General features: G+C 60.5%; 55 protein-coding genes and 2 pseudogenes (1 of these 57 running past the window's edge). 26 read left to right on the top strand and 31 right to left on the bottom strand.

All coding sequences use genetic code 11. The features are described 5' to 3' along the window. Positions 1-208: the 5' end (the start) of a mannonate dehydratase gene (locus tag Hhyl2_RS19580; RefSeq protein ID WP_483552487.1), read on the bottom strand. Its footprint begins 752 nt before the window's first position; only the first 208 of its 960 coding nucleotides appear in the window; it begins with the start codon at positions 206-208; its stop codon lies beyond the left edge, outside the window. A gap of 348 nt (positions 209-556) precedes the next feature. On the opposite strand from Hhyl2_RS19580, the gene Hhyl2_RS19575 reads away from it, so the two are divergent. Both Hhyl2_RS19575 and Hhyl2_RS19570 read left to right on the top strand, forming a co-directional pair. Next, positions 557-1,801, top strand: a complete 1,245-nt coding sequence (locus Hhyl2_RS19575; RefSeq protein WP_483552486.1) for an MFS transporter — start codon at positions 557-559, stop codon at positions 1,799-1,801. A 155-nt stretch (positions 1,802-1,956) separates the two neighbouring features. Next, on the top strand, positions 1,957-2,451 hold the full coding sequence (locus tag Hhyl2_RS19570; RefSeq protein ID WP_483552485.1) for a universal stress protein: 495 nt from the start codon (positions 1,957-1,959) through the stop codon (positions 2,449-2,451). A 447-nt stretch (positions 2,452-2,898) separates the two neighbouring features. Here the strand turns inward: Hhyl2_RS19570 and Hhyl2_RS19565 are convergent, their stop codons facing one another. The 7 genes from Hhyl2_RS19565 to Hhyl2_RS19535 all read right to left on the bottom strand — a co-directional run bounded on the left by Hhyl2_RS19565 (position 2,899) and on the right by Hhyl2_RS19535 (position 12,337). Next, positions 2,899-4,875, bottom strand: a complete 1,977-nt coding sequence (locus tag Hhyl2_RS19565; RefSeq protein WP_483552484.1) for a molybdopterin oxidoreductase family protein — start codon at positions 4,873-4,875, stop codon at positions 2,899-2,901. Then, positions 4,872-5,603 carry a helical membrane plugin domain-containing protein gene (locus Hhyl2_RS19560; protein ID WP_483552483.1) on the bottom strand — a complete coding sequence of 244 codons (732 nt, stop codon included), beginning with the start codon at positions 5,601-5,603 and terminating at the stop codon, positions 4,872-4,874. The genes Hhyl2_RS19565 and Hhyl2_RS19560 overlap by 4 nt, the downstream gene beginning before the upstream one ends. A 2-nt stretch (positions 5,604-5,605) precedes the next feature. Next, positions 5,606-7,894, bottom strand: coding sequence for a formate dehydrogenase subunit alpha (gene fdhF, locus Hhyl2_RS19555; RefSeq protein ID WP_483552482.1), 2,289 nt, complete (start codon positions 7,892-7,894; stop codon positions 5,606-5,608). Further along, entirely contained in the window at positions 7,891-8,841 is a 951-nt protein-coding gene (locus Hhyl2_RS19550) for a 2Fe-2S iron-sulfur cluster-binding protein (protein WP_483552481.1), read from the bottom strand. The genes fdhF and Hhyl2_RS19550 overlap by 4 nt, the downstream gene beginning before the upstream one ends. A gap of 1 nt (position 8,842) precedes the next feature. After that, positions 8,843-10,330: an NADH-ubiquinone oxidoreductase-F iron-sulfur binding region domain-containing protein gene (locus Hhyl2_RS19545; RefSeq protein WP_483552480.1), complete on the bottom strand. Its 1,488-nt coding sequence runs from the start codon at positions 10,328-10,330 to the stop codon at positions 8,843-8,845. Between the two features lie 316 nt (positions 10,331-10,646). Then, complete coding sequence (locus Hhyl2_RS19540) at positions 10,647-11,456, bottom strand: enoyl-CoA hydratase/isomerase family protein (RefSeq protein ID WP_483552479.1); 810 nt, start codon at positions 11,454-11,456, stop codon at positions 10,647-10,649. Continuing rightward, entirely contained in the window at positions 11,453-12,337 is an 885-nt protein-coding gene (locus Hhyl2_RS19535; RefSeq protein ID WP_483552478.1) for a 3-hydroxyacyl-CoA dehydrogenase family protein, read from the bottom strand. The genes Hhyl2_RS19540 and Hhyl2_RS19535 overlap by 4 nt, the downstream gene beginning before the upstream one ends. A 129-nt stretch (positions 12,338-12,466) precedes the next feature. Here Hhyl2_RS19535 and Hhyl2_RS19530 point away from each other — a divergent pair, with 129 nt between their 5' ends. From Hhyl2_RS19530 to Hhyl2_RS19500, 7 genes are all read left to right on the top strand, one after another. After that, positions 12,467-12,973 (top strand): gamma carbonic anhydrase family protein, encoded by a 507-nt coding sequence (locus Hhyl2_RS19530; RefSeq protein ID WP_483552477.1) that lies wholly within the window; start codon positions 12,467-12,469, stop codon positions 12,971-12,973. Further along, positions 12,970-13,173: a hypothetical protein gene (locus Hhyl2_RS19525; protein ID WP_483552476.1), complete on the top strand. Its 204-nt coding sequence runs from the start codon at positions 12,970-12,972 to the stop codon at positions 13,171-13,173. Before Hhyl2_RS19530 ends, Hhyl2_RS19525 begins: the two co-directional genes overlap by 4 nt. A gap of 132 nt (positions 13,174-13,305) precedes the next feature. Beyond that, positions 13,306-14,202: an amidohydrolase family protein gene (locus tag Hhyl2_RS19520; RefSeq protein ID WP_483552475.1), complete on the top strand. Its 897-nt coding sequence runs from the start codon at positions 13,306-13,308 to the stop codon at positions 14,200-14,202. Then, entirely contained in the window at positions 14,199-15,158 is a 960-nt protein-coding gene (locus Hhyl2_RS19515; protein ID WP_483552474.1) for an MBL fold metallo-hydrolase, read from the top strand. The genes Hhyl2_RS19520 and Hhyl2_RS19515 overlap by 4 nt, the downstream gene beginning before the upstream one ends. A gap of 86 nt (positions 15,159-15,244) precedes the next feature. Next, positions 15,245-15,739: a hypothetical protein gene (locus Hhyl2_RS19510; RefSeq protein WP_483552473.1), complete on the top strand. Its 495-nt coding sequence runs from the start codon at positions 15,245-15,247 to the stop codon at positions 15,737-15,739. Beyond that, positions 15,736-17,268: a UbiD family decarboxylase gene (locus Hhyl2_RS19505; protein ID WP_483552472.1), complete on the top strand. Its 1,533-nt coding sequence runs from the start codon at positions 15,736-15,738 to the stop codon at positions 17,266-17,268. The genes Hhyl2_RS19510 and Hhyl2_RS19505 overlap by 4 nt, the downstream gene beginning before the upstream one ends. Continuing rightward, entirely contained in the window at positions 17,268-18,659 is a 1,392-nt protein-coding gene (locus tag Hhyl2_RS19500) for a UbiD family decarboxylase (RefSeq protein WP_483552471.1), read from the top strand. The genes Hhyl2_RS19505 and Hhyl2_RS19500 overlap by 1 nt, the downstream gene beginning before the upstream one ends. Position 18,660: 1 nt before the next feature. Here Hhyl2_RS19500 and Hhyl2_RS19495 read toward each other — a convergent pair whose 3' ends face one another. Continuing rightward, complete coding sequence (locus Hhyl2_RS19495) at positions 18,661-20,079, bottom strand: zinc ribbon domain-containing protein (RefSeq protein ID WP_483552470.1); 1,419 nt, start codon at positions 20,077-20,079, stop codon at positions 18,661-18,663. Next, on the bottom strand, positions 20,076-21,251 hold the full coding sequence (locus Hhyl2_RS19490) for a thiolase domain-containing protein (protein WP_483552469.1): 1,176 nt from the start codon (positions 21,249-21,251) through the stop codon (positions 20,076-20,078). The genes Hhyl2_RS19495 and Hhyl2_RS19490 overlap by 4 nt, the downstream gene beginning before the upstream one ends. Positions 21,252-21,379: 128 nt before the next feature. Here Hhyl2_RS19490 and Hhyl2_RS19485 point away from each other — a divergent pair, with 128 nt between their 5' ends. Further along, positions 21,380-22,714 (top strand): methyl-accepting chemotaxis protein, encoded by a 1,335-nt coding sequence (locus Hhyl2_RS19485; RefSeq protein WP_483552468.1) that lies wholly within the window; start codon positions 21,380-21,382, stop codon positions 22,712-22,714. 54 nt (positions 22,715-22,768) lie between these two features. Here Hhyl2_RS19485 and Hhyl2_RS19480 read toward each other — a convergent pair whose 3' ends face one another. Continuing rightward, a complete protein-coding gene (locus tag Hhyl2_RS19480) occupies positions 22,769-23,611 on the bottom strand; it encodes an acyl-[acyl-carrier-protein] thioesterase (protein ID WP_483552467.1) in 843 nt (280 codons plus the stop codon). Positions 23,612-23,689: 78 nt separating this feature from the next. Here Hhyl2_RS19480 and Hhyl2_RS19475 point away from each other — a divergent pair, with 78 nt between their 5' ends. The 3 genes from Hhyl2_RS19475 (at position 23,690) to Hhyl2_RS19465 (ending at position 27,246) form a co-directional block, all read left to right on the top strand. Then, positions 23,690-24,457 carry an enoyl-CoA hydratase/isomerase family protein gene (locus Hhyl2_RS19475; protein WP_483552466.1) on the top strand — a complete coding sequence of 256 codons (768 nt, stop codon included), beginning with the start codon at positions 23,690-23,692 and terminating at the stop codon, positions 24,455-24,457. 51 nt (positions 24,458-24,508) lie between these two features. After that, on the top strand, positions 24,509-25,963 hold the full coding sequence (locus Hhyl2_RS19470; RefSeq protein WP_483552465.1) for an aldehyde dehydrogenase family protein: 1,455 nt from the start codon (positions 24,509-24,511) through the stop codon (positions 25,961-25,963). A gap of 128 nt (positions 25,964-26,091) precedes the next feature. After that, a complete protein-coding gene (locus Hhyl2_RS19465; protein ID WP_483552464.1) occupies positions 26,092-27,246 on the top strand; it encodes an acyl-CoA dehydrogenase family protein in 1,155 nt (384 codons plus the stop codon). On the opposite strand, the gene Hhyl2_RS19460 is transcribed toward Hhyl2_RS19465, so the two are convergent. The 6 genes from Hhyl2_RS19460 to Hhyl2_RS19435 form a co-directional block, all read right to left on the bottom strand. Further along, complete coding sequence (locus tag Hhyl2_RS19460) at positions 27,247-28,092, bottom strand: enoyl-CoA hydratase/isomerase family protein (protein WP_483552463.1); 846 nt, start codon at positions 28,090-28,092, stop codon at positions 27,247-27,249. A gap of 146 nt (positions 28,093-28,238) precedes the next feature. Then, a complete protein-coding gene (locus tag Hhyl2_RS19455) occupies positions 28,239-28,418 on the bottom strand; it encodes a PaaD-like zinc ribbon domain-containing protein (protein ID WP_483552462.1) in 180 nt (59 codons plus the stop codon). A gap of 15 nt (positions 28,419-28,433) precedes the next feature. After that, positions 28,434-29,201 (bottom strand): Phenylacetic acid catabolic protein, encoded by a 768-nt coding sequence (locus Hhyl2_RS19450; protein ID WP_483552461.1) that lies wholly within the window; start codon positions 29,199-29,201, stop codon positions 28,434-28,436. Then, the gene (locus Hhyl2_RS19445; RefSeq protein WP_483552460.1) at positions 29,198-29,410 is read right to left on the bottom strand and encodes a phenylacetic acid degradation PaaB family protein; all 213 of its coding nucleotides are present in this window, start codon (positions 29,408-29,410) and stop codon (positions 29,198-29,200) included. The genes Hhyl2_RS19450 and Hhyl2_RS19445 overlap by 4 nt, the downstream gene beginning before the upstream one ends. Further along, entirely contained in the window at positions 29,407-29,796 is a 390-nt protein-coding gene (locus Hhyl2_RS19440; RefSeq protein WP_483552459.1) for a metal-sulfur cluster assembly factor, read from the bottom strand. Before Hhyl2_RS19440 ends, Hhyl2_RS19445 begins: the two co-directional genes overlap by 4 nt. A 10-nt stretch (positions 29,797-29,806) precedes the next feature. After that, complete coding sequence (locus Hhyl2_RS19435; RefSeq protein WP_483552589.1) at positions 29,807-30,682, bottom strand: Phenylacetic acid catabolic protein; 876 nt, start codon at positions 30,680-30,682, stop codon at positions 29,807-29,809. A gap of 173 nt (positions 30,683-30,855) precedes the next feature. On the opposite strand from Hhyl2_RS19435, the gene Hhyl2_RS19430 reads away from it, so the two are divergent. Both Hhyl2_RS19430 and Hhyl2_RS19425 read left to right on the top strand, forming a co-directional pair. Then, positions 30,856-31,335 (top strand): GNAT family N-acetyltransferase, encoded by a 480-nt coding sequence (locus tag Hhyl2_RS19430; RefSeq protein ID WP_483552458.1) that lies wholly within the window; start codon positions 30,856-30,858, stop codon positions 31,333-31,335. Positions 31,336-31,337: 2 nt separating this feature from the next. Continuing rightward, positions 31,338-31,622 carry a 2Fe-2S iron-sulfur cluster-binding protein gene (locus Hhyl2_RS19425; RefSeq protein ID WP_483552457.1) on the top strand — a complete coding sequence of 95 codons (285 nt, stop codon included), beginning with the start codon at positions 31,338-31,340 and terminating at the stop codon, positions 31,620-31,622. A 682-nt stretch (positions 31,623-32,304) separates the two neighbouring features. Here Hhyl2_RS19425 and Hhyl2_RS19420 read toward each other — a convergent pair. From Hhyl2_RS19420 to Hhyl2_RS19395, 6 genes are all read right to left on the bottom strand, one after another. Next, positions 32,305-33,945, bottom strand: coding sequence for an acetate--CoA ligase (locus tag Hhyl2_RS19420; RefSeq protein WP_483552456.1), 1,641 nt, complete (start codon positions 33,943-33,945; stop codon positions 32,305-32,307). Between the two features lie 83 nt (positions 33,946-34,028). Then, the gene (locus Hhyl2_RS19415) at positions 34,029-34,805 is read right to left on the bottom strand and encodes a CoA-transferase subunit beta (protein ID WP_483552455.1); all 777 of its coding nucleotides are present in this window, start codon (positions 34,803-34,805) and stop codon (positions 34,029-34,031) included. Further along, positions 34,795-35,691: a CoA transferase subunit A gene (locus Hhyl2_RS19410; RefSeq protein WP_483552454.1), complete on the bottom strand. Its 897-nt coding sequence runs from the start codon at positions 35,689-35,691 to the stop codon at positions 34,795-34,797. Before Hhyl2_RS19410 ends, Hhyl2_RS19415 begins: the two co-directional genes overlap by 11 nt. A 39-nt stretch (positions 35,692-35,730) precedes the next feature. Further along, a complete protein-coding gene (locus Hhyl2_RS19405; protein WP_483552453.1) occupies positions 35,731-36,813 on the bottom strand; it encodes a branched-chain amino acid ABC transporter permease in 1,083 nt (360 codons plus the stop codon). A gap of 1 nt (position 36,814) precedes the next feature. Next, a complete protein-coding gene (locus tag Hhyl2_RS19400; RefSeq protein WP_483552452.1) occupies positions 36,815-37,687 on the bottom strand; it encodes a branched-chain amino acid ABC transporter permease in 873 nt (290 codons plus the stop codon). A gap of 1 nt (position 37,688) precedes the next feature. After that, positions 37,689-38,924 carry an ABC transporter substrate-binding protein gene (locus Hhyl2_RS19395; protein ID WP_483552451.1) on the bottom strand — a complete coding sequence of 412 codons (1,236 nt, stop codon included), beginning with the start codon at positions 38,922-38,924 and terminating at the stop codon, positions 37,689-37,691. A gap of 122 nt (positions 38,925-39,046) precedes the next feature. Here Hhyl2_RS19395 and Hhyl2_RS19390 point away from each other — a divergent pair, with 122 nt between their 5' ends. The 8 genes from Hhyl2_RS19390 to Hhyl2_RS19355 all read left to right on the top strand — a co-directional run bounded on the left by Hhyl2_RS19390 (position 39,047) and on the right by Hhyl2_RS19355 (position 46,573). Next, positions 39,047-39,805 carry an ABC transporter ATP-binding protein gene (locus Hhyl2_RS19390; RefSeq protein ID WP_483552450.1) on the top strand — a complete coding sequence of 253 codons (759 nt, stop codon included), beginning with the start codon at positions 39,047-39,049 and terminating at the stop codon, positions 39,803-39,805. Then, positions 39,802-40,530, top strand: coding sequence for an ABC transporter ATP-binding protein (locus tag Hhyl2_RS19385; RefSeq protein WP_483552449.1), 729 nt, complete (start codon positions 39,802-39,804; stop codon positions 40,528-40,530). The genes Hhyl2_RS19390 and Hhyl2_RS19385 overlap by 4 nt, the downstream gene beginning before the upstream one ends. Positions 40,531-40,625: 95 nt before the next feature. Next, positions 40,626-41,357, top strand: a complete 732-nt coding sequence (locus Hhyl2_RS19380) for an enoyl-CoA hydratase/isomerase family protein (RefSeq protein ID WP_483552448.1) — start codon at positions 40,626-40,628, stop codon at positions 41,355-41,357. An 81-nt stretch (positions 41,358-41,438) separates the two neighbouring features. Beyond that, complete coding sequence (locus Hhyl2_RS19375; protein WP_483552447.1) at positions 41,439-42,047, top strand: GNAT family N-acetyltransferase; 609 nt, start codon at positions 41,439-41,441, stop codon at positions 42,045-42,047. Positions 42,048-42,140: 93 nt separating this feature from the next. Further along, positions 42,141-42,542 (top strand): universal stress protein, encoded by a 402-nt coding sequence (locus Hhyl2_RS19370; protein ID WP_483552446.1) that lies wholly within the window; start codon positions 42,141-42,143, stop codon positions 42,540-42,542. A 350-nt stretch (positions 42,543-42,892) separates the two neighbouring features. Then, positions 42,893-43,153, top strand: coding sequence for a winged helix-turn-helix transcriptional regulator (locus tag Hhyl2_RS19365; protein ID WP_483552445.1), 261 nt, complete (start codon positions 42,893-42,895; stop codon positions 43,151-43,153). A gap of 250 nt (positions 43,154-43,403) precedes the next feature. Continuing rightward, positions 43,404-45,656: an NADP-dependent malic enzyme gene (locus tag Hhyl2_RS19360; RefSeq protein WP_483552444.1), complete on the top strand. Its 2,253-nt coding sequence runs from the start codon at positions 43,404-43,406 to the stop codon at positions 45,654-45,656. A gap of 272 nt (positions 45,657-45,928) precedes the next feature. Continuing rightward, positions 45,929-46,573, top strand: a complete 645-nt coding sequence (locus Hhyl2_RS19355; RefSeq protein WP_483552443.1) for a trimeric intracellular cation channel family protein — start codon at positions 45,929-45,931, stop codon at positions 46,571-46,573. Positions 46,574-46,701: 128 nt separating this feature from the next. Here Hhyl2_RS19355 and Hhyl2_RS19350 read toward each other — a convergent pair. The 3 genes and pseudogenes from Hhyl2_RS19350 to Hhyl2_RS19340 all read right to left on the bottom strand — a co-directional run. Beyond that, positions 46,702-46,919 (bottom strand): annotated as a pseudogene (locus Hhyl2_RS19350) (DUF8013 domain-containing protein); the annotation flags it as partial. Between the two features lie 120 nt (positions 46,920-47,039). Further along, positions 47,040-47,804, bottom strand: coding sequence for a pirin family protein (locus Hhyl2_RS19345; protein WP_483552442.1), 765 nt, complete (start codon positions 47,802-47,804; stop codon positions 47,040-47,042). 64 nt (positions 47,805-47,868) lie between these two features. Next, positions 47,869-48,300 (bottom strand): annotated as a pseudogene (locus tag Hhyl2_RS19340) (transposase); the annotation flags it as partial. 280 nt (positions 48,301-48,580) lie between these two features. On the opposite strand from Hhyl2_RS19340, the gene Hhyl2_RS19335 reads away from it, so the two are divergent. Continuing rightward, entirely contained in the window at positions 48,581-50,776 is a 2,196-nt protein-coding gene (locus Hhyl2_RS19335) for an MGH1-like glycoside hydrolase domain-containing protein (protein ID WP_483552441.1), read from the top strand. 84 nt (positions 50,777-50,860) lie between these two features. After that, positions 50,861-51,940: a TrmB family transcriptional regulator gene (locus Hhyl2_RS19330; RefSeq protein ID WP_483552440.1), complete on the top strand. Its 1,080-nt coding sequence runs from the start codon at positions 50,861-50,863 to the stop codon at positions 51,938-51,940. Positions 51,941-52,057: 117 nt separating this feature from the next. On the opposite strand, the gene Hhyl2_RS19325 is transcribed toward Hhyl2_RS19330, so the two are convergent. The 4 genes from Hhyl2_RS19325 to Hhyl2_RS19310 are packed head-to-tail and all read right to left on the bottom strand — an operon-like array spanning position 52,058 to position 53,064. Continuing rightward, positions 52,058-52,486 (bottom strand): hypothetical protein, encoded by a 429-nt coding sequence (locus Hhyl2_RS19325; protein WP_483552439.1) that lies wholly within the window; start codon positions 52,484-52,486, stop codon positions 52,058-52,060. Between the two features lies 1 nt (position 52,487). Then, the gene (locus Hhyl2_RS19320; RefSeq protein WP_483552438.1) at positions 52,488-52,622 is read right to left on the bottom strand and encodes a hypothetical protein; all 135 of its coding nucleotides are present in this window, start codon (positions 52,620-52,622) and stop codon (positions 52,488-52,490) included. A 42-nt stretch (positions 52,623-52,664) separates the two neighbouring features. Next, entirely contained in the window at positions 52,665-52,877 is a 213-nt protein-coding gene (locus Hhyl2_RS19315) for a hypothetical protein (RefSeq protein ID WP_483552437.1), read from the bottom strand. Next, positions 52,870-53,064 carry a hypothetical protein gene (locus Hhyl2_RS19310; protein WP_483552436.1) on the bottom strand — a complete coding sequence of 65 codons (195 nt, stop codon included), beginning with the start codon at positions 53,062-53,064 and terminating at the stop codon, positions 52,870-52,872. The genes Hhyl2_RS19315 and Hhyl2_RS19310 overlap by 8 nt, the downstream gene beginning before the upstream one ends. 988 nt (positions 53,065-54,052) lie before the next feature. Between Hhyl2_RS19310 and Hhyl2_RS19305 the strand changes: the two genes are divergently transcribed. Continuing rightward, positions 54,053-55,267 carry an RNA-guided endonuclease TnpB family protein gene (locus Hhyl2_RS19305; RefSeq protein WP_483552435.1) on the top strand — a complete coding sequence of 405 codons (1,215 nt, stop codon included), beginning with the start codon at positions 54,053-54,055 and terminating at the stop codon, positions 55,265-55,267. Between the two features lie 111 nt (positions 55,268-55,378). Here the strand turns inward: Hhyl2_RS19305 and Hhyl2_RS19300 are convergent, their stop codons facing one another. Further along, entirely contained in the window at positions 55,379-55,831 is a 453-nt protein-coding gene (locus Hhyl2_RS19300) for a hypothetical protein (RefSeq protein WP_483552434.1), read from the bottom strand. Positions 55,832-56,093: the final 262 nt, after the last annotated feature.

The raw sequence follows: 56,093 nt of genomic DNA, 5'->3' as shown, positions 1-56,093 counted from the left end.
TCAGTGGCACGCTCCCTTCGAGCACTGAGAAGTTCAGCTCGGCGTCGTCGAGCCAGTTTCGCAGCCCCCGCAGTTCGTCGTAGGTCCATGTCGTCTTGTCGTCGCCGATCTCGAGGGGATGAATGACGGCGTCGGTAACGCCCATCTGTTTAGCCAGTTGCCACCGTTCGTCAGGCTCCGGAGGGAGCACTAGCGCTGGTCGAACCATACAGGACGATATTTCCTGAAGCGTATATAGATTATCATTACAGTTCCGACAGGTGGAGTGCTCAGTCGACGATTGCAGAGAATATACCGGCATATATTGCGTAAACAAACGTGCTAGCAACCGTAGCCAGGCAGGTGTCCTCGTTCGTCACCACAGGTCACTAGAGATAGCAGTGGAGCAAGTGCCTACTCGAACGCCCAGCTGTGAGGACAGGCGCCCGTGATTGCTCCGATAGAAAGATATTTATAATAGTTGTGGGTATACATTGATACGTATGCTACTGCCTGGCTCAGAGAGTCGACAGACGACCGATCGCTGCTCGGAGGGCCGCACACGGTTGGTGTAACGATGTCAGCAGAGAACTCCAACTCGTTCCACTGGCCGTTGCTCGGAACACTGGTCCTGATCGGGGTCATCCCGTCGTTCTCCGGCGCGCTGATCAACCCCACGATTCCAGCGATCCAAGAGACCTTCGCCCACCTGCCAAATTCCGAGACGCTCGCGCAACTCGTCAGCACGACCTCTGCGTGGGTCGTGATCGTCGTCGCGCCGCTCACGGGGTACCTACTGGACAAGTACGCGCGCAAGCCGGTCCTGATCGGGGCCGTCATCATCTACGGTGTCGGGACGAGCGTCGCGTTCTTCCTGGACTCGATCTACCTGATCCTCGCGACGCGTATCCTCGACGGTATCGCCGTCGGTGCACTCATGGTGACGGTGCCGACCCTCATCGCGGACTACTACTCCGGTAACCGGCGTGAGTCGGTCATGGGGTATTACGGTGCAGTGCAGGCCGGTGGCGGTGCAGTCGCCGCCACGCTCGGCGGATACATCGCCTCGACGTTCGGATGGCGGTACATCTTCCTGGTCTTCGCGGGGGCGCTCCTGTTCATCCCGCCGATCATCCGGTTCCTTCCTGAACCCGAACTCACGGAGTCCGAAGGAGGCGCCGAGGTCAGTCGCCTCGAAGCGATCACCAAGATCATCCGGGAGGAACCTGCGAAGCTCGTGATAGGAATCTACCTCATAGTGCTCCTGGGGATGATGGCGACGAACCTTGTCATGATCGAGGTCCCGTACTATCTGCAAGGCTCCCTCGGCGTGGGCGGGTCACAGATCGGGTTGATCATCTCGGGCGTGATGATCGCCGGTGTCGTCGCCGCATCGCTGTATGGCCGGATCAAACAGCACGTCCAGCACATCACGGTGATGGCTATCGCATTCGTCGCCGGGGGTGCTGGGTTCCTCCTGTTCACGACGGCCAGTTCCGCTCCGCTCGTGATCGCGGGCGTCATCATCGCTGGCGCGATAGGGTTCGGACTCGTCATGCCCACAGTGAACGACTGGGTGGCATCTGTCGTCCAGAAGGAAGTCCGTGGCCGGGCGCTCAGCGGCATCACGATGATGACCTACGGCGGCTTCGCGCTCTCACCGTTCGCGCCGATGCCACTCGTCGACGCCTTCGGGCGCGTTGGGATGCTTCGGATCGTCGGGTACGCCCAACTCGTGATCGCAGGCGCACTCGTGACAGCCTGGTTCGTGACTCGTTCCACTGTCGATTCGACGGTGACCAAAGCGCCGTCGGACGACTGAATACGAGACGTGTCTGCAGTAGAGCCACACGATGCCGAGTAGCCGTCGAACGGAGACGTCTCTGTAGGTAGCTCGACCGATCGTCGGGGACAGATTTTCGAACGAACCTCTCTCGGAGCGATGGGTTTATATATCCAGATATATGGACTCCATGTGTGCCAATCGAGACGATACTGCTTCCAGTTAGCGACTCGGACGAAGACAGAGTACACCGCCTCGTCGATGTTACTGTGGAGATTGCCGGTCCAACAGACGCGAACGTCGTCGTTGCCCACGCCATCCCGAAAGATACAGACGGAGTTTCGCCCACGATCCCCCCGATTTCCGGAGGGGGCTTCCCACAGATACTCTCGGCGTCGGAATACGACGACTTCCTCGAGGGGGACTCGCCGGACGAAATCGCTGCAAAACACCAATCCGTCCAGTCGGCGACTGATCGGCTCAACGACGAAGGTATCGAGTACGAGGTCTGTGGCGCAGTAGGTGAGCCCGCTGACGCACTGCTCGACCTCGCAACAGAGGTCGACGCCGACCGTCTCGTGGTCGGTGGCCGTCGGCGGACCCCGGCCGAGAAAGTCGTCTTCGGCAGTCTCGCACAGCAATTACTGTTGGAGTCACCTTGCCCAGTCACGTTCGTTCAGGACAACTGATGCCAGTAGACGGACACCCCGGAGAAGTGAAACCCACCGAACTATTCCGGTAGGCCCTATTGTAAACAAGATACGTAAACACAAGATCGAGACTGTGTAATCCACAAAATCGGGGATAAAATGATGCGTCTACTGGCACTAGGAGTGCTGATATACGTGTCATAAAACCGAACCATGATCATATTCAAGTGGTTTATAATTATAAATTAGGTTCGTTAGCCGTGCTACCTGATTACCTGCATCGAACACCCGCAATAATTATCCCCCTGTTGTCATAACCTGATTGAAGGATGTTTGATCTGGTTGAATAGAGGCAAATGTAGAAAATTCGCCGTTTGGTTCTTGAAATCATCCCAGTATAGGAATGGTCCAGGTGAGGAAAGATACGTTCGGCAAAATACGGCTGTATTCCGGGCGTCTACCGCTCCGGAGACGGAACGAGTCGGATCACTGGCTTTCAGCGACCGTCTGTGAACTGGCATCGTCGATCCAGACCTCGACCGTGGAGCTATCCCCACGGACGAGTGGGTCTGCGATACTCGCGTGCAGATACACTGCCCGTGGGCGGATGGACTCGCTCACACTCGCAGTGACTGTGACGGTAGCGGCCTCGTTTCCAACGGCGACCCGATCGCCCGTCTCGATATTCCGACGGTCGGCATCGGTTGGATGGATGACGAGACCTCCCTCTGTTTCGACTGGACCGGCCGTACTGAACTCCTGAACACGGTCGCCGATCACCAGCGTAAGACTGGAATCGAGTGTCTCTCCACTCGGTGTTACATCGAGAGAGGTGAGCGTCGTCAGTCCGTCGTCGGTATCGAAGGACTCCGTATACAGGACCTCTGCGTCGCTGCGGGTCTCACCTCGTGACGGCCATCTTCGACTCCGGTCGCCGAGGTCGTCGTATGTTAGGTGCGAGTACGCCGGTGTTACACTGGTGATCTCTTCGAACACGTCACGTGGCCTGGCGTATTCGAATTCGGGGCCGACGAGACCGCGACCGAGCTCACGGAGGATTGCGAAGTCTGTCCGAACACCTTCGGGTGGGCCTACCGCGGGCGACAGTCGCTGGACCTGTCGGTCCATGTTGGTGATCGTTCCCTCCTTTTCCACGGTGGCGGCGACGGGAAGGACGACATCGGCATGTCTGGCCGTCTTGCTACGGAAGAGTTCCTGGACTACCAGCAGGTCTATCGAGTCCAGTCGCTCGGCGATCCACTCCGGGTCGTGTTTCGAGATCGCCGGGTTCTCGCCGACGACGAGTGCGGCTTCAATCTCTTCCCCGAATCCCGAAAGGAGGTCTCGTTCCGTATCTCCAGGTGTGGGAGGGAGTTTGGTCCCCCATTCCGCTGTGACTCTATTGCGGGCAGCATCGTCAGTCACCTCCTGGTGTCCGGGAAGCCAATCCGGGACACATCCCATGTCGGTCGCCCCTTGCTCGTTGCTGAGGCCCCGGAGCATGTTCAGCCCGGTTCCTGACCGACCGATATTGCCGGTCAGTGTGAGGAGATTCAACAGACCGTTTGCTGTCGCCGTCTCGTCGGCGCCAGTACCGGTGAGCACGGCTGTCCGGTCCGCCTCCGCGATTTGAACGGCGATATCGCGTAGTTTCTGTTCGTCTACGTCGGCGTCCGTAAGCAGGCACTCGATATCGTACTCCGCCAGCGATGCCCGGAATGCCTCGAACCCTTTCGTCCGTGTTTGGAGGAACGATCTATCGAGACCGCCTGCGTCGATGACGAACGAACACAGTATCGTCGCGACGAGTGGATCCGTTCCCGGTCGTGGTGCGACGTGCACGTCGGCGATTCGCGTCGTTTCGTTTTCGTGGGGGTCGACGTGGATCAAGGTCGCGCCGTCGGCAACAGCGGGCCTGACAGTACTGTTGAAGGCGACAGGTTGCCGCGCAGCGGGGTTCGCACCGACAACGAGGAATACGTCCGCTGCGCCCAGATCAGCGAGCGAATTGGTCATCGCCGGGTAGCCCAGTCGAGTGTTCAACACTCTCGCCGTCTCGGTATGGCAGCTTCGTGCTCTGTTGTCGACGTTGTTCGTCCCGAGCGTGCGGGCGAGCTTCTGGAGCAGGTAGTTCTCCTCGTTCGTACAGCGTGGTGCGCCAAGAAACGCCAGTTTGTCCGGGCCCTGCTCGGTGCGAATCTGTTCGAGCTCGGTGACGACACGGTCCAGAGCAGTCTCCCACGAGACGGGGACGAGGTCGCCGTCGCGTCTGACCAGCGGTGACGTGAGTCGCTCGTCACTGGTGCGCCGGTCGAACGCACGAAGTCCTTTCTGACAGAGCCGACCATCCGGATTTGCCGCGCCCGGGACGCCACGAACCCGGTCGCCGTCGTGGGTGAGCCGACAGCCGACGGCACAGAACGGGCAGACCGTCCCGCTCGACCCGTCGCCACCCTCTTTCATCGTCGTAATCGACGACCCATTGCTGCAAGGAGTTCGGTGAGAAATCCGAGACCGGCACGCGCGTCACGTGAGCGAAGGCGACCGACCAGTCCGAGTAGTCCGACCGGTTCCGATCCGCTCTGTGCCTCGCCCACTGCCGAAAGCACTGTATTCAAGCCAGCCGCGGTGTCAGCGTCTATCTCCAGTGTCGAGAGCGTGGTCGCCAGTGTGATCAGTTCCTCGAGGTCGCCCTCGCGCTGGAGTTCCAGCACGATATCGAGTGCCGCGAGCATCTCGCCGCTCTCTTCGTCCAGCAGTGTGGCCAGATCGTCGATCTCGTCGGCGGAGAGTGACTCCGTGAGAGCGGTCGCTATCGTCACGAGGTCGTCGAGAGTTCCCGTTCGCTGGAGCGCGAGGACAGTCTCGAGTGCATCGGCGAGTTCATCCGCGTTCGCACCGATATCGGTCGCGAGGTCGGCCGTGTCTTGGGTCGAGAGCCCATCTGCTGCTTCCAGAAGGGTGGCAGAGGACGTCGTGAGATGCTCGATCTCCTCGTCGTCCGCGGTGGCGAGCAGCAAGATCGCCGTCTCGACCGCGTCCTCCAGTTCGTCCGTTCGCTCGATGGCCGCAGCGAGTGCGTCGCCGTGTTCGTCCAGCGCGTCACGGAGTGCTGCTTCACCCTCCCCGGTTTCTCGCGGCCGACCGCCGTGCGTTGCGTCGTCGGGATAGACGTCTGTTGGCTCGGCCATCCTCAGTCACCTCCCTCGATCGGCTCTGAGCGATCGGTCGTGGGACTGTTGTCGGTTCCCTGGGCACCTGTGTCGTCCGCGGGAGCGATACTGACCGCGGAGATCTTGAACTCCGGCGTCGCCGCCGACGGGTCGAGATGCTCCTCGTCGGTCAGCTTGTTGACGGCGCTTTCGGCGAAGTGGATCGGTGCGAAGAGGGTGTTGGGCCCGACGCGGTCGGTCACCTGTGCCGGAACGGTAATCTCGCCCCGCCTGGACGCGACTCTCACCATATCGCCGCTCTCGATTCCGTACGCTTCGGCCGTCGCCGGGTTGATCTCGACGAAGTCGCTCGGTGTATACTCCATGATCCCTTCCTCTCGGTGCGTCATCGTGCCGGTGTGGTACTGATAGAGGACACGACCAGTCGTCAGTGTGAACGGATACTCCTCGTCGGGTGTCTCCGCGGGTTCACTGTAGCCGACCGCCTGGAGGTGCGCCTTCCCGTCCGCCGTGTTGAACTCGTCCTCGTACAGTCGTACGGTCCCTGAGTGATCCTCGTCCCAGCAGGGCCACTGGAGGCCGCCTTCGTCGTCGACTCGCTCGTGTGTGATACCCCCATAGATCGGGGTAACCGAGTTCACCTCGGCCATGATCTCTGCTGTCGAACTGTAGTTCCAGTCACGCCCCATGCGATTCGCCAGGTCCTGTAGAATCTGCCAGTCGGGGCGGGAGTCGCCTTTCGGTTCCATCACCTGTTTGACCATCTGCACGGTCCGATCGGTGTTCGTGAACGTCCCTGTCTTTTCGACGAACGAACACGCTGGAAGGACGACGTCGGCGTACTGTGCGGTCTCGGTGACGAAGAGGTCCTGCACGACGAGGAACTCCAGGTTCTCCAGTACCTCGGTCGCGTGGTTCACTCCCGGTTCGGAGAGTGCGGAGTTCTCGCCGATGATGTACATCCCACGGAGGTTCCCCTTGCTGGCCTCGAGGAACATTTGGGTCGTGTAGTAGCCGTACTCCGGCGATATATCACAGTCCCAGGCGTCCTCGAACTTCGCACGGATATCGTCGTCAGCGATATCCTGGTATCCTGGGAAGTTGTCGGGTAGCGGCCCCATATCACCGCCACCCCCCTGGACGTTGTTCTGGCCGCGGAACGGTGAGACGCCAGCACCGGGTTTGCCCAGGTTCCCGGTCACAGCAGCGAGGTTCCCCATCGCCATGACGTTCTCCGTTCCGTGGGAGTGTTCGGTCAATCCGAGCGTCCATCCGAACACACAGGAATCGGCCGCAGCGATCGTTTCGGCTGCTGCGGCGATCTCCTCGTGAGGAACGCCGGTCACCTCCTCGACGCGCTCGGGCGTGAACTCCTGGACCGCATCCGCGACTGCGTCGAATCCGGTCGTCCGTTCCGCGACGAACTCCTCGTCGTAGAGGTCGTTCTCGATGACGTACCGCGTGATGCCGTTGATCCAGACCGCGTCGTAGCCCGGTTCGACACGGCTGTACTGAGTGGCGTACTCGGCGATCTGGACCTCGCGGGGATCGAAGACGACCAGGTCTGCACCGTCCCGGACGTTCTGCTTGATGCGCGTCCCGATCACGGGATGGGCCTCGGTCGTGTTGGACCCAGTGATGAGATAGCAATCGGTCGACTCGATGTCGTCCATGCTCACCGAGGCGGCGCCGTACCCGTAGGTCTTTGCGAGACCGGCCACCGTCGAGGAGTGACAGAGGCGGTTACAGTTGTCGACGCTGTTGGTCTCCAACACCTGGCGGGCGAACTTGCCCATCAGGTAGTTGTCCTCGTTCGTCGCTTTCGAGGAGGTGATGACCGACAATGATTCGCCCCCGTGTTCGGCCTTGATCTCGCTGAATCCGGCGGCGACACGGTCGAGGGCTTCGTCCCAGGTCGCGGTCCGGAACTCCCCGTTCTCGTCGCGGACCAGTGGCGACGTCAGTCGGTCGTCGGAGTTGACGAAGTCGTAGCCGAACTTGCCTTTCACGCAGGTCGAGATACCGTTGACGGGTGCGTCCTCCTCGGCCGTCGGCCGAGCAGCGAGAATCTCTTCACCGTCGGAGTAGAGGTCGAACCGACAGCCGACTGCACAGTAGCCACAGGTGGTGTCGGCGACGTTCAGTTCTTCGAGTCGCTTGTCACCGACCGACTGCGCTATCTCGAACAGTTTTCCCTCCGGCAGTGTTTCGGCTGCGACACCCTCGGCGAAGTGTTCGACGTTCTGGAGCGCTTGGTCCCTGGCCGCCTGCATGTATCCCGCAACTCCGTCCAGGTCGTCGTCGGTCATGGCCAGTCACCACCATCCGACTCGTCCGCCCAGACGTCTGTCTCGTCGGAGACCGCATCCTCGCCTGTCGACTGGTCGCTCTCCGAGGTTTCATCGCGTTTCTTGGATGTCATCGGACCGCGTGCTTCGCCAGAACTCTCGTAGCTACTGCCGACACTGTTCTTCTGCGTGAAGCCGGGGAGAGGGAGCGTCGTAGCGTCTTCCATCCCCTTCTCGACGAGCGATCCGGTCGGACAGACAGTCGCACAGTGGCCACAGGAGACACACGCCGAGTCGTCCATCGTCTCGGAGTCGCTCTGGAAGCCGATCCGCGTGTCCTTCCCCGATCCCTCCAACCGGAGCACGCCCTCGACCTGAACGTCGTTGCAGGCGTCGACACACCGATTGCAGAGGATACACTTGTTGCGGTCGATCTGGATGAACGACGAAGTGTCGTCCAGCGGTTCGTACTCGTCGCGGTCGTCGAGGACGCCGTAGCGTGGCTCCTCGACCTCCTGTTCGATCGCGGCGTCCTGCAGCTCACAGCGGCCGTTCTTGCCACAGGTGGTGCAACGGAGATTGTGGTCCGAGAGGACGAGGTCGAGGTTCACGTCCCGTGCTTCCGAAGCGGTGTCGGCGTCAGTACGGATCGTCAGGCCGTCCTCGGGCGGGAAGCTACAGGCCGGCACGACGCCGTGAGCGTCGGTCTCGACCATACAGGTGCGACACTCGCTGCGAGGACCGATCTCTTCCCGGCCGTAGTGGCACAACGCAGGAACGGATTCCTCGGTACTGACGGCTTCGATAGCATCGATGAGGGTCGAATCCGGGGGAATCGTCACGGCAGTGCCGTCGACAGTGACCGTGACCGACTCCTCGGTTCTGACTGGCGGGTCCGTTGCCGTCCCCGGTGCGATTTCTTCGGTCAAAGGCGGTACGTCCGTCGTCGTTTGCTCTTCTGAACTCATGTTACGAGACCTCCATGGCGTCGATGCAACTGCCAGCCGGGCATTGGCCGTCGGCGTGGGCCCGGAACTCCGACTCGAATGCTGCGATTGCCGTCCGAGCGGGCCGAGCAGCCTGCACCCCGAACGCGCAGATACTCGACGTCTCCATGACGCGGACCAGTTCCTCGATGCGGCCGGGCGAATAGTCCCCATCGTACACATCACGGAGCAACTCCGTCAACTGTGTCGTTCCCTCCCGGCATGGCACGCAGCGCCCACAGTTCTCCTCGGACGCATACCGGGCCAGCCGCCCGACGAATTCGACGATACACCGGTCCTCGGATAGCACACGGACGGTACCGTCTGTTCCGAGTCCGGCTGTCGAGAGCGATTCAGGGTCGACAGCAATGTCCAGATCCTGGGTCAGGCCGCCGAACCGGCCGCCGACACAAGCGGCTTTGAGTGCCCCCTCCACAGCGACGGCCGAGACTGCTTCGGATACCGGTTCGGACTCCCGAAGCTCTACTGTGGCAGGCGAATCCACGTCCCCCGTTACCGTCAAGATGCGGGTGTTAGGCAGTTCTCCCCGACGAAGCGCGACCGAGAGGGTCGCGAGTGTTCGGGGCGTATGCACCACCGTCGGATTCCCGTGCAGTCCTACCTCGTCGAGGGCCGGCGGGCGAAGTCGAGCTTCCAGTCGGTGGTTGCCCTCGATCGCCTCGACGGCCATCGTCGGTTCGGCCGCTCGGTACTCCGCTGGGCCCTCGACCACGGAAACTGGGACCTGCAGCTCGGGGTGGACGTCGATTGCCGCCTGGACAGTCTCGACGTGGTGCGCGTCCGCAGTCGAGGTATACACGACGACACGGTCGATATCGGCGGCCCGGACGACAGCAGCCACCCCGTCCAGTACTTCGAGCGGGACGCTAGAGAGCAGTACTCCGTCGCCGTCGGTCCCGTGTGCGTTCACGACGAGCGTCGTCTCATCGTCGGCTCCGCGGACGGTCTCCCAGGCGTTCCCGACAATGTCGTCGTGACAGCTATCTCCCCAGCCTCGCCCGCGGAGTTCGCGGCCGATAGCCAGTATCGTCTCGGTGTCGACGTCGGGAAAGCCACCAGCCAGTTCGTGATCCGACGGGTCGGTCGGCCGTCGCCAGCCACAGCCGCCGAGCACGTCACGCTTGCCTGCACTCAGTTGGGATAATTCGGGGACAGGAAGGCGGGTCGTCTCTGGGTCGTGGTCAGTGACGGCATCCGGGGTCGCAACAGTCACGTCATCGGCCCCGTTTGTCTGTGCGACGATGTCGCTGATGTGTTCAGGCGAACACTGTGTGTGGAACGCGGTTTCGCCCTGTCGCGTCACCATGACGAGGGGCTCGATAGCCTGTACGCCGGTCGTCCCGACCCGCACGAGACAGTCTGTATCCGTATCCGTGCCCGAGAGAACCTGCTCAGGATTCCTGGTGGCTACCCGGACGATGGTCTCGTCGCTGCTGATGATGTCGCTCATGTGGGACGGTCCCCCCATCTGTGCGCAGCCCACGAACAAGTACTATCCCGACCCAACAGTCCAGGACGTTCGCAAGCCTCCTCTGTAGGAGTCACATCCGATGGGTAGGGGCAAAACAGGAACGGCCCGCCTCCGGTATGAGCGAGGCGGAAACATTTGGACAGACACTTCGCGATTCCGTGCTGAGTACGCTGGAGCTGGGGGGTGACAGTTCTCGAGGTCCCGGAGTCACGGAGCCAGTGGGTGTGCCGTTCCTGCATTTGGAGATTGAATTCCTTGTATATATACGTACCGGTCTTGCGCCGAGACGTCCCTCTCATTTTCCGGCCCATTCTGGATCTCTGTCCTCGAAGAAGGCGTCGATACCCTCGTTCTTGTCTTCGGTCGCGAACAACTGGGCGAACAGTTCGGCCTCGTAGTCGATACCGTTGTCCAGGGTCATCTGTGACGCCGCTCGAACGCTCTCTTTAGCGTACTGGAGCGCGACAGGGCTCTTGCTGGCGATGGATGTCGTGATGTCGCTCACGCGGTCGTCGAGTTCGTCGGGGTCACACACCTCGTCGACGAGTCCGATATCGTCGGCTTCGTCTGCGTCGACGAGGTCACCGGTGAGGATGAGTTTCATCGCCTGCCCCTCGCCGATGAGTCGGGGCAACCGCTGGGTTCCCCCTCCGCCGGGGATAATACCCAGATTTATCTCGGGCTGTCCAAGTTTCGCGCCCCGCTGGGCGACCCGAATGTCACACGCTGTCGCGAGTTCCAGTCCACCGCCGAGAGCATGCCCGTTGATGCGGGCCACCACTGGCGTCCGGAGGTCGGCGACGGTTTCGTAGATCCGCGGCCGTTCACTCGCCTGGCGCTGTTCGAGCATATCTCGCTCGCGTAGTTCGCTCACGTCCGCACCGGCGACGAAGGCGCTGCACTCGGCCGAGCCAGTGAGCACCACGACACGCACGTCGGTGTCTTCGATGGCCTGCAACGCGTCGGTCAATTCCGTTCGAACGGTCTCGTTGAGAGCGTTTCGAGCGTCCGGGCGGTGTATCGTGACAGTGGCGATGCCATCGTCCTGTTCGACACCGATGGTCTCGTACTCCGCTTCCAGCAGGGCCGTCTGCTCGTCGGTCATCGGTCACCCCACTCGCCGCTCATCCCGACGGTTTCACCGTCTTCCCAGACGTAGAACCCCTCTCCGGATTTCTGTCCGGTCTTGCCGGCCCGAACCTTCCGTTTGAGTAACTGCGGCGGTTTGAACCGTTCACCCAGTTCCTCGCGGAGATATTCCAGGATGTCGAGGCGCACGTCCAGGCCCACGACGTCGGTAAGTTCGAGCGGCCCCATCGGATGGTTGTAGCCGAGTTCCATCGCGTTGTCGATGTCCTTCGGTGAGGCGACGCCCTCCTCGACCATGCGGATAGCTTCGACACCGAGCGCAACGCCGAGTCGAGAGGACGCGAACCCAGGCGCATCACGCACGACAACGGGCGTCTTGTCGATACTCTCGACGTAGTCGACGGCGAACTCCCTGGTCTGGCCGTTCGTCTGTTCGGCGACGATCGCCTCGACCAGCGACATGATGTGGACGGGGTTGAAGAAGTGCAGGCCGACGAATCGCCCCGGTCGTTCGAGCGTGCTCGCCAGTTCAGTCACCGAGAGCGACGAGGTGTTGGTCGCGAGGACCACGTCGTCCTCGACAGCCGACTCGGCGTCCGAGAGGACACTCTTCTTCAGATCGAGTTTCTCCGGAACGGCTTCGACGACGAGGTCTGCCCCGTCCACTGCGACCGCTAGATCCGTCTCGCCGGTGATGCGATCGAGCGTCGCAGCTTTCTCTGCGGCCGTGACCTTTCCGTGCTCGATGCCACCGTCGAGATTCGATTCGATGGCGTCGATGCCGTCGGCCACCAGATCGTCTTCGAGATCACGAAGCGTCACGTCGTGACCGGCCATCGCACTAACCTGTGTGATACCATGTCCCATGGTACCTGCGCCTAATACAGTTATCCGCATATGTTAGAACGGGACAGTATCCGTGATAAATGTTAATACTAGGGACGTATCGGACTCGGCCGCTCGTTGAGCGCTTCCCAGACGGGGAGCGACAGAAGAAACATATCCCTGGCCGTGTAGATGAGACCTGTGCAAGAAGCAATATACGGGGAAGCACCCATAGTCGCGGACTCTGCGTTCGTCTCGAAGATGGCGTACCTCATCGGCGATGTGGCAGTCGGCGAGCGAAGTAGCGTCTGGCCGTTCGTCTGCCTCCGTGGTGACGAGAGCGGGATGCCGACGACTGTCGGTGACGAGTGCAACGTCCAGGAGTTCACGATGCTCCACGGGGCGACCCTCGAAGACGAGGTGTCGGTCGGCCACAACGTGGTCATCGACTACGCTACGGTGAGAGAACAGTCACTCGTCGGGATGCACAGTGCGGTGTTACGTGGTGCGACAGTGGAACCGAACTCGCTCGTCGCGGCGGGGAGTCTCGTCAGACAGGGCCAGACGGTTCCCGAGGGGCACCTGGCGTACGGCGTCCCGGCAGACACACGTCCGCTCAGCGACAGCCAGCGCGAGGAGATATCGATGGTCCACGAACACTACGTGGAACTCGGACAGGACTACAAGGAGACAGGACGGTTCGAATGACACACTACGATATACTGGAGTGTCCAGCGTGTGGGTCCCAGCTCGAAGGTGACGGAGAAACACCGGATAGTATCGTAGACGGTCAGCTTCGGGTCGCAATCGACTGTCCGGCGTGCGAGACGCCCCTCCGAGTCGATTTCGAAGACCTCGACCCACGGACCGGTGACGTCGCAGTCTCGGTGGAGAGACGCATCGAGTGAGTCGGTCAAAAACGGAGTGAGTCAACAACAGCGCCCCCCGACCAGGGTAGCTGAGCAGTCCCGCGCCCGATACCGTCGATCGGAGCGTACTGTACCAGCAGTTATAAGATGTTATCGGCTGTCACACTATACATGGCGGATAGCTCGGCTACACCCGATGGTACGGGACGTATTATCGACGCACACGTCCACATGAACCCGTTCTGGCGACTGGACGACGACGCTCGCTCGTTGCTTCGCGAATACGGCCACGGGTTCGACGAGAAGATGGAACTGGCGCGTAATCCGGAGCAGTTCGTCGACTACCTCGACGAGCAAGGCGTCGAGAAAGCGGCGATAATCAACTACGTGACGCCGATCCTTGGGTATACGCACGACGTAAACGAGTGGGCCACCGAGTTTCGCGATACCGCTCCCGACCGGATCCTCGCGTTCGGGGGCTTCGATCCGAATGACACCGACGACCCGGAAGCGGAACTCGACCGTGCCATCGACGATCTCGATCTGGACGGCATCAAAATTCACCCACCACATCAGAACCTGCAGGCCAACGACTATCTCTCCGATCCCGGTTATCGGGGACTCGACAGCCTTCGGAGTCTCTACGAGCGGTGTGCACGAGCGGACATCCCCGTAATGGTTCACACTGGGACCAGCATCTTCCCCGGGGCACGCTCTCGGCTCGCCGACCCGATGCCGCTCGACGACGTCGCTGTCGACTTCCCCGACCTCGATATAATCATGGCCCACGGCGGCCGTCCGATGTACACAGACGAGGCGTGGTTCCTCCTCCGGCGACACGGGAACGTCTACTTCGACATCTCGTCGATCCCGCCGTCGAATCTGCTGGAGCACTTCCCACGACTGGAAGAGGTCGTCGATCAGGCGCTCTTCGGGACCGACTGGCCGGGCCCGATGGTCCCTGGTATCGGCGAGAACGCCGAGGCAGTCCGGTCGCTCTCGCTCCCGGACGATGCGATCGACCGCCTCCTCTATGGCACTGCCGCGGAGTTGTTCGACGACGCATGAGTCCGTTCCGTATCGCCCACAGCCACGGTAGTCCCGAGGGAGAAAACAGCACGTACGTCTTCCCACAGCGGGGCGTGCTTATCGATCCGGGACCGCCGGGCGAGAAACCGTGGGAGACCCTCTGTTCAGGACTGGCTAACCACGGGATGGAGGTGGTCGACGTAGAGCACATCATCCTCACACACTGGCACTCCGACCACGTAGGGCTCGGTCCACGGCTAGCGGCGGCCGCAGACGCGACACTCCACATGCACGAACTGGACGCCCCGCTGATCCGAGACTACGGTCAGGAACGGCGCAAGCGGGTCACGCGCGACGCCGAGACACTCACCTCGTGGGGTGCGCCAGAGCACGTCGTCGCGGACGTTCGGAAGAACGACACCCCTTCCCCCATGCCCGACGCCGTTCCCGTGACCGAACACCAGGACGGTGACAGCGTCGCGGGCCTCGAACTCAGACACACGCCTGGACACACGTGCGGACACGTGACAGTTCGGGCGCAACGAACGCTCTACGTCGGTGATGCCGTGCTACCGATGTACACACCGAACGTCGGCGGGAGCGACACTCGAACCGCCGGTGAGGACCCGCTCGAAACGTACCTGCAGACCATCGACCGGATTGCCAGCTGGGACGTTTCGCAAACAGCGAGGCCGGGGCACGGTCCGTCTGTCTCACTCGACGACCGCATCGACGTCATTCGAACGCATCACAGAGAACGCGTGGCCGACGTTGTCGACGCGACACCAGCCGAGGGGGCGACACCGTGGACCATCGCTCGGACGCTCTTCGGCGAGATGTCTGGCATCCACGCGAAGATGGGAGCCGGTGAAGCGGCCGCGCACCTCTCCCGCGCCGCCGAACTGGGATTCGTCGAACGAATACAGGAGCAACCGGTCGTGTTCAAACCGACAGAGCGTCCGCTCGAAGACGGTTCGCAGCTGCTTGCCGAGTAGTCCGGACCCACTCCCCCCATAGATATATATACTACCGATGTAAACAGCATTGTACGTCCAGAAATCACACTGGAGCGGGTTTCACCATGACAAGATACAGTACAGCCGAAGAGAATCTCCCCGACGACTTGGACGGAGAAGTGAGTATCCAGCTGACAAACACGGACACGAAGGAGATATTCGTCACCCGGGCACGCGTCGCGAGGTCCGAAAGCGAACTCGACGATCCGGAGCCACTGACAGTTGTCCGGGGTCCCCACGAGAACATCAAGGAGGACTGGTACATCGATATCCTGGAGACCGAGCCCGAACTCACAGAGATCGACGAGGAGACACTCCACGAGTGCATCGAGTACAGCCGCACGGAGTCGAACGTCATCAACGCCCGGTCGGAGGACGCCCGGGCGATGCTCCAGTACCTCGTCGCCGTCGGCGAGTTCGACTCTGTCTCGGACGGCGTCCGCACGATCGTCAATTCGTATATGCAAGACGCCTACCCCGAACTCCTCGAGGCCTATCTCGACGCCAAGGCAGCGCGCATGCGGGACGAGCTATCGAGTGCATTCGGTGACAACACATGACGACGTCGCAAAACGGGGCGGTCGGTAGCTTTCGTGGCTACCTAGAGCGACTCGAAGACCGCGGCGAGTGCAACCGGATCGGCCAGCAGATCTCCTGGAATCTCGAAGCGGGTGCGGTGACGATGCAGGCCAACGAACGCGACGCAGCCATCCCTGTGTTCGAAGACGTGAGCGACGAGTCGACGGCGCGACTCGTGGGCGACCCCTACCGGGGACCACGCCGGCAGCCCTGGGAGCGTATCGCGATGGCGCTGGACCTGCCGACAGACCTGACGACCGACGGGTTCTACGAGGAGATGATCGATCGCTTGCGCGCGCCGGTCTCGCCGTCTGTGGTCGACAGCGACGATGCCCCGTGTAAACAGGTCGTCCACACCGACGAGGACGTGGATCTGCTCTCGTTCCCGTGGCCGTTTCTCCACGTCGGCGACGGCGGCCGGTACTCGAATCTTCATACCCTCATCGCGGACGACAGAGATTCTGAGTGGACAGACTGGTCGTCACATCGCGCGATGTTCCACGACAGCACGCGTGCGAGCGTCTTGCTGCTCGCGGGTGAGCAGACACCGAACATCTACTACTACAAGTACGAACGCCACGACGAACCGATGCCGGTCGCCATAACGATCGGCGCCGAGCCAGCGGTCGAGTCCGTCTCGATGATGTGGATTCCGACCGGCCGGGACGAAGCGGAGTTCGCTGGCGGGTTGAAGCGTGAGCCGGTCGAACTCGTCCCCTGCGAGACGAACGATCTGCTCGTCCCGGCGACCGCCGAAATCGTTCTGGAGGGTCGGATCCTCCCCAACAGTCGACTCGACGAGGGCCCGTATGGGGACTACTTCGGCTACATGCACGGGCCCCGCCGGTCGATGCCGGTGCTCGAGATCGACGCGATCACGCACCGAGAACAGCCCTATATTCCCTTCGCAGTCGAGTGGTCCGAGGTGGGGTACGCCCACAACACGACGTCGTCGATGGAGCTCGCCTGTGTCGGCCCCGACGCGACACTGGGCCTGCGAGCGGTCGGGTTCGACGTAGAGAAACTGGCCCCGTGGCCCTTCACTCCACGAACTGTCTACGTCATCTCCACGGAGCGGACCGAGCCCTCGTACCTCCACGAACTCGCGAACTTCATCTTCACGACCTGGGGAATGCTCCACGTGGACTTCTTCGTCTTCGTCGACGCCGACGTGGATCCGTTCGATCAGCGCGCTGTCCTCGAAGCGATGTCGCTGTACGCCGACCCGGATAAGGACTTCCACCAGTTCGGTGCGGAATCGATGCCGAAAGTTCCGCTCAACATCTACCAGACGCCGGAAGAGAAGGGGGATGTACAGATGGGGACGTCGAAGGCGAAGACGGCGAAGACGTACATCGACGCGACACGCCCGGAAGGAGAGAAATCGCGTCAACCGTTCGAACACGCCGACGCTGATCGGCGCCAGCGTGCGCGGGAGATACTCGTCGATGCTGGATTGTCTACCGACGCCTTCGGCGTGGATACCGTCGGCACAGCGGGGGAGCGATAATGACGGACGCACCCTCGCTTCGAGAGACGATCGACGCACTGGGAGCGACCGACGACCTCCTGACCGTCGAGCAGTCTGTCCCAGACGAAGAGATCACCGCAGTGGCGACAGAGTCGATCCGTGCGAACGGGCCAGCCGTCCGGTTCTCCGATACCGGCGGTGTCGTCACGCCAGTGTCCGGCGTCTTCGCGGGACCGGAACAGGCGACACAGTATCAGGAGAAACCGTGGCAGCGTCTCGGGGTCGGACTCGGTCTCGGTGGGGCCGTCCCATACGAGCAGGTCGTCGAGCGAGTCGTCACACCGCTCGCGGAAACGACCGACCCACCGGCGGCGGACATGCTCGCCGACCCGTCGGACGTGGACTGTTACTCCCTCGGACTGCCACCACTCGAACCAGGCGACCCACCGGCGTTCACACTGGGGATTCTCGCGGTCGAGGACGGCGACGAGACGCGGTGGTTCCCGGTCCGTGGGACAGTCAGTGGCACGCACCGTCTCCGAGCGGTCGTCCCTTCGAACAGCACCATCCGATCCGATGCGACTGTATCGCTATGTCTCGGTGTGCCGGCGGCAGCTCTGACCAACACCTACCTCCACTGGCTGGACCGCTCTCAAACAGGGAGCATGCGGCCGAGCACCCGGTCCGACGCCGTGCCTGTCGCGACCCACGAGGGCCTGGAGGTTCCAGCGACCGCAGAAGTAGTCGTCACTGGCAACGTGGACGACGTGCGGTCGGGAACACCGACAGACGAAGGACAGACGACCTGGGAACTGGCGATGGAGACGGACGTTGTCGACATCAGCGTGAACTCGGTGGCACACCGTACTGATCCGCTCGTTCCGTTCATCCCGCTCGGGGCCCCACTCACCGACGACGTCCAGCTGGTCGGCATCACGGAGTCCGCTCGCCTGAGCTATCGTGTGAACAACTACTGGGGGATTGCGCCGGTCGAGTGGATCCGTCTCCCTGCAGAGATGTGCCTCGGTATGTGTGTTGTCGCGTCAGAGGTTCTGTACGCCGGGTTCGAGTGGCAGCTGTCGAACACGCTGTTCTCGTTCTCCAGCCTGTTCGACAAGATACTCATCCTCGACAAGGACACCTCGGCTGCCGACCTCTCACGCCCACTGGACGACGTCTGGGTGAAAGCACACCCCTCGCAGGACTGGGTGTTCAGTGAGCCGAGCGCACCCGCTGCGACCGCGCCGGAGTATCGGACCGACGGCACGCCAGGATCACGGCTGTTCATCAACGCCACATGGGACCCACGCTGGGACGAGGAATACATCGCTCCACGGGTGACCTTCGAGACGTCCTACCCCGAGGAGGTCCAGCAGACTGTTACAGAGCTGTGGGACAGTCTCGGCTTCGATTCGTCGACCGATAGCTGAGTTACTCGGGCACGAACTTCAGCCCGTATCGGGTGACGCCCTCCACAGTGTAGATCCTGCGGAACCGTCCAGTGACCCGGTCACCGACCGAGACCTCGCTGGGTTCGCAATCGGTCAACTGGACAGGGAACCGGGCGCTCTCGCCGTCTACCGTCACCTCGACGATAGCGACGGCGAACGCCCCGTCCCGGCGCTGGAGTTCGACGAACTCCGGCGGTGCGCCACCCTGGCCGATGACGGTCACGGCGACGACCTCGCCGGTTCGGGGGAGTTCGACCTCGTCGAACGCGACTCGTTCGTGGCAGTCGGGGCAGGTCCCTTCAGGCGGGAACGCGACGGTCCGACAGTTGGGGCAGCGGCCCGCCTGGAGCCGGTACCGCTGTGGAATCGTCCGCTGCCACGACGGGAGACTGACGTGTGCGCCGCCACCGGCCACGTCGGTGTCGCCGATCGCCCCGCGTTCACGCAGCGCCCCGGCGTACGAGATGGGGGTGCCGGAATCGATAGCCGTCTGGACGTCCGTCTGAACGGTGTCACGCGCTTCGAACGCTAGACCGACAGCCGTCGCACCGCTGCCGAGGAACCCGGCGACGACTGACGACGAGTCCTCGGTCTCCGCGAGGGCAGCGAGCAGACCGATGGCAGTCGTCGCTGCGCCAGCGTCACCGATCTCGTCGACGACGGTACCAGACCCGACCGTCTCCGTATCGTACGGAAGTGCACGAGCGATCCGGTGTGGGATGTCGGCCGTCGGCTGGTAGAGACTGGCGCCGTCGACAGCCTCGTGATCGACGGCGAGTGCGTTCACCGACGACGAGACCAGGTCACGGATCGTCTCGCGCTCGTAGGTCGTGATGTCCAGGTTTGCGACAGTCTCGCTGCCGCGCTCGCGGAACCGGAGTCCGGGTGCATCACGGGACCGCGTCGCCGAGTCGACAAGGACGACAGCACCGTCCTCGTCGAAGAGGAACGCAGCGGCGCCTGCGCCGACGCGCTGTCCAGCCTCGGCGGGGTCGCCACTGGGTGCGTCCGAGACAACGGCGAGCGCGGGTCCGTCTGCAGTAGCCGCCGACAGGAGTGCATCAGCACCGGCGACGGTACTCTGGGTGGACACGTCGAGGCGCACATCTTCGTCCATACCGAGTGCCGCGGCGGCCCGGGGCGCGAACTCCTCTTCTTCCAGCGGTGGCGTCGTCGTAGCGATCGCGAGATGCTGGACAGCCCGTGGCTTCCGTTCGCTCCCGGCGATGGCGTCACGGCCAGCCGCGACGGCCATCGTGAGAGCGTCTTCGTCCGCCTTCGGCACGGCAGCCTGCGAGACGGGTGCGCTCGTCTCCCAGGCCGCTTCGATCTCCTCACCGTCCAGTCGGGCTTGCGGAAGATACATACCGGTCGCGACGATACCGTAGTCGGCGCTCATAGTGCACCTCCATCGACCCGCTCGAAGACGTGGACAGTCACGCCACCACCGGACCCACCGACGTTGTGTGTCAGTCCGACCTGTGGATCGTCCACCTGAACGTGGGCCTCATTACGGAGCTGAGAGAACGCCTCGACGACCTGTCCCGTCCCGGTCGCACCGATGGGGTGCCCCTTCGACTTGAGCCCTCCAGACGTGTTCACCGGGAGCGCGCCGTCCGGATCGGTGATTCCCTCACGGAGGAGCCGCGGGGCTTCGCCCCGCCCGCAGAAGCCGAGGTCCTCGTACGCAGCGAGTTCGGCGATGGCGAAGCAGTCGTGGACTTCGGCGAAGTCGAGGTCGTCCGGCCGGACGCCGGCCTCCTCGTAGGCGCGCTCGGCGGCCGTCTCCGAGGCCGGGATACTCGTCAGCGAATCGCGCTGGAACAGGCCCACGCGACCGCTGGCAGCGCCTGCGCCCGCCACCCGAACCGGCGCGTCCGAGAACTCGCGTGCAGCCTCCTCGCTCGCGACGAGGACGGCACTCGCACCGTCCGTCGTCGGACAGCAGTGATACAGGTTCAGGGGGGCAGCGACATCGGGGGCGTTCATCGCGTCTTCGAGCGAGCATTCGAACCCGAGTTGTGCGTGCGGGTTCTGGGCCCCGTTGGCGTGGTTCTTGACCGCGACGCGGGAGATATCCTCCTTCGTCGCCTCGTATTCGCGCATGTACGCACTCGCCATCTGTGCGTAGACGCCAGCGAACGTGGTTCCGGAGAGGCGTTCCCATTCTGTCTCACCACTGACGCCGAGCCACCACTTCGTGTGGTCTCCGCTCATGTCCGTCATCACCTCGTAGCCGCCTGCGAGCGCCACGTCTACCATTCCCGAACGGACCGCCATCACGGCCTGTCGGAGGGCGTATCCGGAGGCCGCACACGCGTTTTCGACCCGTGTGGTGGGGATCCCGTGGAGCCCGAGGTGTTCGGTGACGGCTGGCCCGCTCAAGCCCAGTTGGCGGCCACCGACACCGAGGGTTCCGAGGAACGCCTCGTCGATTCGGTCTGTGTCGAAATCGCTGTCGACGCTCTCGAGGGCTTCGTCGAACGCGTCGTCGAACAGCGACCGATACGACTCCGACGGGAACGAGCCGAAGTCTGACTGTCCAGCTCCGATGATGTACGCATCGGTCATACATGGTAGATGATGACGAGCCAATATAAGATACGGGGGTATGAACGAGCGTCAATCGTTTCACTTTGAAAACGTTTCCGGCATGTTGAAGTAAGAGAGTTTGCTCTCGACACATGCAGGGAAATCAGATGAGTTCGAACCAACTGGTATCGGATGTCGTTTTCTCCGGGGCTGACGAACAGACCGCGCTTCGACAGGAGCGTGATTTCTGGCGCCAGCTATTCGATTCGCTCGTGGCTTCGTTTCCGGAGCCCGTCCTGGTAGTCGACGACGAGGGCTGTATCACACACTGGAACGAGCAGATGGCGGACCTCATCGGCCATCAGAAGGAGGACGTGCTGGGCGAGGCAGCTTACGACGTGATCGGGACTGACAGTGAATCAGAGACACTCGCAGAGAAAGTCGCCCGGACAGGCCACCCCATCCGGGAGGACAAAATTCGGACCGGGACAGGAGCAACCGGCGACACCTGGCACGTCCGGGCTTCCGGGTTTCCACTGACGACCGCCGACGACACTGTCGTGGGGGCATTCGAGATAACCTCTCGGGTGACGGAACTAGTGGAGCAGCGGAACGTACTGGAGGATCTGCAATCGCAGATGGCAGACGAAGTCGAATCTGCGATCGCCGATCTGCAGTCCTCAGCAGAGGACGTAGCAGCGAGCTCCGACCAGATCAGTGACCTCGCCGACGAACAGGCTGGAGAGCTCGACAAGGTCAGCGACGAGATCTCGACTTTCAGCGCGACGATCGAGGAGATTGCAGCGAGCGCTCGGGAGGTGAACGAGAAGAGCGACGACGCCCGCCGCCTGGCCGTGGACTCCCAGGAGTCCGGACACACCGTCCTCGATAGCACCCAGCAGATGGCACAGGCGGGCGAAGATGCCAGTGCGAGCACACAGTCTCTCACCGCGAAGCTCGACGAGATAGATCAGATCGTGGGCGTGATTACCGAGATTGCAGAGCAGACGAACCTCCTGGCGCTGAACGCCAACATCGAGGCGGCCCGCGCCGACCAGGGCGGTGACGGGTTCGCGATCGTCGCCGAGGAGATCAAGCAACTCGCAGCGCAGTCCAGAGCGGAAGTCGACGAGATCGAGCAGATCGTCTCCGAACTGCGGGAGACCGCTGACGACGTGACCGGCCACGTTCGCACAGCGAACACACACATGGAATCGACCGTCGAACACGTCGAGTCGCTCGTCGAGAACCAGGTTGCCATCGTGGAGGCCATCCAGGAGACGTCGTCCGGGGTCGACGAGATCGCTGCTGCAACCGACGAGCAGGCCGCCAGCGCCGAGGAACTCGCGAGTATGATCGAGACGACAGTCGAGCGAGCAGAGACAGTCGCGAGCGAGGTCGAGGACGTGGCTGCGGGGAACGAGGCACAGATGACCAGGGTCGACGAGATCCACGAGAGTGTCCGCGAGGTCGAAGAGCAATTGCGCTCGAACTCCACCTGAACGGTCGAAATACGCCAGTTCCGCGTCGTCACACTCTCCGATCCGCTGTGCAAACTACTCCTCGGTGAACAGGGCACGCATCTGTGGCGTGAACGTGATCGGGTTCCCTGACTCATCGAAACATCCGTACTCGGAGATACCCTCGATACTCACGCTGCCGTCGCTCTTGAACAGGTGTTTGATCCGGAGGGTGTCCTCGGTGACCCGGCGCACGTCTGACTCGATGGTGAGCGTCGACTCGTAGGGAACAGGAGAGACGAACTCCCAGCGCCAGTCGCGAAGACGGAACGGTCTCGGGTCGTCACTTGCCGTTTCGAGAGCTGTATCCGTCGATTCGATGAACCGTTCCATCGCCACGTCGGCAAAGCGCGGGTACTCCTCGAAATACGCGAGTTCGGCACCCTCGATGTGGGGACCGCGGATATCGAACGATGCCGAAAACGATGGCCAGTCGCTGTCACCGTCCACGCTACGTGGGCCGGCTTCAGGTGCGGCCTCTTCGAGGGCGTCATGGAACTGGTTCCGGGTCGGTGCAGGAATCGGTTCCGTCCCACCGTCTGGAGCGATGGTGACGTGCGTGAGCCGCGCTGTGGCGAGTCGGTTTCCCACGCTGTCGGTCATCTCGTAACACAACTCGACACTGCTCTCCCCGACCGATATCGGGGTCGTCTCGACAGTCACCGTATCGCGAAAGCCCGGATAGCGATAGACAGTCGTTGCTGCAACGACCGGCGCATAGGGGATACCGCCGGCAGCGACGATATCCTCGAACGAGTGGCCGAACGCTTCGGTGATGACCTGTGTCGAGATGAGTTGCCAGTCGAAGAACCGCGCCCCGTCGACGAGCGGTCCAGCGAGCTCGCCGAACCGAACGTCGTGCGAATCAATCGTTCTCACACCCCGAGTGATGTCGGCAGGCGCTATTAAATACCCAGGCCCGGATGGTTTTTTGTCGGTCCGAGAACAATGGCACGTATGGTTCGAGTCGAGAAAGCCGACCGTGTACACACACTCTCATTCGACCGTCCAGAGACGAAGAACTCCTTCACTGTCGAAACTGCCCACCAACTCGTCGATGCACTGGAAACCGCCGAGGAGGAAGACGCTCGCGCTGTGGTCATCACCGGCGACGGCGACGCGTTCTGTGCCGGTGGCGACATCGACGCGATGGCCGAACGCGACGAGACGCCCGGCGAGGCCTACGAACGGATTCAGTCGACGCTCACGACAGTCATCGAGGGCATCCTGACTGCGCCGTTCCCCGTCATCGCGAAGATCAACGGCGACGCCGTCGGTGCGGGCACCAATATCCCGGCTGCGTGTGACTTCGCGTACGCTGTCACCGATGCTCGCTTCGGAGAGGTGTTCGGCAACGTCGGCCTGATTCCCGACTCAGGTGGGACGTTCTTGCTGCCGGCACTCGTCGGTCTTCGGACGGCGAAGGAACTGACGATGACCGGACGCCTGTTCGACGCCCAGGAGGCGGCAGAGATCGACCTCATCAACCGTGCGGTCCCTGCCGACGAACTCGATGCGGTCGTCGAGGATCTACTGGAGACACTCGCTCGGAAACCGACGGAGACGCTCGGGCTGACGAAACGCGGGATTCACGAGAACATCGGGCGGCCGTTTCGCGACGCACTGGAACGGGAAGCCCATCTCCAGACCATCGCCTACGGGAGTGACGCCCACGATATCGGTGTCAGCGCGTTCCGACAGGACGAGCGTCCCGACTTCCGGTGAACCGGCTTCGAGGCAAGATTTTTTATAGGAGTGTATGATAGTCAACCACGTATGAGCTACGACGGTCCGAGAGAGCTGTATATCGATGGCGAATGGAGAGCAGCGGAGAACGGCGACACGATCGAGACAGTCGATCCGGCGACCGAAGAGACCTACGCGACAGTGGCATGCGCGACGGCCGAGGACGTCGATCACGCGGTTGCCGCTGCCGACGCGGCCGCCGAGCGTGGATCGGAATGGCGGACGATGAGCCCGAGTGACCGCGGTGCGCACCTCCGGGCGATGGCCGACGAGATCGAATCGCTGGCCGACGAGATCGGTCTCGTCGAGTCTCACGACAACGGCAAGACGCCGTTCGAGGCCAGCCTCGACATCGACATGGTCGTCGACACCTTCCGGTACTACGCCGGCTGGGCGGACAAGTTGACCGGTGAGACGGTTCCGGTGCCCGGTAACCGTCTCGACTACACGCTACAGGAGCCACTCGGTGTCACCGCCCACATCGCTCCCTGGAACTACCCCTTCCAGCTCGCGGGCCGGAGTCTGGCGCCGGCACTCGCCTGTGGGAACACGGCTGTCCTCAAACCCTCGAACACGACACCACTGACCGCGCTCTACTACGCGAAGGCTGCCGAAGCAGCCGGCCTCCCCGACGGTGTCCTCAACGTCGTTCCCGGAACCGGGTCCGAAGCGGGGAGCGCACTCGTCTCCAATCCCGCCGTCGACCACGTCGCATTCACGGGCAGCACGGGTGTCGGGAAACACATCATGTCGGAGGCCGCCGACAACGTCACCGGCGTCACGCTGGAACTGGGCGGGAAGGGGCCGAACATGGTCTTCCCGGATGCCGACCTCGAAGCCGCGGCCAAGGGCGTCCACTACGGCATCTTCATGAACTGTGGGCAGATGTGCTGGGCGGGGTCACGGTTGCTCGTGCACGAGGACATCCACGACGAGGTCGTCGAGCGTGTCGTGAACCGCGCGGAGGCGACGCCGCTCGGGAGTGGCATCGACGACGATGGCCGGATGGGTCCCGCAGTGAGCGAGAGTCACCGCGAGGAGGTCCTCGACTACATCCAGACCGGCATCGACGAAGGTGCGACCGTCGCGACGGGCGGCGAAATCCCCGAGGACAAGGAGCAGGGGTACTTCATCGAACCGACGGTGTTCACGGACGTGACGAACGACATGACGATCGCTCGCGAGGAGATCTTCGGCCCAGTGCTCTCGGTCATCGAGTTCAGCGACGACCAGGAGGCCATCGAGATCGCGAACGATTCACCGTTCGGGCTGAGTGCAGGAGTCTGGACCAGCAACATCCACAGAGCCCACGACACCGCAGCGCGTCTGGACTACGGGATGGTCAGTATCAACGAATACCCACAGACGTTCCCCCAGACGCCGTTCGGCGGATTCAAAGAGAGCGGTGTCGGTCGCGAACAGGGGACCGAAGCGATCAAGGAGTACACGCAGGCGAAGAACGTCAACGTCAACATCGACCGCTAACCCGCCCAGCGCGTCTCGAACACCAATCCTTCTAGAGTGTGTATAGAGTGGCCTGTCGGCCACTACGTCGTACGGTACCTCACAACAAAGAGGAAAATCTTTGTGACGCTGGACCGAGGTGAACATGTATGCAGCTGTTAGAACGATCGTTGTCCGCAGAGCATCGAGAAATCAGGGACCGTGCCGACGAATTCGCACGCGAGGTTCTCGCACCACAAGCAGAAGAGATCGAGGAGCACGACGAATTCCCGCGTGACATCGTCGAAGCGGCTGGTGATGCAGGGCTGCTTGGTATCCTCCTGCCAGAGGAATACGGTGGACTGGACTCCGATTTCGTCTCGTACGCGCTGGCAGTCGAGCGGGTCGCACGCGAGAGCGGGGCCGTCGCCGAGACGATCCAGGGACACACCTTCGCTGCGCTTCCGATCGCTCGTCACGGGACCGAGGCACAGAAAGAACGGTGGCTCCCGGAGATGGTGTCGGGGGAGTCCGTGGGCGCGATGTTGCTCACCGAACCCGGTGCCGGGAGTTCGCCGACGGAACTCGAGACGGTCGCCGAGGAGGCCGACGACGGCTACCGGCTGACGGGCGAGAAGTCCTTCGGGACGAACGCAGGCGTCGCAGACGTCCATCTCGTCGTCGCGCGGAAGCAACCCCAGCCAGACGACTCACACGGCGTCAGCGTCTTCCTCGTGCCCGCAGTCGACGAAACACTCGGGTTCTCGTTCGACCGTGCGGAGTTCATGGGGATGCGCGGTCACGTCACCGGCGACTCGACGTTCGAGGGCGTGCAGGTCGGGACGAACGCCCTGCTCGGTGAGGTCGGAGCGGGGTTCCGTATCGCGATGGGGACCATCGACATGGCGAGAACAGGACTCGGTGCCATCGGGACCGGTATCGCGCAGGCAGCATACGAGGATGCTGTCGACTACGCCAGCGAACGCCGCCAGGGAGGCAATGCGATCGGCGAGTACCAGGCGGTGCAGGTCCTCGTGGCGAAGATGGACACGCGTCTCGACGCAGCACGCCACCTCGTCTACGAGTCCGCGGCGACGATCGCCGACGAGGGTGGGAACACGCGAAAGTCGAGTCAGGCAAAGTACTACGCCAGTGACGTCGCCGAGTTCGTCACGCGAAACGCGATGCAGATCTACGGTGGCAAGGGGTACCGCACGGACTACCCCCTGGAGCGGTACTTCCGCGACGCAAAAATTCTGAGTTTGATCGGTGGGACGACCGAGATCCAACAGACGACTGTCGCGACCGAATCGCTCTCGCTGTAGTTAGTCGTCCGACGTCGGTTCGGGCGCTTCCTTCTCGCCGACCTCGACGCCGACGAAGTCCGGTTCGCGATCCTCGAGGAACGCGTTGACGCCCTCGTTGGCAGAGTCCGAGCCGAGCAGCGCGTTCTGCAGTTCACGCTCGTGGGAGAGCGCGTCCCAGAGCGGCATCTCCAGACCCTCGTTGACTGCCAGCTTGTTGTGGCCGACGGCACCGGCGGGCTTCTCGACGATCTGTTCGGCGAACTCGAAGACGGCGTCCTCGACGTCCTCCGGCGGGTGGATCTCGTCGAAGATGTCCTTGTCGTAGGCCTCCTGGGGCGTGAGTTCCTCACCAGTAATCATCATGCGGAGCGCGTCCGAGCGGTCGATGTACCGCGGGAGCAGCTGGGTCCCTGCCTCGCCGGCGATGAGGCCCAGGTGGACCTCCGGCATCCCGACGCGGTAGTCGTCATCGTCACCAACGAACCGGAAGTCACAGGCCAGGGCAAGTTCGAGGCCGCCACCCATGCAGTGCCCGTCGACGAGGGCGATGAAGATCGTATCCGTCGTCCGCATCTTCATGATGATCTCCTTCGACGTCTGGCTGGCGTAGCCGATCTGGTGAGCCTCCTCTGTCTGGAGGTCGTTGATGTCGAACCCGGTCGAGAAGATGCTCTCGTTGGCGCTCCCGAACACACACACGCGGACGTTGTCGTCGAAGCGAACCCCTTCGACGGCCCGCTGCAGTTCGAGCAGAACGTCGATGTTGTGAGCGTTGACGGGCGGCCGGTCGATCCGGAGGATACCGACGTGGTTCTCCACTTCAGTCTGGAAGTACTCTAGGTCGAGCTGGTCGAATGACTCCATTGTACGTTATACAGAACCACTGCATAGGTTATAAATCTTTGGGTGATGATGGTGCCGCGCAGCCCACCATCGTCCGCTCGCGGTACAACGGCCCGATTCCACGGCGGGGTGCCAGGATCGGGCACGGTGGTTCAGCCACCAGTCAGCTATCGACCGTCGTCAGGCGACTTGCCGTCGTACTTGAGACGCTCGAACATCGTGTTGCAACCGTGGCAGTAGTACTGGCTCTTGGAGATCTCTGACCCGAACGCGGATTCCTGCTCTGTGTTTCGAGACCCACAGAACGGACACTCGGGGTGTTTCTCCGTGTCCGGATCGTCGTTCATGGATGCACTCATCGGTCAGGCCCGCGCGAACTCCGCGCTGTTGGCACCGCTTAACGCATCGACCAACGCAGCACTGATGTGACCCTCGCCGACGCGACGGTGCGTAGCATCCCAGTCAGCAGCGTCTGGGGCGTCCCAGTCGGCCACCGAGATATCGACGTCGGTGTCCTCGAACATCGAGACGTAGTGCGACTTGAAGCCCTCACGGATGTCGGCGACCGACCTGTCGGTGAAGCCGGACTGCACGAGCGGATCCGAGTCGGCATCGAGCGTGGCCGGTCCGATGAACGCCAGCACCGCAGGGACGGCCGCTTCGAGCGCAGCCTCGACCTCCTCGGGGTTCTCGTCGGCGTGGTGTTCGAGACGACCATCGAGATGTTCCAGGTGGAAGTACTCGTCCTGGCCGATGCGTTCACCGAGGCCCTCGAAGTCCTCGTGGGCGATGGAATCGATCAGGTACCACGCCGCGCGTTCGGTCAGGTCCGCTACCGTGACGAACTCGGCCCACGACCCGACCGACTCGTCGAGGCAGCCAGCGTTTGAGAACTCCTCGGGTGAGCGGTCGCCCTGTAACCACGAGAGGTCGCGGCCGTTGTCCGAGAGTTTCTCGTAGAGCTGACGAACGTGACCGATCTCGTCCTGCGCAGCGCTCGCCCCTGCGATGTCGTCCTCCAGAACCGGCCCCGAAAGCATCCACTCCGCGTACCGGTGCGAGAGGATCAGCTTCGTGTCGGCGATTGCCTGTACGTAGTCGACAGCGTCGTCGTTCCAGTTGTCAGTCATTGTTGTCCCGTGGGCGGTGATTCCGCCTTCTGTTCGCCCGTCACTTCCACGAGCTCGTCTCGGGGAACGGCGACCATCCGGTCCCAGTCCTCCTCGTCGAACGTCGTGCGTGCGTAGGTCTTGACTAGCTTGTCGTCCGGTGCGTCCACGTTACCGACGTGGATCAGGTCCTCTCCTGCTCTGATGCGTGCGAATACTTCGTATTTCATAGTGCGATCCCCGATTCTCGGAGTTTCTCTCGCGCGTCCTCGTCCAGCATATCTTTGGTCCAGACAGGATCCCAGACCACGTCGATCTCGACGTCGCTGATCCCATCCATGGTCCGGAGACAGCCCCGGATGTCGTCGTGGATGAACTCGTATGCCGGACATCCCATGCACGGGAACGACACGTCGATGTTGGCGACACCGTCTCTATCCACGTCGACGTCGTATATCATCGCCATCTCGACCAGACTCAGTGGAATGTGCGGATCCGGAATCTCGTCGAGGTTCGCCCAGACGGCCTGTTCAAGTTCTGATTCGGTCCCGTCAGGTCCGATGTCGAACGGACCGAATCCCAGTTCGCCGATTTCTGTCTTCGAACTCTTGCTCATTGTACACCGGTTATGGCATCACGTCGACTTTGCCGGACTGGATCAGGTCGACGTACTTCTCGTTTGCCGGGCCACGCGCCCGCCAGCGGTCGATGACGTCGTCCCACGAGATCGGTTCGTCGAAGCGCCACTCCTTGTTCTCCTCGTCGAACGCGACCGGGAACTCGTAGTCGATCACGTACTCTTCGGCGTCCTCGTCGTAGTGAGCCGGGAACTCGATATCGATTTCGTTGAGGAACGGGACCGCGCGGTCCAGCCAGTCCTGGCGGAGTTCGTCGTTCGATTTCCCCTTGATACGGTATTCGAGCTGGTCGTCGTGGCGCTTCTTGTCGTCGGGAAGACCGAACCACTCCAGTGCCATGGGGAACATCCAGTCGACGGCCTCCTGGACCTTCTGTCTGGTCGACTCGTTCTTCGTCGCGAGCCGTCGCATCCACGTCTCACCGTGTCGGAGGTGGAACTGCTCCTCCTTGGACACCTTCGTCAGTGCACGCTTCCACGGCGCATACGACGTGTTCTCGTGGATGTCTCCCAGGAGCGTGATCCCCGCACGGTCGAACATACCGTGTGCGCAGACGAGCTCGGCGAAGTTATCGATGTGCTGATCGAATCCGTACGTGTTGCGGAACTCGTGAGGTTCACGCTCGAAGATGAGGTCCTCGCGGTCCTCACCGAGGTCCTCCAGCAGGCGGTACGCGATGTGGCCGTGACCGAGCTCGTCCTGGATGACGCTCACACACGAGGCCCGCGCGTCGAGACTCGGTGCGTTGAGCGACTGCTCGTAGTACGCCGGCGCACTCATCAGTTCTGTGTCAGCCGAGACCAGCAGGATCTGCTTCAGGGCCTTCTTGTACCCCTCGGTCATCTCCTCTTCCGACTCGACCATCTTCCCGTTCTGTAGCTGTTCTTTGAACTCCTCTTCGGAGAGTGTGGCTGGGTCTGCGGACATTTCGATACACCGGTATATTCGAGTGATTACATATAAGCTTTTCCCAGATACCGGCAATACTTCGGTCTTGAGCATGGCATTTTTTAACAGAGGGGGCTCAAATGGGGTGTATGGAAGCCGAGATACGGCAAGCCGAGAAAGCAGATGGTACTGAACTGATCGAGCTCTGGCACGGATTCACCGACTACCTCTCGAGGTACGACGACCGATACCAACACAAGGACGACGCCAACGAGCGGTGGCTGCAGTACTTCGAGAACCAACTCCTCGATTCGAAATACGGGACCGTCTTCGTGGCCGAGAGCGACGACGACCTCGTCGGTGTCTTAGAAGTGCGAGTGGTGGGGGATCACCCGATCTTCCGCCTCGAGGACCACGGGTACATCAGCGGTCACTTCGTGTTGGAGGAGTATCGCAAGTCGGGAATCGGCCAGCAGTTACTCGACGCGGCCGCGGAGTGGCTTCGCAGTCATCCGCGCGGTATCGAATTCTGCCGCGTCGACGTGATCGAGGGTGACGACCAGGGGATGACCGTCTACGAAGACCTGGGCTTCGAACCGATCGAACACGTGTACGAGTACGAGCTATAACGATGGTTACGACGCATACAGTGGAATTCGTCGATCTTGAGCGATCGATCGAAGTCCCCGAAACACAGAGCATCCTCGAAGCTGCTGACGAAGCTGGTCTCGAGTTACCCTATCAGTGCCGAATGGGCGTCTGTGGCGTCTGTAGTGCACTCCTTCTCGAAGAGGGTGAGGTCCAGCAGACTGAAGCGATGTTCCTCTCAGCCAGTGAGAAAGACGAGGGCTACGTGCTGACCTGTGTGGCCAAACCCCGTTCAGATCTGAAATTACGATCTAACGAGGGCCCCTGAGCGGTTTTCGTCTTTTCCTGGTCAGACCCGTGCCTGCAAAGAGGATTTTCGAACTCGAATCTGTAAACAATTGCTGTAAACAGCACGCATGTACAGGTGAGGCACCGATATCGAGTGGACAGTGCTAAGGGTTTACAAAATGACAGCCAACCAATCTCTGCGGAGATACAGGACCCGAACTACATGGGTTGGAAATTCAATACTTTCAGTGAATAACATGAGTACATATGTGATGTGAACCGTTTTCCGGAGCGGAGTTTGACTACTCTCGTCCCGCAGACGTCGTCCGATACAGCGCTATTCGAATAACAGACGTACCACTGTTATGGTCCTGACTACTATTCTTCTATCTGTTCTTATTATCCCGATCGTCGGGCACTGAAACTCGGCTCGGAGCCATCGTTGAAATATCAACAATCTCCTCCGTACGTTCAACCTCGTAAACATGACCATCTATAATCGTAAACAATACTGTTTTCACCGCGTGTAAATGAGTGTGTACTGCCAGATTGCGGCAGAAGATGGGTCCCAGACCGGAACAACCAGTGGTAGCTGTGGAGTGGGCTCCGTGTCGAAACCGTCGTCTACCCAGAGAGGGGTGATCGAATGCGGATGTCTACGCAGAAAAGCGTGTTTGCTGACGGAAACTACTGGGTTAGTGGGCCGAGACGACAGAGCATCGCTATCGCACTGCTTCTTCCCGTTCCCGGAGTTTCGTCCGCTGAATCTTGCCGGTCTCCGTCCGCGGAAGTTCGTCGAGGAACTGGATCGCGCGAGGATACTTGTACGGTGCGAGGGTGTTCTTGACGTGGTTCTGGAGTTCAGTGACGAGTTCCTCGCTCCGCTCGTAGTCCTCGTGCAGCACGATATACGCCTTCACGATCTCCCCGCGTTCCTCGTCCGGAGCACCGACGACAGCGACCTCCTGGACGGTGTCGCGCTCTTCGAGCACCATCTCGACCTCCGGCCCGGGAATATTGTACCCACTCGAGATGATGAGATCGTCCTCCCGAGACTGATACTCGAACCGACCATCTTCACGCTGAACGAAGATGTCGCCGGGGAGACTCCAGCCGTCCAGAACAGCTTCACTCTGTTTTTCGGGCCGGTTCCAGTAGGTGATACCCGTCGGACCGCGGACCGCGAGTTGGCCGGACCGCCCACGTTCCAGTTCTTCGCCCGTCTCCGGATCGACGATCTTGGCTTCGTACCCGGGAACGGCGAATCCAGTCGCACTGGGATCGATGTCGTCAGTGTGGCGGTGAGAGATGAAAATGTGGAGCATCTCGGTCGTGCCGATACCATCGAGGATGTCGATACCGTATTTCTCGTTGATCTCGTCGAAAGTGTGGGGCGCCAGCGGCTCACCGGCACTCAGCCCGAGACGGAGCGAACTGACGTCGAATTCCTCGTGCCCCTCGGGGAACTTCGAGAGTATCTGATTGTAGGCCGTCGGGACAGAGCAGAACACGGTGATCCCGTGCTCTTCGATGGCTTCGAGGAGGGTCTCCGGCGTCGCGTCCTGGACGAGACTCGTCGTTGCACCGAATCGAAGCGGGAACGTGACGAGATCACCGTAGCCGTACGCGAACGGCAGCGGCGGATTTCCGCCGAACACGTCGTCTTCCGACGGTTCGATACAGTACCGGGCGTACCCGTCGGCTGTCGCGAGGATATCGGAGTGGGAGTGGACAGCGCCCTTGGGACGACCGGTCGTCCCGCTGGTGTACAGCATCAGGCCGAGATCAGTCGCCGCCGTCTCGTGAGCCTCCAGATCGGCGCTCGCCTGGTCGATGAGCGACCCGTAGCTGGGGTGATCGTGTTCGACACCAGCATCGTCGACGACCACGACCTCTTCGACGCAGTCGACAGCGTCCACAGCGTCCTGCAGTTCGTCGAGCAGGTCGTCGTAGACGATAGCGAGCTTGATCTTGGCGTCATCGAGGATGTGTGTGAGCTCTTTGGCTCGCAGCAGTTTCATCGACGGCTGTGGAATCGCCCCGATCTTCTGCACGGCGAGACAGGAGACGATAGCTTCCGGCCGGTTGGGGAACCGAACGAGCACTCTGTCCCCTGGTTCGACACCGAGGTCACGCAGGGCGTTACCGAACCGATCGACTTTCTCCTGGAGTTCACGGTAACTGACTTCTCGGTCCCGGAACCGAATAGCGACATTGTCGCCACGCCCCTCCTCGACGTGCTTGTCGACTAGTTCCTCGGCCACGTTGATCTGAGCGGGATAGTCAGTCTCCGGAAGCGCGTTGACTGGGTCCGGGCCGTACGCTGCGTCGGGAAGATATGACTCGGGTAGGTTATCTTGCATCTCTCACTCTGACAATGAAGAACATGGTATTTGTTTGTTTCGGTAATTGACACCATTTATAAGATACATTATCAGAACCGAATTCAGCGGGTCCAGAACCCCTCGGGATCGAACTCACGGATCAGTTCCAACACCGTCTCTGAAGGGGGCTCAGTACGCCTCACTGGCTCACCAGTCACGTCCTCGCTAGTCTGGAGTTCCCAAGGGAAGTCTTCGAGGACGTCGTCCGGACTGGTGCCGGGGTGGAGCGACTCGAGGTACATGTCACCGCTGTCGTCGAACCCGAACGTGGCCTTCGTCGTGACTAGCGTTTCCGGGCCACCGCCCGCAACCGACTCGCGCTCACGCCAGTCGCCACCCGTACCATGGCCGGGGCTCGTGTTGTAGGTCACCTGCTCGACGAACCGACGCGGTTCGTGTGGCATCAGGATGACCGTCCGCTGGGAGAGACAGGCGATATCGCAGGCTCCTCCACTGCCTGGGAGACGAACCTGGGAGGTCCCAGCAGAGACACGGGTCGTATTGAGATTGCCATACCGGTCTATCTCCGCACCACCGAGAAAGCCCACATCGATATCACCGCGCTGGAGGCGAGACATGATATCGATCATGCTCGTCGTCGAGACAGCGTTGTCGAGGTTCGGCAGATCACACATCGTGTGGAGGAACCCGTCAGCCGGGTCGTCACGCACGACCCCGCTCTCGAACACAGAGAGCGCGTCCGAAGCATGTGTGCTCACTGCCACCTGGAACGCGATGAGTGGGAGTCGCATACCGACGAACGCAACGTCACCGTCCTCTATCTCGCGTGCGGCAGCGGCCACCATCAGCTCCCGAGCGGTGTATTCGTCACTGTCCATACTCCACCTCCGCGGCGACAGTCCGGTCAGAGAGTCCTAGCTCGCGGTCGATCTTTGCCATGTACGCAGTCCGGTCCGGCACGGAGTAGACCCACTCGTCCAGCCAGTCCATCGCACTCTCACGGTCCGCAGTCTGTTCGGCGTAGTCGACGTAATACTCGTTGTCCCGATTGTATCGACCTGCGAGCGGTGATGGGTGAGCCCCATTCGGGACTTCGGCGACGGCAGTCACTGACTCTCTGGTTATCGCGGTACGACTGGGGTCACTCTGTATCACGTCGGGATCAACGATCTCCTCTGCGACCACGAGCGTGTTCGTGGCGGCGTCGACGGCTTCGAACGTGACACCGGAGTTCCCCCAGAAGTGGGCGTCACCGTATGGCGACGCCCGCTGGACGTGTACGATGGCCCAGTCCGGCCGGATAGCCGGAACGAGGGCCAGGCGATCACCGGAATAGGGGTCTTCCGCCTCGCGGAACTGGTCACTCTCCGCGAAAATGTCGCTCCCGAGTAACGACCGCGTCGGGAGGTACGGGACGCCCATCGCTCCCGCTTTCAACGCCAGCGCGATACTGAAATTCGAGTGGTTCTCCACCGCTAGCTCGTCCTGCTCGACAGCACGACGGAAGTTGTAGCCGGTGCCGGCACTCACGTTTCCGACCCACGCGGCCCTGATCGTATCGACCAGGTCTGCCGCCACCAACTGGTCGAACAGGAGGTCGCTGATAGGGCCGACGAGCGTCAGCTCATCTGTCCCCTGCCGGATGAGTTCGTGTCCGGCAGCGAACGGAATCGCGTGTTCGAGCGCGAGTCCCATCGCGATGGAACTGCCCGGTTCGATTCGGTCGACTGCTGCAGAGAGGTCTCGCACCTTCGAACCTGCCATACGATGGCCAACTCCGCTCGCAAATATAAATTGCTGGGGTTAAGGTGTTACTTCTTTTATGTATGTTGCCATCGCGTCTCGGGCTGTTCGTAACAGCACCTTCGGGTGTGGGTTCGACCGGATGGTCTGGAAGATGCCGGCCAACCCTCGCGGTGCGAAGATGACGATGACGATGTAGACGATACCCAGGTAGATCTCCCAGTTACCGATGGCCGAGAGCGAATCCTCGAGGAACACGACGAGGAACGCGCCGGCGATTGCCCCCCAGAGCGTCCCCATACCGCCAAGCAGCGTCATCACGATCAGTTCGCCACTCGTCGTCCAATGCAGCATCGTCGTGGTGGCGGTACTGTTGAACGGCACCCAGAGCCCGCCAGCCAGCCCCGCCATCCCACCGCTGATCGTGAACGCGACTATCTTGTAGCGGTCGACATCGTACCCGATGAACGCGACGCGGTCCTCGTTCTCGCGGATGGCCTGCAAGACACGACCGAACGGGGAGTTCGCGAGGCGAGTGACCAGCGCCAACGTGCCCGCGAGCATGACGAGCGAGAGGTAGTAATACGACATGAGAGAGCCGGTATCGATCCCGAGTATAGTGAGCGAGGTGATACCGACCAGCCCGTTGTCACCGTTCGTCACCGCATCGAGACCCAACAGCATCGCGGGGATATCGTTGAACGCTATCGTGTAGAACAGCTGCGCGAACGCCAGGGTGAGCATCGCGAAGTAGATCCCGCGTGCGGTGACGCTCAGCCAGCCGATGATGGCTGCGACGACCGCCCCGACGACGACGGCGGCCGGCAGGACGAGCAGTGCGCTGGCCGTCACGTTCTGGATGAGCAACGCAGCAGTGTAGCCGCCAGCCCCGAACATGGCCGCGTGGCCGAACGAGAGCAGGCCAGCGTAGCCGAAGACGAAATCGAGACTGAGCGCGAACAACGCGAAGATGAACATGTGCGTCGCGAGGTCCATCCAGAACGGGTGGATCATCTGGGCCACCGGCGCGAACAGGATAGCGACGATTCCAGCCGTGAACAGGCCGAGGCGAACGCGACCGCTGAGGGCATCTGTCTGTGCGTGCGCGGAGAAGTGTCTGCCGACGATATCTCTGACACTCATCTCAGGTCGCCTCCGGGTTGCCGAACAGTCCAGCCGGTTTCACGAGCAACACCGCCGCCATCAATAGGTACAGGAGTGCGTCCGTGAACTGCGGGGCGAACGTCGGTCCGAACGCATTGAGCATCCCGACCACGAACGCACCGACGACGGCACCACGATAACTCCCGAGACCGCCGATGACGACGATAGCGAACGCCTGGATGATGATACTTGCTGCCATTCCTGGATCGACCGCACGGGAGGTGCCCAGCAACACGCCCGATAGACCAGCGAGTACCGATCCGAGGACGAACACGGCGGTGAATACTCGCTTGACGTCCGTGCCGAGAGCATTCACCATCTCTGAGTCGTGGGCACTCGCACGCATGACGATGCCGAAGTCACTCTGTCGAATCGCCACCCACAGCGCGGCTGTGACGGCGATACTGACACCGAGCAGGAACAGCCGGAACAGTGGGTACGAGAACAGGACCAGGTCCACAGAGCCATCGAGGAGCGCGGGGGTCGAGATATTCTGTACCTGTCCGCCCCAGATCTCCGTCACCATGCCGTGTAGCATGATCGCGAACCCGAACGTAAGCAGGATGTGGTAGAGCGGGTTCCGGCCGTAGAGCGGTCGTATCGAGAAGTACTCGATGAGCCCACCGAGCAGACCGACGAGTAACGGCGCGACCAGAAGGGCAGCCCACCAGTTGCCGGTCACCGAGACGATCGTGAGACCGAAGTACGCACCGAGCATGTACAGCGACCCGTGGGCGAAGTTGATGACGTCCATCATCCCGAATATCAGGGTCAATCCAACGGTCACCAGTACGAGTGTCATCCCCATCTCCACGCCCAACAGTGCTGTCTTCGCGAGTCCGTCCAGGACCATGTTACAGACTGCACCCCCAGGTCGGGCCTTCGACCTTCGACAGCGTCTCGACCACTTCGTTCTGGACGCCACCGTCGTCCCCTTCGACGACCTGGCGGACGTCCATGTCCATGATCGGATCGTGCGTCGAGGATTTGAACTTGAAGTACCCTCGGGGACTGTCGAGTTCCTTCCCAGCGAGCCCACTGACCATGCTGTCGACGTCGGTTCCGCCAGCCTCAGTGACGGCCATCTCTGCTGCCAGGCCGGAGTCGTACCCCTGACACGCGTACACGTTCGGGGTCGTATCGTACTGTTCGGAATACGCGTCCACGAACGCCTGGTTCCGGTCGGATTGCTTCGTCGGCGTGTAGTGCAGAACCGAGTACATACCGAGTGCTGCCTGTCCCTGTGCCGGAAGCGTGTCGGCCGACAGGAGGAACCCGCTACCTGTCTGGGTCATCTTCTCGTTGAGCCCGAAGGAACTGAACTGCTTGATGTAGTTCACGGCATCACTGCCAGCGAAGAACGAGAACACGGCGTCCGCACCGCTGTTCTCGATCTCCTGAAGGAACGACGAATAATCAGACGTCCCCAGTGGCGCACCGATCTCGTTGACGACGTTCCCGCCAGCTTCTTCGAACGCCTCCCGGAAGAGTGACTTCGACTGCTGACCGAACGTGTAGTTCGCGTACGAGAGTACGACGTTGTCCGTGACGTTCTCCGTGACGTAGGCGGCCAGCGGAGCGCTTGTCTGCCACGTATTGAACGAGGTCCGGAAGTGATACTTCGTGCAGTTGTCCTGGACGAGTTTGTAGTTCCCCGCGTTGGCGTTCAACCAGATCGCACTGCCAGCGCTTGCGATCTCGGGTTTCATCGCACCGGCGACAGCACTCGAAACCGGGCCGACGAGGAAGTCGACGTTCTCCGACTGCAGGAACTCCTGTGTGATGGACGCCCCGGTCGCCGGGTCTGCGCCAGTATCCTTGCGGACGTATTCGACCGGACGGCCGTCGATTTCACCGTCGAGTTGCTGGTCAAGACGGAGTTTCACCCCGTTCACGATACTCTCACCCAGGAACGAATACGTCCCGGAGAAGGGCAGCACGAACCCTATCTTGACCGTATCTGACTCGCCACTGCCTCCGCCGAGACAACCAGCAATGGACGTTCCCACGACTGCGCCACTTCCTGCGAGGAACTTGCGACGGCTACAGTGCCCGCTACGCTGCTCGGAAAGCATGCTCTCGAATGGCATAGGGAGACGAACGAATACTGCATAAATATATGTTATGGTTCCGTCAAGCTGTGAGAGAACAGTCGATCCAATCCTCTACACACAGAGATAGATTTTTATACTGTTACGGAACAGTTGTTGGTATGGCAACGCCTCACTTGGCGTTGGACAGCGTCTCGAAAGAGTTCGGCAAGATCCGAGCTGTCGACGACGTCACACTCGACATCCGGAAGGACGAGGTGACCGCCGTGATCGGCCCCAACGGGGCCGGCAAGACGACGCTGTTCAATCTGATCACCGGCCGATACGAGCTGACAGACGGACAGATCGAACTCCACGGGAACCGGATAGACGGACTCGAACCCCAGGAGATCGTACGACAGGGCCTCGCTCGCTCGTTCCAGATCACGAACTTCTTTCCAGATCTGACCGCGCTCGAAAACGTTCGACTTGCTGCCCAGGCACAGCAGACAGGACTGTCAGCCGGAGCGTTGCTTCGACACCACGGTGACGATCAGGGCCCGCGTGACGCGGCGACGGACGTACTGAAACGCCTCGACCTGTTCGATATCGCCCGGGAGCCAGCCAGTTCACTCGCCCATGGCCAGCAGCGCCACCTCGAGATCGGAATCGCACTGGCCTGTGATCCCGAGATCCTCGTGATGGACGAACCGACGGCAGGGATGAGTCCCGAAGAGACTGTCGAGACCCGTGAACTCGTCGAGGACCTTGCCGAGGACATCACCATCGTCATCGTCGAACACGACATGGACGTGGTCATGCGTGTCGCTGACCGGCTCGCCGTGATGGAAAACGGGTCGTTACTCACGGCAGGGCCACCGGACACCGTGAAAGAAGATCAACGTGTGCAGCAAGCCTACCTCGGCGGTGAGACCGCATGACAGTGCTCGAAGTGGATGGTATCGACACGTATTACGGTCCAAGTCACGTCCTCCACGACGTCTCGTTGGCGGTCAATCAGGGTGAGATAGTGGCCCTCATCGGTCGGAACGGGGCCGGCAAAACCACCACACTCCGATCGATCATGGGTGTCACACCACCGAAGGGCGGCGCAGTCCGTCTCCACGGGAACTCCGTGCAGGGCCTCCCGCCGAACCAGATCCGGCGTCGCGGAATCTCCTGGACGCCCGAGGACCGGCGTGTCTTCCCCGACCTGACTGTCGCAGAAAACCTCCAGATAGCGAACCGCGTCGAAGCCGACAGCGCCGACCAGAACGGGGGGACGACGTTCAGTATCGAGGATGTCTACGACAGTTTCGACCGTCTGGACGAGCGGCGAGGGCAGCGGGCGGGCACTATGAGCGGCGGCGAACAACAGATGCTGGCGATCGCAAGATCGCTCGTCGGTCCGCCTGTCGAGGTACTCGCACTCGACGAGCCATCCGAAGGGCTGGCCCCACAGATCGTCGACGACGTCCGCGAGATGATCGAACAGTTGAACGAGCGCGGGATGACGATCCTCCTCGTCGAACAGAACGCGCATCTCGCGCTGGAGATCGCGGATCGGGCGTACGTGCTGGAGACAGGCCATATCGAACTGACAGCCCCCGCCGACGAATTGCTGGACGATCAGGACGTGCTCGAAACGTATCTCGGGGTTCGATAGCCGTGCCGGTGGAACTGACTGATGGCGAGACTCGACGATACCACGAAACTGTCCGGGCAGACGTCGACACGGATACCGGCGTTGCGTGGCTCGTGATGGAAGCTGACGAGAACGATGTGAACGCCTTCACAGCGACGAGCGTGGATGCACTCACCGAAGCGGTGGCCGATCTTCGAGAGGATCTTCAGTGTCTGATCCTCTACGGCGAGAGTGACTTCTCTGTCGGAGCAGATCTCACCAACGTCCAGAACACGCCACAGGAACTCCGTCCCTCGAAGATAGACAACACTGCAGCAGCGTCGAACCGGTTCATCCGCGCACTGCGTTCGCTCGACGCGCCGGTCGTTGCTGCGATTGTCGGTGCTGCTGCTGGCGGTGGTCTCGGGTTCGCCCTCGCCTGTGACATGGTCGTCATGCACGAATCCGCGTCGCTCGATACAGCGTACGCACGCATCGGGCTCACTCCGGACAACGCCACACCCTTCTTCCTCACACGTGCCGTCGGGCCGTATCAAGCGCGAGATCTCCTCTTCGACCCGCGGCCCATTTCCGCGGACGAAGCAAAGAGTCTCGGTATCACAGACCGGATCGTCGCCGGTTCACAGGAGACGTTCCAGGCGGAGATAACCGACCTCGCGAACCGCCTCGCCGCTGGACCGACAGACGTGTACGGCAAGACCAAGACGTTGGTCGACAGCGCGTTCCAATCGCAACTCGACGACCATCTCGAACTCGAACGGGATCTGATCCGCACGGCGAGCGAATCCGAGATATTCGACGAGGGTCTCGACGCGTTCGCCGAAAAGCGCGACCCCGAGTGGGAGTGACCGGCTCAGCGGTCGCCCGACTATTCCCACCCGATGGGATTCGGCACAAGTTATACATCCGACACCGTGGTACATACTCACATGTCCGGGAGCTTTGAGAACGGTACGTCGGCCTGTACTGGATGGGACAACTCGTCGTGTGAGGGGACCGAATACTGCCCACCCCGCTGTCCACGCTTCGTCGACAAGGACGGGGTCCCACGAATCGCTCGCCGCTTCGATTCGTCTGATTTCGATGCCGTCGTCGACATGTACGACGATCTCGACAGCTTCAGTCGAACGCAGGGGATTCCGCCAGCCACCCGACCACAGATCGAGAACTGGGTCTCCTCGCTCGTCGAGAAGGGGCTAAATCTCGTGGTGAAGGAGGACGACAAGATCATCGGCCACGCCGCGGCCGTGCCGGCGTCTGCGACTGCTCCAGAGCTCGTCATCTTCCTCCATCAGTCGGTCAGGAACAACGGGATCGGGTCGGAGTTGCTCAAACATCTCATCGCACACGCCGACGACCAGAACCGCGACGGCCTGACGCTCAACGTCTCCCGTGGCAACAGCAGAGCGATCTCCGTCTACCAGAACATCGGATTCGACGAGATCGAGCGAAGCAAGACCGACATCGAGATGGAACTATCGATGGACGAGCCCATCGTCGAGCATGTCCAGTTGTTCCCGGCACAACGAGAGCAGTAGCATAGCCGTTCCGCCCACCCTCTCACCTCGAGCGTGGTGGGCACACCCACTCCGACACAGGGTTATAAGAGCCAGTAGAAAGAAACGTAGAGTATGTTTCGAGCGCTAGTCGCGTTAGACACAGCACTGCCACAGGCGAAGGCACAGGTCGCCGCGATCGAAGAGATGGTCGAGTCTGGACACGAGTTAGAGGCCTATCTCCTGCACGTCTTCGGCGACAATCCCGAAGGAGCGTCGGTCAGCCAGGTCGAAGCGGTTCGAGTGGTGAGAGAACCGCTTGAGGAACTCGGCGTCGACGTCGAACTACTGGAGACGAGTGGCGCTCCAGCGGACGAGATCCTCGTTCACGCTGCGGAGTACGACGTCGACCAGATCTGTGTCGGCGGGAGAAAGCGAAGTCCGACCGGAAAGGCGCTGTTCGGGAGCGTTACCCAGGAGGTCATCCTCGGGACCGACAGACCCGTGCTCGTCTGTGGTGGCGCAACTGAGGAGTGAGCGCATGACCGGCTACCAGTTGTAGCTGCGCGGTATTCTCGTGGGTTTCAGGAACACGTCCTCGGCCCGTGCCTCTCCAGATCGTTGTGTTCTGCACGTCCCTGCAGTGACCTGCCAGTCGAAACAATTGTTTTCGAAGTGCGAATACACAATCGTTTACAACCCCGGATCGAACCAGTCCCGCCATTTCTATAACACAGGTACACCTGTTATTGGTTCCTGTGGGCGGGATGCCACTCAGAAAGTGTATACAATATCGTATATTCGGCAACCCTCACCTCTCGACGGGGCGGGTACCATGGGGCGCGAATCGGTAACACAAAGTACCCGGAACGGCGAGAGTAGAGTCGATGGCGCAGACATCCGATATACCTGACTCTCACGAGACGAGTATGGAGGATCTTCCGACGAGTGCGAAATTGGTCTTCAAGACAATCGAGTACGAAGGACTCCTCACACAGAAGGAACTCGTCGAAAAGACGTCTCTCGCCGGCAGGACTGTCCGATCCGCGGTGAAGCAGCTCGAAGCGATGGGCGAAATCAAATCGCGTGTCAAGTACGGTGATGCGCGGCAGAAGGTGTACTCCGTCGACGAGAGCCCAGACCAGTAGATGATCGTGTGCAGAGCTGTTCACGTCGCTAATTCCCCTGTGTCTAGCATCTGTAAGGGGAGCACCTCACGCGGCGCGTAATCGACCGACTGCAAACTCGTGAGTAATCGTTCGCAGTACATCGACACAGGACTGGACCGTCCTGCTGACCGCTTTCGAGCGACGGCGTGGCGATGCTGACGCCCGCAAGATACCAGCAAACGCCGTACGGAAAGGCATGGCTTTTTGCTAACACTTCAGATGGGTAGATATGTCCCTCGACGAGGACGCACTCGACTACCACAGTCGAGACCCGCCGGGTAAGATAGAGATCGCGACGACAAAACCCACCAATACACAGCGGGATCTCTCGCTGGCGTACTCACCAGGCGTCGCCGCCCCGTGTGAAGAGATCGCTGCGAAACCTGGACAGGCCTACTCCTACACGGCGAAGGGGAATCTCGTCGGCGTCGTCTCCGATGGGTCGGCCGTCCTCGGACTGGGCGATATCGGCCCCGAGGCTGGGAAGCCGGTCATGGAGGGCAAGGGGGTCCTGTTCAAACGATTCGCCGACATCGACGTCTTCGATATCGAACTGGACACCGACAGCGCGGACGAGATGGTCCAGGCCGTCAGAACCATGGAACCGACGTTCGGTGGTATCAACCTCGAAGACATCGCCGCACCCGAATGTTTCGAGGTCGAGCAGCGTCTCAGTGACGAACTGGATATCCCCGTGTTCCACGACGACCAGCATGGCACCGCTATCATCTCCGGTGCCGCCCTGATCAATGCGGCGGAAATCACAGGAAAGAACCTCGAAGACCTCGATATCGTCTTCTCCGGGGCCGGAGCGAGTGCTATCGCGACCGCCCGATTCTATATCTCGCTGGGAGCCGACAAGGAGAACATCACGATGTGTGACTCTTCGGGAATCATCACCGAGGCGCGTGCCGACCACGAGGACCTGAATCAGTTCAAACGGGAGTTCGCTCGGGACGTCCCTGCGGGTGACCTCGCGGACGCGATGACCGGCGCCGACGTGTTCGTTGGCCTCTCTGTCGGTGGTATCGTCGACGAGTCGATGGTCCAGTCGATGGCGTCGGACCCGATCATCTTCGCGATGGCCAACCCCGACCCAGAGATCGACTACGAGTCGGCCAAACAGGCCAGAGACGACACTGTCATCATGGCCACGGGGCGTTCTGACTACCCCAATCAGGTCAACAACGTGCTGGGCTTCCCGTTCATCTTCCGGGGGGCACTGGACGTCCGGGCAACCGAGATCAACGAGGAGATGAAGGTCGCTACCGCACGAGCCCTCGCCGACCTTGCTCGTCAAGACGTCCCCGACGAAGTCGTCAAAGCCTACGGCGACCAGCCACTCCAGTTCGGGCCCGACTACATCATCCCGAAACCACTGGACCCGCGTGTTCTCTTCGAAGTGACGCCCACCGTCGCGCAGGCGGCGATGGACAGTGGTGCCGCTCGCAAAGAACTGGACGTAGACGTCTATGTCGAACAGCTCGAAGCCCGCCTCGGGAAGTCCCGAGAGATGATGCGTGTCGTCCTGAACAAAGCCAAGAGCGATCCCAAGCGGGTGATACTGGCAGAAGGTGACGACGAGAAGATGATCCGCGCTGCCTACCAACTCGTCGAACGGGGAATCGCCGAACCGATCCTGCTCGGGGATGCCGATCAGATCGAGGCGACCCGTCGGCGGTTCGGCCTGGAGTTCGATCCCGCGGTAGTCGATCCCCAGACGGCCGACGTCGAAGCGTATGCCGATCGTCTATACGAACTCCGCCAGCGCAAGGGCGTCACCCGCCGTGAGGCAACCGAACTCGTGCAGGACGGGAACTACCTCGGCAGCGTGATGGTCGAGATGGGCGACGCCGATGCGATGTTGACTGGGCTGACTCACCACTATCCGTCGGCACTCCGACCCCCGTTGCAGGTCATCGGCACCGCTGACGATGCCGACTACGCCGCCGGCGTCTACATGCTGACGTTCAAAAACCGGGTCATTTTCTGTGCGGACGCAACGGTCAATCAGGACCCGGATACGGACATCCTGGCTGAAGTCACACGTCACACAGCGTCACTGGCCCGCAGGTTCAACGTCGAACCGCGAGCGGCGATGCTGTCGTACTCGAACTTCGGCAGCGTCGACAACGAGGGCGCCCGGAAACCACGCGCCGCCGCCGAGAAACTACGGGCCGACGAGCGAGTGGATTTCCCGGTCGACGGGGAGATGCAAGCCGACACGGCAGTCGTCGAGGATATCCTCGACTCCACCTACGAGTTCTCCGAGCTCGACGAGCCAGCCAACGTTCTCGTCTTCCCGAACCTCGAAGCGGGCAACATCGGGTACAAGCTCCTCCAGCGACTCGGCGGCGCAGAAGCCATCGGGCCGATGCTGGTCGGGATGGACAAACCGGTTCACGTCCTCCAGCGCGGCGACGAAGTCAAGGACATCGTCAACCTCGCCGGCGTCGCTGTGGTCGACGCTCAACAGTCCTGAGTGGATATGATGTCATATCGTACATATTAGAGCTCTCTAACATCCAGATGTGGGATAAGTGGGAGTGAAAATAGATATTCGGCTATAATTTATTCATTATACTCTCCTAATCCCTTATTTGTGTTCAAATATACTCAGAATAGACTCAGATATACATTCGATAACTTTGAGTTTGTCCGTTCGAACTATCATTCGTGGTCGACATCACCAATTGGCTCGCTCAGCCAGCACCTCGGAGCACTCAAGAGACTCCTGCGTCTACAGCCGAGTAAATGGCACAGGATCTCTTTACAGTCTTGTTCGGTGATCCGTTCGCGGTGATGAACACGATCGGATTGGTCGCATTTGCCTTCGTCGGCTCTTCGAAGGCGATCCGTGAGGAGTTCGATCTGCTCGGTGTGACGATCGTCGGATTAGCGATGGCATTTGCCGGTGGGGCGACACGAGATCTGTTGGTGACACGGATCCCATTGGCCCTGCAGTCGCCGATCGAGATCAGCGTGGGACTGCTGGGTGTCGGGCTAGCGATCGCACTTGGCATCGTCCTCACAGCCCCTGAGACCCATCCACTCACGCTCGTCGCGGACGCGATCGGGCTCGCGGCCTTCACGACGACCGGTGCGATTGTCGCGACTGAGGCGGGCGTGTCTGTCTTCGGCATCGTGGCTGTCGGGACGATCAACGCTGTCGGCGGGGGTGCGTTTGCGGATATCCTGCTCGACCGATCGCCATTCATCCTCTTCGAGGATTTCTACGCCAGCTGTGCCGTCCTGGGAGGAAGCGCGTACTGGATCGTCGGAACGATCGGAGCCGTTGGGAGTACGGCTGCAGTGGTGTGTGCGGGAGTGACCGTCGTGACTCGTCTGGTTGCGGTCAGGTACGACTGGAAGCTCCCGACGGTGCAGAACATCAGATGACGAATTGTTCGCCGTGAGAAGATCCTCGCTTGGTGACGGTTTCAACAGTCCTGGTGTATACAGGGCGCGTATCTCACAAAGAGGTCATTCTCGTTTAGGGGTGGACAAGAACGCAATTGACCATTGAATAGGTGACGCGCCCACTCGATGGCCTACTGGAAGCGGAATCCGTGCCGTCTTTGCAGTGGATATCCCACCAGTGCGCTGCTTTCAGCACGACAAGTGGATTGGTCGGTGGCTCCGGACTCGCCAACGCACTGGTCATCGACTGGATCCCTTCGAGAACGTCGCTTGTATGGACATCGCCGGACTGCGTGTTCGCGATATCGACGGGAATCTCGTCGATCGAGACATCTCTCGGTGACGATTATCGACTGACGGAAATTACCTTATTCGAAGCCTTTCACTGAATCCCTTCACCCTCTCAGGGGCATGAAAAACAACCCACAGGCGATATTCCGGTGTCTCAGCGGCCGATAGTGCCCTGGCGCGTAATTGGCCCGTCAGGCTTGATGCTAAATGCGACGATGGTGGCGTCCTCGATGGCAGTGACGGTCACGTCGTCGCCGCCGGTCACGAGTGCGCTCTCGGTGTACCCGACCGGCTCGTCACCGACCTCGACGGCCCCATCAAACACGTACAAGTAGGTGTGCCAGCCCAATCGCGACGGGAGCGTGGTCGTGGCCCCGGCGGCGAGGCGGCAGTCGTAGAAGTCGACGTCGTTCCGAACGTACAACGGGGCCTCGGTGCTTTCGGGTCCGAATAGGTGGCGCCATTCGCCGGCGACCGAATCGGGAATCGGCTGGTGTTGAATACCGGGTTCGAGGTCGAGGCTGTGCGGGCGGACGAATATCTGGAGCATCCGCAGCGGCGGGTCGTCCGGGAGCGTCTCCTCTGAATGCCAAAAGCCGCTGCCAGCGTTCATCACCATCAGATGGTCGGAATCAGTGACCAATTGGTTGCTCTGACGGTCGTCGTGACGCATCACGCCATCGGGGACCCACGAGATGATCTCTTCGTTGCGGTGCTGGTGCATCCGGATTAGGGTTCCGGGGTCCATGAACGACTCCACGACGGTCGCTAATGGCCCGTATCCGTGGTCGTCGTGGTCGGGGACGGCGCGGCCGGGGAAGTTGAAGTGGATCCGAAACTTGCCCTGGTTCTGCGAGACGTCTGTTCGCGGCGCCGTGTAGATGTGAGATTGGGTCTGTGCGGAAGGCGACTCGTCCATTGCTCTGTTGTAATCGCTCACCCGCTAAATGGGTTCTGCGCTCCGGTTTCTGGCTTCACGGTGAATCGACCAAGACCGTCGCTTTCAGTGTCTGTATCTCTCGTCCTGACCGCCGCCGGTAGTGGAACGATGGCTGTGTTCGTTCGAAATACGTGCCGTCGATCGCTGCGTGGCCAGAGGTAGGCAGTTGCTGCGCGCTTCGGCGCAGCAACTGCCGCCACACCCACATTTCGAACCGATCGAAAGACTTGCAAAGCGTAGACGGGTCAGGTAAATCACCGGACTCAAGCTCTAATACGGCTCAAATCTCGCTCATCAAGCCAATCCGGTCTATGATCTCTCTGTAGCTGTACTCATCCTCGATACGGATACAGTGCAGGACAACGTGCTTCCAGCGGGCGAACCCGCCGCTGACGGGCTCGCCCGCTCGCTTCCCCAACGCTTCTTTGGCTAGCCGCTTACACTCCTGAACGAAGTCGAGGGGTTTGACTTCCATAGAGCAGAATCAAATCCCTCGGCTTCATCCTTCTAAACCGGTGAAAACAAACGGATTAGTTGCTCTTCAACAGAGCAGACTATACCACTGCCGAGCCCCCCGCGGCTAGCCTGCCAGTCAAGACGAAAAATAACATCACCCGAACGGGGACGAACAGTCGCGTGACAAATTTAGAGAATTCTTATCAAAACCATCCCCGAGGAATCCAATCGGGCCATGGGCGCCTCTGGCACAACGGTTGCGGCGTCCTGGCTGACTGGGGTACACACCACGATCGACGATGGCACACGACGACACATTACACACTGGCAGACAGTATAACCGGCGACAGATACTTCGACTCGCAGGACTGGCAGGTGCAGGCTCTGTCCTGACAACCATGAGCGGGACTGCCCGAGCGGGCCCGTACCCACCAGCTGTTCCCGGCGGGACACACCCTTCGACACTGGATCACAACGGCGTTCCAACAGCGGCACAGCCTGACGCCGATATGGACATCACGCCGTTCGCTGATAACGGCGCCTGGCATGGGTATGCGCTCCCAAGCGAGGACGACACGGACCGGCTCGGATCGTTCACGGGCCCACTGTATATCGCCCAAGAGTACGCGTGGTTCCTCAGCGAAGGATTCACGCAACTCTCTCTGGTCGACAAGCAGACGGAGAAAGAGGTTCCATTAGCCGACGCAGAAGCGGATATCGAATCATATCCTGGTCTTCTCGAGCAAGAGTTCACACTCGAAGAACTGACTGTTCGACTTCGCCTCCGGTTCGTGACCGATCGCTCGGCGCTGGTAACAGCAACGATCGAGAACACTGACGACACTCCCCGGCAGCTGACGGCAAAGTGGAGCGGGTCACTTCTACCGAATCAGTTCGATGCCCCGTCGCTTACAACAGGACAGAATGGGGTCCGGGTGACTTTCGACCGCGTCCGGGAGACGTGGTCGTACATGACCAGCGGGGAAGAGCGGTTCGAGGTTACCCACGATGCACCGGTGACGACAACTATCTCCGAGGACAGTTACACGACGACCCGGCAACCTCCCATCACGCTCTCTCCCGGCGATTCGGAGCAGCTCGCTTGGACGGAGTCGTATACGCTGACCAGCGAAGAGGCGGATTCAGAGGTCGATAAAACCAAACAAATCCGCACACACCCTGACGAGTATATCGGCAGTGTTGAACAACGCTGGGAGCGGTACCTCGATTCGGTAAGCAACAATACGGTAGACACCTACGAGGAAGTAGGTATCAAAGCAGTCGAGACTCTCATCGGAAACTGGCGGAGCCCGGCTGGAGCCATCGAATCTGATGGGATGACCCCGTCGATCTCGTATAAGTGGTTCGCCGGCGGGTTCTGGGCCTGGGATACATGGAAGCAAGCCGTCGGGACGGCCCGCTTCGATCCTGCGCTAGCGGAACAACTCATGTGGTCGATGTTCGACCACCAAGTGACCGAAGAATCCGAGACGCGTCCACAGGACGCGGGGATGATTCAGGATCTTATCGCGTACAATACGCCCGATAACGGTGGAGGAAACTGGAACGAACGGAACTCGAAACCACCGCTTGCGGCCTGGGCTGCTTGGAAGATATACCAACAGAACGAGAATGTTGACTTCCTCGAAGCGCTGTATCCAAAGTTGGTAGAGTACCACAACTGGTGGTATCGCACCCGAGACCATGACGGAAACGGGATCGCAGAGTACGGCGCAACCGTCCATCCATCGAATGACTCAGAGGAAGCAATCGTCACTGCTGCCGCCTGGGAGAGTGGAATGGACAATGCGCCACGATTCGATGATGCGTCAGTGCTTGAAAACCGAGACAACGGCGAGCTCGTGGGGTATTCGCTTGATCAAGAATCCGTCGACCTCAACTCGTATCTCTACGCTGAGAAGCAGTATCTCGCAGAAATCGCTGACACGATCGGTAAATCTGCGAGAGCAGATATGTATCGACGCGCGGCCGATGACATTCGGGAGTACATCCAGACACACATGTTCCACGAAGATACGGGCTTCTTCTACGATATCACGACCGACAAAACGCCACTGATCGAAGCACGTGGTGTCGGCCGCGCGATCGAGGGAGCCATTCCGCTCTGGGCAGGTGTTGCCACTGACGAGCAAGCGGAGGCAGTCGTCGACGTGCTGACCGACGAGTCCGAGTTCAACACGTATCTCCCCTTCCCGACAGTAGCACGGTCAGCGCCCGAATTCCATCCGCAGTCCTACTGGCGAGGGAACGTTTGGCTCGATCAAGCAAAGTTCGCTATCGAGGGGCTCAACCGATATGGCTACAGCCAGGTCGCAACAGAGCTTACGAAAAAGCTGTTCCATCACGGTGAGGGCATCCTCGGGGATCGACCGATCCACGAGAATTACAACCCGCTGACCGGTGAACGGCTGAACTCACCGAATTTCAGTTGGTCTGCGGCCTCGTTACTGACCCTGTCACAGGACTTCCTGTAACAGGCTCCAGGTTCGGGATTCGACACAAGACGTATCGCATCGGATAACCGATTTCTTCACACGGCAGTCGCCACAGCCCAAGTTATGGATATTGACGAATCTGACATCATCGACACGCTCTCTCGAATCGGCCTGACAGAAAAGGAGATCCAGGTGTATATTGAAGTCGTTGCTGCTGGTGCCACAAATGCAACCGAACTCGCATCGAGAACGGATGTGTCACAGCGGTACATCTACCGACTCGCAGATAATCTCGACCAGCTCGGGTTGATCGAAGTTGACGATCATACGTCGCCGAAACGAATCCGTGCACGGCCGCCAGGAGATCAGCTTGATGATCTCGTCGCAGATATCGAATCCGCGCGAGATTCATTAGACGACCTGTACACAACGACGGAGCCTGCTGGCGAGAACCTGGAAATTCTTCGCTCACGGGAGGCGACCGTCAGCCGAGTAGAGCAAATCATCCGAGACGCAGAGACAGAATTGATTGCAGCCCTACCAGTTGAGATTATCCGTCAACTCAAAGACACGCTTTCAGAGACGTACTACGATTGTACGTTCGTCGCACTACTGATTTCCGGTGATCCGTCAGAGGTGTATGATCTCGATTATGCTGGCTTCGCACAGGCGGTTCGGTTCTGTGAGTATCAAATGCCAGCGTTTCTCATTGCCGATCGCCAACAGGGAGTCAGTACGACACCGGACTTGTTTGGCTGGGAGCGGAGTGAGGATCGAGCTGTCGTATTCAACAACCGAGATATTGGAAACGTCTACGCAAGCTCCTTCTTCGGGAACTACTGGACGTTAGGCAAAGAGATTGCGTTGGCATGGCGCTCTCGGCTTCCAGAACAGTATGATAGTTTTCTGCGAGCGGTATACGATGGAACTATCCTCTATCGGTCGGGTGAGCCACACTGGATTACAGCGGAAGTCGTGCGGCGAAGTGATGGCCGAAAAGGGACACTCAGCGGCTGTCTATCCGGTGTCGAACAGCACCTGATCGAACCGCACAATGGTGAGACTGGAATCGAGAATCATCTCCTACTCGAAAGTGAGGATGAGACCTATCGACTCGGAAGTCCTACAGCATACCTAACAGAGTATCGTACCCACCAACTTCGGTTCGAACAACTAGAACAGACAAATTTGTGGGAAGAATAGCAATCCGTTGCCTTCGGGAGCGTTGGACTTGCTCAGAATAGACTGTCCGTTATCAGCCCACACCAGCTCGTAGGCCATCGACTATGCCTCTTTGTCGACACCCAGATCCCGAACCATTCAGTGACTACACCAGTAGTCCCGGAGGCAGTCAGCATGGACCTGCTCGTGATCTGTGACCTCGATGTCGATCTCACAGGGACAGATCAGGGGCTGTCCGCCGCAGGCGGGACACTCCTCGTAGTCACAGAGGTGATGATAGTACTCGCCTTGCTCGACGCCACAGGCGGGACAGGAGCGGCTGTTCCAGGTCTCGGGGTCGGTCGTCGCGACGAAGCGCTCGAGTTCCTGGCGGACGTCGGCTTTCGAGAGACGGCCCCGGCCCCCGCTGAGGACCTCCGTTTCGAGTGTGGTGACCTGCTCCTCGTAGGTTCGGAACTGTGCTTCCTCGCCCCACGGAATTGGATCGTAGGTCGCTCCGTCGATCTGGTAGCGCTTTCCGACGCACGCCGTCGACGGATACGGACGCTCGCAGTCTGGACAGACCATCTTACCGCCCTCCCCGCTGCTGGCCCTCGAAGACCTCGCCGGTTGCCTGTGCCTCCTGGTGTTCGGCGTCGATGTCGACGTCGTCGGTGGTGTGTTCTGGCGACTGTTCGTCGACGGCTTGGTGCTCAGTGCTCATATCGGGAAACCCCTCACCCTCCGGGGGTGCAGAAAACCGCGGCTAGCGTTCGGTTTTCTGCAACTGCTCGTGGGCGTCGGGATTGACCACGGGGACGACGCCGTCAACATCCTTGTCGTAGTCCTCCTGGGTCAGCTCGAAGATATCGTCCGCCAGCGCGACCGCCTCGTCGCGCTTGTTCGGATTGGTCTCGTGGACAGGGAAGTCAGCAGGACCGACGTCCTTGACGACGAGGATGAGTCGATCGTCAGTCATCGCGATCGACCTCCTCGACAACCAGGACGGGATCGTCACTGCCGAGCAGTTCGGTGCTGAGGAACTCGGATGTCTCGAGCGTTTCGGCAACGAGCTGGCGGAACTCCGCGTCGACGTCGCCGAACTCGACGATGACTGCGCCGGCGTCGATCACGGCTTCGGGATACCCCGTCCCACCCACACTCACGTGAATCGCCTCGGGGTCAAGCTCCGGGGCATTCTCCTATACCGCCTGTAAAGCCCGAAGGGAGTGAGATACCGACGACACCTCTTGAAGCCACACGCCTGGTCGCGACGAGCAATTGCCCATCGTCAATTTGCTGTGTTGGATCGCGTTCGATGTCGGCTCAGGTGGTACGCGACACCCCACGCAAACGCGACTCCCATAATTGCGAATAACTCACCTGACAGCTCCTCCGGCAGCTGAATGCCTGTCGTCAGGGTTATCGACTTCGCGAGGAAGATTCCGGCCGTCTCCGACGCTCTCCGAAGCCCTGGCAGGTGTATCTCGATATACGACCGCAGCACGGTAGCCAGGACTAGTGCTGCAAGCGCTGCCATGGCGTGTGATATTCCTGATTTTATCGGCATGCTCGTCCTCGTTCGTCGTATGTTGGGACTGTCGGTGTGCCGTGAGTGGTCGTCGCACGTAGCCGACATCGGGTGGGCCCTAAAGACAGGCACCCACCCACGAGCGTCGCACTACTATTTGTCTCATTCCCAGTTGCAGTGGCAGTACCGTTTGCGCTCCCGTTCTCACCCAGGGGCAGTGATGGCGAAGGTACCGACGGGAGATCTGGCAGGGTCGGAACGGGCACATTCGAAGAGAGGTCTGGAAGCAACACGACACCACCCACGGCGACTATCTTGATACAGCGAGAGAATCCCGCCCTTCCCGCGAAGGACGAGTGTTCCGACGCTCTGTCGGAACCGAGGACTGAGCAGGGCGGGAGTGAATCGCGTAACCTCCGTGCCACAATCTCCGTGACTGTTGCCTGACTGAATACCCAACGTAAGTATTTAGTAGGACAGAAACGTACAAATCCTTGTGCGAACAGAGATAGATATGGAGCGCGGTGGCGACCTACACGAGCGAGTCAAAGAGTACGCTCGTGAGAATGGTATCCGCCATCCGCGTGCCTACCGCGAGCTAATTGAACAAGGGTTGGAGACGGATGGAAACGGCGACTAAGACACTCGAAGCGACCCTCGCGCCGCCGACAACACACAAGGAGCGGAAACTGTGTGACCTGCTCGAAACCTACCGTGAGGGGCTTCACGAGGCGTTCGACGCTGGGTGTGACACGATGAGCGCAACCAGCGACGTGGTGACGCCCTACGACCTCCCGTATCAGGCGAAAGCGGCCCTGTGCAACTACATCCCACAACTGCACGACACCTACAACGCACAAGAATTAGACGACGACCATCCAGTTCGCCTCACCAACCAAGCCGCCGAGTTTGACCACTCTCCGGCACGAGACTACGAGTTCACGTGGTGGGCACCCCAACCCGGTCGTGGAACGAATTTCTGGATACCGCTTCGCATCAACCCCGAACAAGAGGGTCTGTGGCACGCCCTCGTAGACGGGGACGCTTCGGCAGGCCAACTCCGTCTGCAACGGAATCGTACATCGTGGACGTTACACGTCACTGTCGAGTTTCCGGTCGAAGAACCCGACTACACGACAGACGGCGACGACGTGACACACATCGGTCTGGACATTGGTGAAACCGCCCTGATAACGGGCTGTGCCCTCAAGGACGGTTCACCAACTGGCCCGTTTGTGTGTGGCGGAAGCCGTGCAAAGCATCTCCGCAAAGAGATGCACACCACACTGAAACGCCTCCAAGAGCGTGACGCCGCCGAGTGGCGGATGGACGAGCGATTCGACCACTACCAGAACGCACTCACCGATATTGTCGAGAAGGCGTCTCGGCAGGCCGTGGAGTACGCCCGGCAATTCGAGAAGCCGGTTCTGGTGATGGAGAATCTGACGTACATCCGCGAAGAATTGGACTACGGCGCGTATATGAACCGACGACTCCATGCGTGGGCATTCGCTCGGTTACAGAACCGCGTTGAGGACAAAGCGCGAGAAGCTGGTATCTCGGTCAAGTACGTCCGACCGGAGTACACCAGCCAGACGTGCCACGAGTGCGGCCACATCGGAAACAGAGCCGCCCAAGCTACGTTCCGGTGTACAAACGACGAGTGCCACATCACGACGTTTCAGGGCGATATAAACGGCGCAATCAACGTTGCACAACGGGCTGACCCGTGGGGAGAGAGCGTGCCGCTGAAACCGGCAGGCAATGACTCGCCTCGGGATGGGAGTGCCTGTGACAGCACCACGATCCACCGTGAGACGAGCGAGAAACACTCGTAAATGACCCTCTCGGCCTTCCACGGGTCGGAACCCTCTGCCAGCGACAGCCGCACTTAGCTGGTATTCCCCATGCGTGGGAAGCCGCGCCGTTCACGGCGCGGAGGATGTCACTTAGTCGCTGACGAAGTTACAATTCTCGTCAACGTGTGAGTGGAGTTCAGCGTGCTTTCCGTTGTCGTTCTTCTCATAGCGCCATGCATGCAGGCCGTAAAGCCCAAGCTCTGGGATGAAGTGAGCGTGATGTCCGAAGAGGCTGAATTCTTCGGTCGACAGATATTCCACTCCGAGATAGATGAGATCGTCCCCGTCTTTGGCATAGACGAGTGCCTCCGGTTGGCTCACCTTCACCTCGGTATCGATAAGGTCAAAGTTGATGTAATGTATACCCATCCCTGGCACACACGGCGTGGGAGCGTATCCTTCCTCGACAGCTCTGCGAACGTCGTGGTATTTTCCAAGGCCCTCCGGGTTGGCTGTGGCCGATCCCGTCATTCCTGTTGAGAGGATGGCCCCTGCACCGATGGCTTTCAGCACTGTTCGTCTGGTCTGATGGGTTGGTGGCATCTGCGGTCCTCCTTTGACGCTCTCCCACCCATCTCACCGGTCGCTGTTCCGGCGCAAAGAACGTCATATTTGAATTGTACACGCTCAATGTTAACAGTTACCAATGCGGTGTAAGTAGTCAATGATAAACTCACTCGCTGTATCTCGCAGACCGATATTAGCAGACGTACGATAGTTTACCAAGTTTTTCTGCATCGACAGCGCGAGTCGGTCATCAGAAAATGGTTACAATATTGGTTGGATGGTTCGAAACAGAGCTCAG

The sequence above is a fragment of the Haloarcula sp. H-hyl2 genome (assembly GCF_056934385.1).
This window is presented reverse-complemented; position numbering and strand designations above follow the sequence as displayed.

What these genes read in the sequence shown, in the direction of transcription:
- Hhyl2_RS19460 (WP_483552463.1), bottom strand. Translation starts at nt 28,092, where the DNA reads ATGGAGTCATTCGACCAGCTCGACCTAGAGTACTTCCAGACTGAAGTG.
- Hhyl2_RS19510 (WP_483552473.1), top strand. Translation starts at nt 15,245, where the DNA reads ATGACAAGATACAGTACAGCCGAAGAGAATCTCCCCGACGACTTGGAC.
- Hhyl2_RS19465 (WP_483552464.1), top strand. Translation starts at nt 26,092, where the DNA reads ATGCAGCTGTTAGAACGATCGTTGTCCGCAGAGCATCGAGAAATCAGG.
- Hhyl2_RS19560 (WP_483552483.1), bottom strand. Translation starts at nt 5,603, where the DNA reads ATGGCCGAGCCAACAGACGTCTATCCCGACGACGCAACGCACGGCGGT.
- Hhyl2_RS19475 (WP_483552466.1), top strand. Translation starts at nt 23,690, where the DNA reads ATGGTTCGAGTCGAGAAAGCCGACCGTGTACACACACTCTCATTCGAC.
- Hhyl2_RS19515 (WP_483552474.1), top strand. Translation starts at nt 14,199, where the DNA reads ATGAGTCCGTTCCGTATCGCCCACAGCCACGGTAGTCCCGAGGGAGAA.
- Hhyl2_RS19380 (WP_483552448.1), top strand. Translation starts at nt 40,626, where the DNA reads ATGGAAGCTGACGAGAACGATGTGAACGCCTTCACAGCGACGAGCGTG.
- fdhF (WP_483552482.1), bottom strand. Translation starts at nt 7,894, where the DNA reads ATGACCGACGACGACCTGGACGGAGTTGCGGGATACATGCAGGCGGCC.
- Hhyl2_RS19455 (WP_483552462.1), bottom strand. Translation starts at nt 28,418, where the DNA reads ATGAACGACGATCCGGACACGGAGAAACACCCCGAGTGTCCGTTCTGT.
- Hhyl2_RS19525 (WP_483552476.1), top strand. Translation starts at nt 12,970, where the DNA reads ATGACACACTACGATATACTGGAGTGTCCAGCGTGTGGGTCCCAGCTC.
- Hhyl2_RS19305 (WP_483552435.1), top strand. Translation starts at nt 54,053, where the DNA reads ATGGAAACGGCGACTAAGACACTCGAAGCGACCCTCGCGCCGCCGACA.
- Hhyl2_RS19425 (WP_483552457.1), top strand. Translation starts at nt 31,338, where the DNA reads ATGGTTACGACGCATACAGTGGAATTCGTCGATCTTGAGCGATCGATC.
- Hhyl2_RS19500 (WP_483552471.1), top strand. Translation starts at nt 17,268, where the DNA reads ATGACGGACGCACCCTCGCTTCGAGAGACGATCGACGCACTGGGAGCG.
- Hhyl2_RS19470 (WP_483552465.1), top strand. Translation starts at nt 24,509, where the DNA reads ATGAGCTACGACGGTCCGAGAGAGCTGTATATCGATGGCGAATGGAGA.
- Hhyl2_RS19370 (WP_483552446.1), top strand. Translation starts at nt 42,141, where the DNA reads ATGTTTCGAGCGCTAGTCGCGTTAGACACAGCACTGCCACAGGCGAAG.
- Hhyl2_RS19320 (WP_483552438.1), bottom strand. Translation starts at nt 52,622, where the DNA reads ATGAGCACTGAGCACCAAGCCGTCGACGAACAGTCGCCAGAACACACC.
- Hhyl2_RS19535 (WP_483552478.1), bottom strand. Translation starts at nt 12,337, where the DNA reads ATGCGGATAACTGTATTAGGCGCAGGTACCATGGGACATGGTATCACA.
- Hhyl2_RS19565 (WP_483552484.1), bottom strand. Translation starts at nt 4,875, where the DNA reads ATGAAAGAGGGTGGCGACGGGTCGAGCGGGACGGTCTGCCCGTTCTGT.
- Hhyl2_RS19540 (WP_483552479.1), bottom strand. Translation starts at nt 11,456, where the DNA reads ATGACCGACGAGCAGACGGCCCTGCTGGAAGCGGAGTACGAGACCATC.
- Hhyl2_RS19375 (WP_483552447.1), top strand. Translation starts at nt 41,439, where the DNA reads ATGTCCGGGAGCTTTGAGAACGGTACGTCGGCCTGTACTGGATGGGAC.
- Hhyl2_RS19355 (WP_483552443.1), top strand. Translation starts at nt 45,929, where the DNA reads ATGGCACAGGATCTCTTTACAGTCTTGTTCGGTGATCCGTTCGCGGTG.
- Hhyl2_RS19345 (WP_483552442.1), bottom strand. Translation starts at nt 47,804, where the DNA reads ATGGACGAGTCGCCTTCCGCACAGACCCAATCTCACATCTACACGGCG.
- Hhyl2_RS19485 (WP_483552468.1), top strand. Translation starts at nt 21,380, where the DNA reads ATGAGTTCGAACCAACTGGTATCGGATGTCGTTTTCTCCGGGGCTGAC.
- Hhyl2_RS19360 (WP_483552444.1), top strand. Translation starts at nt 43,404, where the DNA reads ATGTCCCTCGACGAGGACGCACTCGACTACCACAGTCGAGACCCGCCG.
- Hhyl2_RS19405 (WP_483552453.1), bottom strand. Translation starts at nt 36,813, where the DNA reads ATGAGTGTCAGAGATATCGTCGGCAGACACTTCTCCGCGCACGCACAG.
- Hhyl2_RS19435 (WP_483552589.1), bottom strand. Translation starts at nt 30,682, where the DNA reads ATGGTCGAGTCGGAAGAGGAGATGACCGAGGGGTACAAGAAGGCCCTG.
- Hhyl2_RS19545 (WP_483552480.1), bottom strand. Translation starts at nt 10,330, where the DNA reads ATGAGCGACATCATCAGCAGCGACGAGACCATCGTCCGGGTAGCCACC.
- Hhyl2_RS19315 (WP_483552437.1), bottom strand. Translation starts at nt 52,877, where the DNA reads ATGACTGACGATCGACTCATCCTCGTCGTCAAGGACGTCGGTCCTGCT.
- Hhyl2_RS19365 (WP_483552445.1), top strand. Translation starts at nt 42,893, where the DNA reads ATGGCGCAGACATCCGATATACCTGACTCTCACGAGACGAGTATGGAG.
- Hhyl2_RS19495 (WP_483552470.1), bottom strand. Translation starts at nt 20,079, where the DNA reads ATGAGCGCCGACTACGGTATCGTCGCGACCGGTATGTATCTTCCGCAA.
- Hhyl2_RS19335 (WP_483552441.1), top strand. Translation starts at nt 48,581, where the DNA reads ATGGCACACGACGACACATTACACACTGGCAGACAGTATAACCGGCGA.
- Hhyl2_RS19420 (WP_483552456.1), bottom strand. Translation starts at nt 33,945, where the DNA reads ATGCAAGATAACCTACCCGAGTCATATCTTCCCGACGCAGCGTACGGC.
- Hhyl2_RS19445 (WP_483552460.1), bottom strand. Translation starts at nt 29,410, where the DNA reads ATGAAATACGAAGTATTCGCACGCATCAGAGCAGGAGAGGACCTGATC.
- Hhyl2_RS19520 (WP_483552475.1), top strand. Translation starts at nt 13,306, where the DNA reads ATGGCGGATAGCTCGGCTACACCCGATGGTACGGGACGTATTATCGAC.
- Hhyl2_RS19390 (WP_483552450.1), top strand. Translation starts at nt 39,047, where the DNA reads ATGGCAACGCCTCACTTGGCGTTGGACAGCGTCTCGAAAGAGTTCGGC.
- Hhyl2_RS19400 (WP_483552452.1), bottom strand. Translation starts at nt 37,687, where the DNA reads ATGGTCCTGGACGGACTCGCGAAGACAGCACTGTTGGGCGTGGAGATG.
- Hhyl2_RS19430 (WP_483552458.1), top strand. Translation starts at nt 30,856, where the DNA reads ATGGAAGCCGAGATACGGCAAGCCGAGAAAGCAGATGGTACTGAACTG.
- Hhyl2_RS19395 (WP_483552451.1), bottom strand. Translation starts at nt 38,924, where the DNA reads ATGCCATTCGAGAGCATGCTTTCCGAGCAGCGTAGCGGGCACTGTAGC.
- Hhyl2_RS19385 (WP_483552449.1), top strand. Translation starts at nt 39,802, where the DNA reads ATGACAGTGCTCGAAGTGGATGGTATCGACACGTATTACGGTCCAAGT.
- Hhyl2_RS19550 (WP_483552481.1), bottom strand. Translation starts at nt 8,841, where the DNA reads ATGAGTTCAGAAGAGCAAACGACGACGGACGTACCGCCTTTGACCGAA.
- Hhyl2_RS19415 (WP_483552455.1), bottom strand. Translation starts at nt 34,805, where the DNA reads ATGGACAGTGACGAATACACCGCTCGGGAGCTGATGGTGGCCGCTGCC.
- Hhyl2_RS19440 (WP_483552459.1), bottom strand. Translation starts at nt 29,796, where the DNA reads ATGAGCAAGAGTTCGAAGACAGAAATCGGCGAACTGGGATTCGGTCCG.
- Hhyl2_RS19575 (WP_483552486.1), top strand. Translation starts at nt 557, where the DNA reads ATGTCAGCAGAGAACTCCAACTCGTTCCACTGGCCGTTGCTCGGAACA.
- Hhyl2_RS19330 (WP_483552440.1), top strand. Translation starts at nt 50,861, where the DNA reads ATGGATATTGACGAATCTGACATCATCGACACGCTCTCTCGAATCGGC.
- Hhyl2_RS19410 (WP_483552454.1), bottom strand. Translation starts at nt 35,691, where the DNA reads ATGGCAGGTTCGAAGGTGCGAGACCTCTCTGCAGCAGTCGACCGAATC.
- Hhyl2_RS19450 (WP_483552461.1), bottom strand. Translation starts at nt 29,201, where the DNA reads ATGACTGACAACTGGAACGACGACGCTGTCGACTACGTACAGGCAATC.
- Hhyl2_RS19505 (WP_483552472.1), top strand. Translation starts at nt 15,736, where the DNA reads ATGACGACGTCGCAAAACGGGGCGGTCGGTAGCTTTCGTGGCTACCTA.
- Hhyl2_RS19300 (WP_483552434.1), bottom strand. Translation starts at nt 55,831, where the DNA reads ATGCCACCAACCCATCAGACCAGACGAACAGTGCTGAAAGCCATCGGT.
- Hhyl2_RS19490 (WP_483552469.1), bottom strand. Translation starts at nt 21,251, where the DNA reads ATGACCGATGCGTACATCATCGGAGCTGGACAGTCAGACTTCGGCTCG.
- Hhyl2_RS19325 (WP_483552439.1), bottom strand. Translation starts at nt 52,486, where the DNA reads ATGGTCTGTCCAGACTGCGAGCGTCCGTATCCGTCGACGGCGTGCGTC.